Origin of the sequence: Flavobacterium pasteuri, from assembly GCF_048286615.1 — a bacterium.
Lineage (GTDB): Bacteria > Bacteroidota > Bacteroidia > Flavobacteriales > Flavobacteriaceae > Flavobacterium.
Map to the genome: position 1 here is coordinate 57,508 of NZ_JBLVPN010000011.1, position 57,671 is coordinate 115,178.

General features: G+C 33.4%; 58 protein-coding genes and 2 pseudogenes (2 of these 60 only partly in view). 33 read left to right on the plus strand and 27 right to left on the minus strand.

Going from position 1 to position 57,671, the window contains the following annotated elements:
• From ACNQF6_RS14820 to ACNQF6_RS14830, 3 genes are all read right to left on the minus strand, one after another.
• A protein-coding gene (locus tag ACNQF6_RS14820) for a class I SAM-dependent methyltransferase (protein ID WP_417966697.1) crosses the window boundary here: on the minus strand, positions 1–1,245 show its 5' portion. 366 nt of this gene lie to the left of the window's left edge; only the first 1,245 of its 1,611 coding nucleotides appear in the window; its start codon is at positions 1,243–1,245; the stop codon falls past the left edge of the window.
• 114 nt (positions 1,246–1,359) lie between these two features.
• Positions 1,360–1,815, minus strand: coding sequence for a tRNA (cytidine(34)-2'-O)-methyltransferase (locus ACNQF6_RS14825; protein ID WP_417966699.1), 456 nt, complete (start codon positions 1,813–1,815; stop codon positions 1,360–1,362).
• 24 nt (positions 1,816–1,839) lie between these two features.
• Positions 1,840–2,424, minus strand: a complete 585-nt coding sequence (locus ACNQF6_RS14830) for a pseudouridine synthase (protein ID WP_417966701.1) — start codon at positions 2,422–2,424, stop codon at positions 1,840–1,842.
• Positions 2,425–2,595: 171 nt separating this feature from the next.
• Between ACNQF6_RS14830 and ACNQF6_RS14835 the strand changes: the two genes are divergently transcribed.
• Positions 2,596–2,961 (plus strand): hypothetical protein, encoded by a 366-nt coding sequence (locus ACNQF6_RS14835; protein ID WP_417966703.1) that lies wholly within the window; start codon positions 2,596–2,598, stop codon positions 2,959–2,961.
• Positions 2,962–3,022: 61 nt separating this feature from the next.
• On the opposite strand, the gene ACNQF6_RS14840 is transcribed toward ACNQF6_RS14835, so the two are convergent.
• Positions 3,023–3,664 (minus strand): Pr6Pr family membrane protein, encoded by a 642-nt coding sequence (locus ACNQF6_RS14840; RefSeq protein ID WP_417966705.1) that lies wholly within the window; start codon positions 3,662–3,664, stop codon positions 3,023–3,025.
• Between the two features lie 137 nt (positions 3,665–3,801).
• On the opposite strand from ACNQF6_RS14840, the gene ACNQF6_RS14845 reads away from it, so the two are divergent.
• The 4 genes from ACNQF6_RS14845 (at position 3,802) to ACNQF6_RS14860 (ending at position 6,819) form a co-directional block, all read left to right on the plus strand.
• Positions 3,802–5,172 carry a DNA recombination protein RmuC gene (locus ACNQF6_RS14845; RefSeq protein ID WP_417966707.1) on the plus strand — a complete coding sequence of 457 codons (1,371 nt, stop codon included), beginning with the start codon at positions 3,802–3,804 and terminating at the stop codon, positions 5,170–5,172.
• 7 nt (positions 5,173–5,179) lie between these two features.
• A complete protein-coding gene (locus ACNQF6_RS14850) occupies positions 5,180–5,545 on the plus strand; it encodes a 6-phosphogluconate dehydrogenase (RefSeq protein ID WP_417966709.1) in 366 nt (121 codons plus the stop codon).
• Complete coding sequence (locus ACNQF6_RS14855; protein WP_282711395.1) at positions 5,546–6,091, plus strand: acyl-CoA thioesterase; 546 nt, start codon at positions 5,546–5,548, stop codon at positions 6,089–6,091.
• A 188-nt stretch (positions 6,092–6,279) separates the two neighbouring features.
• Positions 6,280–6,819 carry a YceI family protein gene (locus ACNQF6_RS14860; protein WP_417966711.1) on the plus strand — a complete coding sequence of 180 codons (540 nt, stop codon included), beginning with the start codon at positions 6,280–6,282 and terminating at the stop codon, positions 6,817–6,819.
• 2 nt (positions 6,820–6,821) lie between these two features.
• Here the strand turns inward: ACNQF6_RS14860 and ACNQF6_RS14865 are convergent, their stop codons facing one another.
• On the minus strand, positions 6,822–7,736 hold the full coding sequence (locus tag ACNQF6_RS14865; RefSeq protein WP_417966713.1) for a TIGR01777 family oxidoreductase: 915 nt from the start codon (positions 7,734–7,736) through the stop codon (positions 6,822–6,824).
• A gap of 117 nt (positions 7,737–7,853) precedes the next feature.
• On the opposite strand from ACNQF6_RS14865, the gene ACNQF6_RS14870 reads away from it, so the two are divergent.
• The 9 genes from ACNQF6_RS14870 (at position 7,854) to ACNQF6_RS14910 (ending at position 16,016) form a co-directional block, all read left to right on the plus strand.
• Positions 7,854–8,513: a TetR family transcriptional regulator C-terminal domain-containing protein gene (locus ACNQF6_RS14870; RefSeq protein ID WP_417966715.1), complete on the plus strand. Its 660-nt coding sequence runs from the start codon at positions 7,854–7,856 to the stop codon at positions 8,511–8,513.
• The gene (locus ACNQF6_RS14875) at positions 8,513–9,820 is read left to right on the plus strand and encodes an ABC1 kinase family protein (protein WP_417966718.1); all 1,308 of its coding nucleotides are present in this window, start codon (positions 8,513–8,515) and stop codon (positions 9,818–9,820) included. The genes ACNQF6_RS14870 and ACNQF6_RS14875 overlap by 1 nt, the downstream gene beginning before the upstream one ends.
• On the plus strand, positions 9,820–9,954 hold the full coding sequence (locus tag ACNQF6_RS14880) for a DUF2256 domain-containing protein (protein WP_282711402.1): 135 nt from the start codon (positions 9,820–9,822) through the stop codon (positions 9,952–9,954). Before ACNQF6_RS14875 ends, ACNQF6_RS14880 begins: the two co-directional genes overlap by 1 nt.
• Positions 9,930–11,234 (plus strand): DASH family cryptochrome, encoded by a 1,305-nt coding sequence (locus tag ACNQF6_RS14885; protein ID WP_417966720.1) that lies wholly within the window; start codon positions 9,930–9,932, stop codon positions 11,232–11,234. Before ACNQF6_RS14880 ends, ACNQF6_RS14885 begins: the two co-directional genes overlap by 25 nt.
• Before the next feature lie 6 nt (positions 11,235–11,240).
• The gene (locus tag ACNQF6_RS14890) at positions 11,241–12,725 is read left to right on the plus strand and encodes a cryptochrome/deoxyribodipyrimidine photo-lyase family protein (protein ID WP_417966722.1); all 1,485 of its coding nucleotides are present in this window, start codon (positions 11,241–11,243) and stop codon (positions 12,723–12,725) included.
• 50 nt (positions 12,726–12,775) lie between these two features.
• Entirely contained in the window at positions 12,776–13,060 is a 285-nt protein-coding gene (locus ACNQF6_RS14895; RefSeq protein WP_282711406.1) for a TIGR03643 family protein, read from the plus strand.
• Between the two features lie 52 nt (positions 13,061–13,112).
• Positions 13,113–13,796 carry an SDR family NAD(P)-dependent oxidoreductase gene (locus ACNQF6_RS14900; protein ID WP_417966723.1) on the plus strand — a complete coding sequence of 228 codons (684 nt, stop codon included), beginning with the start codon at positions 13,113–13,115 and terminating at the stop codon, positions 13,794–13,796.
• A gap of 165 nt (positions 13,797–13,961) precedes the next feature.
• Positions 13,962–14,573 carry a GTP cyclohydrolase I FolE gene (gene folE, locus ACNQF6_RS14905; protein WP_417966725.1) on the plus strand — a complete coding sequence of 204 codons (612 nt, stop codon included), beginning with the start codon at positions 13,962–13,964 and terminating at the stop codon, positions 14,571–14,573.
• A gap of 24 nt (positions 14,574–14,597) precedes the next feature.
• Positions 14,598–16,016 carry an SDR family oxidoreductase gene (locus ACNQF6_RS14910; protein WP_417966727.1) on the plus strand — a complete coding sequence of 473 codons (1,419 nt, stop codon included), beginning with the start codon at positions 14,598–14,600 and terminating at the stop codon, positions 16,014–16,016.
• Between the two features lie 133 nt (positions 16,017–16,149).
• On the opposite strand, the gene ACNQF6_RS14915 is transcribed toward ACNQF6_RS14910, so the two are convergent.
• The 7 genes from ACNQF6_RS14915 to ACNQF6_RS14945 all read right to left on the minus strand — a co-directional run bounded on the left by ACNQF6_RS14915 (position 16,150) and on the right by ACNQF6_RS14945 (position 22,833).
• Entirely contained in the window at positions 16,150–17,445 is a 1,296-nt protein-coding gene (locus ACNQF6_RS14915) for a cryptochrome/photolyase family protein (protein ID WP_417966728.1), read from the minus strand.
• Positions 17,445–17,906: an SRPBCC family protein gene (locus ACNQF6_RS14920; protein WP_417966730.1), complete on the minus strand. Its 462-nt coding sequence runs from the start codon at positions 17,904–17,906 to the stop codon at positions 17,445–17,447. The genes ACNQF6_RS14915 and ACNQF6_RS14920 overlap by 1 nt, the downstream gene beginning before the upstream one ends.
• 157 nt (positions 17,907–18,063) lie before the next feature.
• Positions 18,064–18,504 carry a sterol desaturase family protein gene (locus tag ACNQF6_RS14925; RefSeq protein WP_417966732.1) on the minus strand — a complete coding sequence of 147 codons (441 nt, stop codon included), beginning with the start codon at positions 18,502–18,504 and terminating at the stop codon, positions 18,064–18,066.
• Positions 18,505–18,552: 48 nt separating this feature from the next.
• Positions 18,553–19,392 carry a phytoene/squalene synthase family protein gene (locus ACNQF6_RS14930; protein WP_417966734.1) on the minus strand — a complete coding sequence of 280 codons (840 nt, stop codon included), beginning with the start codon at positions 19,390–19,392 and terminating at the stop codon, positions 18,553–18,555.
• A 1-nt stretch (position 19,393) separates the two neighbouring features.
• Positions 19,394–20,869, minus strand: coding sequence for a phytoene desaturase family protein (locus ACNQF6_RS14935; protein ID WP_417966736.1), 1,476 nt, complete (start codon positions 20,867–20,869; stop codon positions 19,394–19,396).
• Between the two features lie 39 nt (positions 20,870–20,908).
• Complete coding sequence (locus ACNQF6_RS14940) at positions 20,909–21,805, minus strand: MerR family transcriptional regulator (RefSeq protein WP_282711851.1); 897 nt, start codon at positions 21,803–21,805, stop codon at positions 20,909–20,911.
• A 74-nt stretch (positions 21,806–21,879) separates the two neighbouring features.
• Positions 21,880–22,833 carry an ion channel gene (locus ACNQF6_RS14945; RefSeq protein ID WP_417966738.1) on the minus strand — a complete coding sequence of 318 codons (954 nt, stop codon included), beginning with the start codon at positions 22,831–22,833 and terminating at the stop codon, positions 21,880–21,882.
• A 326-nt stretch (positions 22,834–23,159) separates the two neighbouring features.
• On the opposite strand from ACNQF6_RS14945, the pseudogene ACNQF6_RS14950 reads away from it, so the two are divergent.
• Positions 23,160–23,637: pseudogene (locus ACNQF6_RS14950) on the plus strand (transposase); the annotation flags it as partial.
• A 36-nt stretch (positions 23,638–23,673) separates the two neighbouring features.
• Positions 23,674–23,982, plus strand: a pseudogene (locus ACNQF6_RS14955) (IS4 family transposase); the annotation flags it as partial.
• Positions 23,983–24,127: 145 nt separating this feature from the next.
• On the opposite strand, the gene ACNQF6_RS14960 reads toward ACNQF6_RS14955, so the two are convergent.
• From ACNQF6_RS14960 to ACNQF6_RS14970, 3 genes are all read right to left on the minus strand, one after another.
• Positions 24,128–24,484, minus strand: coding sequence for a nuclear transport factor 2 family protein (locus ACNQF6_RS14960; protein WP_417966739.1), 357 nt, complete (start codon positions 24,482–24,484; stop codon positions 24,128–24,130).
• Positions 24,485–24,494: 10 nt separating this feature from the next.
• Entirely contained in the window at positions 24,495–24,887 is a 393-nt protein-coding gene (locus ACNQF6_RS14965; protein ID WP_417966741.1) for a hypothetical protein, read from the minus strand.
• An 86-nt stretch (positions 24,888–24,973) separates the two neighbouring features.
• Positions 24,974–25,558 carry a Crp/Fnr family transcriptional regulator gene (locus tag ACNQF6_RS14970; RefSeq protein WP_417966743.1) on the minus strand — a complete coding sequence of 195 codons (585 nt, stop codon included), beginning with the start codon at positions 25,556–25,558 and terminating at the stop codon, positions 24,974–24,976.
• 480 nt (positions 25,559–26,038) lie between these two features.
• Between ACNQF6_RS14970 and ACNQF6_RS14975 the strand changes: the two genes are divergently transcribed.
• Positions 26,039–26,647: a YkgJ family cysteine cluster protein gene (locus tag ACNQF6_RS14975; RefSeq protein WP_417966744.1), complete on the plus strand. Its 609-nt coding sequence runs from the start codon at positions 26,039–26,041 to the stop codon at positions 26,645–26,647.
• Positions 26,648–26,710: 63 nt separating this feature from the next.
• On the opposite strand, the gene carB is transcribed toward ACNQF6_RS14975, so the two are convergent.
• On the minus strand, positions 26,711–29,566 hold the full coding sequence (gene carB, locus ACNQF6_RS14980; protein ID WP_417966745.1) for a carbamoyl-phosphate synthase large subunit: 2,856 nt from the start codon (positions 29,564–29,566) through the stop codon (positions 26,711–26,713).
• Positions 29,567–29,722: 156 nt separating this feature from the next.
• On the minus strand, positions 29,723–29,884 hold the full coding sequence (gene rpmH, locus ACNQF6_RS14985; RefSeq protein WP_007136275.1) for a 50S ribosomal protein L34: 162 nt from the start codon (positions 29,882–29,884) through the stop codon (positions 29,723–29,725).
• A gap of 164 nt (positions 29,885–30,048) precedes the next feature.
• Here rpmH and ACNQF6_RS14990 point away from each other — a divergent pair, with 164 nt between their 5' ends.
• Entirely contained in the window at positions 30,049–30,564 is a 516-nt protein-coding gene (locus tag ACNQF6_RS14990) for a DUF2892 domain-containing protein (protein ID WP_417966746.1), read from the plus strand.
• Between the two features lie 109 nt (positions 30,565–30,673).
• Here the strand turns inward: ACNQF6_RS14990 and ACNQF6_RS14995 are convergent, their stop codons facing one another.
• Positions 30,674–31,567 (minus strand): lytic transglycosylase domain-containing protein, encoded by an 894-nt coding sequence (locus ACNQF6_RS14995; protein ID WP_417966747.1) that lies wholly within the window; start codon positions 31,565–31,567, stop codon positions 30,674–30,676.
• Between the two features lie 41 nt (positions 31,568–31,608).
• Entirely contained in the window at positions 31,609–32,277 is a 669-nt protein-coding gene (locus tag ACNQF6_RS15000; RefSeq protein ID WP_417966749.1) for an alpha/beta hydrolase, read from the minus strand.
• Between the two features lie 113 nt (positions 32,278–32,390).
• On the opposite strand from ACNQF6_RS15000, the gene ACNQF6_RS15005 reads away from it, so the two are divergent.
• Together ACNQF6_RS15005 and ACNQF6_RS15010 are read left to right on the plus strand one after the other, a co-directional pair.
• A complete protein-coding gene (locus ACNQF6_RS15005) occupies positions 32,391–33,107 on the plus strand; it encodes a pirin family protein (RefSeq protein WP_417966750.1) in 717 nt (238 codons plus the stop codon).
• Between the two features lie 29 nt (positions 33,108–33,136).
• On the plus strand, positions 33,137–33,421 hold the full coding sequence (locus ACNQF6_RS15010; protein ID WP_417966816.1) for a GNAT family N-acetyltransferase: 285 nt from the start codon (positions 33,137–33,139) through the stop codon (positions 33,419–33,421).
• Between the two features lie 65 nt (positions 33,422–33,486).
• On the opposite strand, the gene ACNQF6_RS15015 is transcribed toward ACNQF6_RS15010, so the two are convergent.
• The 3 genes from ACNQF6_RS15015 to ACNQF6_RS15025 all read right to left on the minus strand — a co-directional run bounded on the left by ACNQF6_RS15015 (position 33,487) and on the right by ACNQF6_RS15025 (position 36,908).
• Entirely contained in the window at positions 33,487–35,121 is a 1,635-nt protein-coding gene (locus tag ACNQF6_RS15015; protein WP_417966751.1) for an ABC-F family ATP-binding cassette domain-containing protein, read from the minus strand.
• A 196-nt stretch (positions 35,122–35,317) separates the two neighbouring features.
• Positions 35,318–36,493 carry a GlmU family protein gene (locus ACNQF6_RS15020; protein ID WP_417966754.1) on the minus strand — a complete coding sequence of 392 codons (1,176 nt, stop codon included), beginning with the start codon at positions 36,491–36,493 and terminating at the stop codon, positions 35,318–35,320.
• 163 nt (positions 36,494–36,656) lie between these two features.
• Positions 36,657–36,908 carry a type B 50S ribosomal protein L31 gene (locus tag ACNQF6_RS15025; RefSeq protein WP_039109118.1) on the minus strand — a complete coding sequence of 84 codons (252 nt, stop codon included), beginning with the start codon at positions 36,906–36,908 and terminating at the stop codon, positions 36,657–36,659.
• A 240-nt stretch (positions 36,909–37,148) separates the two neighbouring features.
• On the opposite strand from ACNQF6_RS15025, the gene ACNQF6_RS15030 reads away from it, so the two are divergent.
• The 7 genes from ACNQF6_RS15030 (at position 37,149) to ACNQF6_RS15060 (ending at position 45,159) form a co-directional block, all read left to right on the plus strand.
• A complete protein-coding gene (locus ACNQF6_RS15030) occupies positions 37,149–37,682 on the plus strand; it encodes a DUF4199 domain-containing protein (protein WP_417966755.1) in 534 nt (177 codons plus the stop codon).
• Between the two features lie 6 nt (positions 37,683–37,688).
• On the plus strand, positions 37,689–38,648 hold the full coding sequence (locus ACNQF6_RS15035; protein ID WP_417966757.1) for a glycosyltransferase family 2 protein: 960 nt from the start codon (positions 37,689–37,691) through the stop codon (positions 38,646–38,648).
• 181 nt (positions 38,649–38,829) lie between these two features.
• Positions 38,830–40,557: a phospho-sugar mutase gene (locus ACNQF6_RS15040; protein ID WP_417966758.1), complete on the plus strand. Its 1,728-nt coding sequence runs from the start codon at positions 38,830–38,832 to the stop codon at positions 40,555–40,557.
• Between the two features lie 80 nt (positions 40,558–40,637).
• Positions 40,638–42,485 carry an ABC transporter ATP-binding protein gene (locus ACNQF6_RS15045; RefSeq protein ID WP_417966759.1) on the plus strand — a complete coding sequence of 616 codons (1,848 nt, stop codon included), beginning with the start codon at positions 40,638–40,640 and terminating at the stop codon, positions 42,483–42,485.
• Positions 42,486–42,599: 114 nt separating this feature from the next.
• Positions 42,600–43,253, plus strand: a complete 654-nt coding sequence (locus ACNQF6_RS15050) for a hypothetical protein (RefSeq protein ID WP_417966761.1) — start codon at positions 42,600–42,602, stop codon at positions 43,251–43,253.
• Positions 43,250–44,386 (plus strand): retropepsin-like aspartic protease, encoded by a 1,137-nt coding sequence (locus ACNQF6_RS15055; RefSeq protein ID WP_417966763.1) that lies wholly within the window; start codon positions 43,250–43,252, stop codon positions 44,384–44,386. Before ACNQF6_RS15050 ends, ACNQF6_RS15055 begins: the two co-directional genes overlap by 4 nt.
• A 71-nt stretch (positions 44,387–44,457) precedes the next feature.
• Entirely contained in the window at positions 44,458–45,159 is a 702-nt protein-coding gene (locus ACNQF6_RS15060) for a hypothetical protein (RefSeq protein WP_417966766.1), read from the plus strand.
• 11 nt (positions 45,160–45,170) lie between these two features.
• Here ACNQF6_RS15060 and ACNQF6_RS15065 read toward each other — a convergent pair whose 3' ends face one another.
• The 3 genes from ACNQF6_RS15065 to ACNQF6_RS15075 form a co-directional block, all read right to left on the minus strand.
• Positions 45,171–45,893: a hypothetical protein gene (locus ACNQF6_RS15065; RefSeq protein ID WP_417966768.1), complete on the minus strand. Its 723-nt coding sequence runs from the start codon at positions 45,891–45,893 to the stop codon at positions 45,171–45,173.
• Between the two features lie 108 nt (positions 45,894–46,001).
• Positions 46,002–48,470: a TonB-dependent receptor gene (locus tag ACNQF6_RS15070; RefSeq protein ID WP_417966769.1), complete on the minus strand. Its 2,469-nt coding sequence runs from the start codon at positions 48,468–48,470 to the stop codon at positions 46,002–46,004.
• 12 nt (positions 48,471–48,482) lie between these two features.
• Positions 48,483–50,180: a M23 family metallopeptidase gene (locus tag ACNQF6_RS15075; RefSeq protein WP_417966771.1), complete on the minus strand. Its 1,698-nt coding sequence runs from the start codon at positions 50,178–50,180 to the stop codon at positions 48,483–48,485.
• Positions 50,181–50,354: 174 nt separating this feature from the next.
• Here ACNQF6_RS15075 and ACNQF6_RS15080 point away from each other — a divergent pair, with 174 nt between their 5' ends.
• The 3 genes from ACNQF6_RS15080 to rny all read left to right on the plus strand — a co-directional run bounded on the left by ACNQF6_RS15080 (position 50,355) and on the right by rny (position 52,719).
• Positions 50,355–50,645: a hypothetical protein gene (locus ACNQF6_RS15080; RefSeq protein WP_417966773.1), complete on the plus strand. Its 291-nt coding sequence runs from the start codon at positions 50,355–50,357 to the stop codon at positions 50,643–50,645.
• An 8-nt stretch (positions 50,646–50,653) separates the two neighbouring features.
• Complete coding sequence (locus ACNQF6_RS15085; protein ID WP_417966775.1) at positions 50,654–50,947, plus strand: cell division protein ZapA; 294 nt, start codon at positions 50,654–50,656, stop codon at positions 50,945–50,947.
• A 206-nt stretch (positions 50,948–51,153) separates the two neighbouring features.
• The gene (rny, locus tag ACNQF6_RS15095) at positions 51,154–52,719 is read left to right on the plus strand and encodes a ribonuclease Y (protein WP_417966776.1); all 1,566 of its coding nucleotides are present in this window, start codon (positions 51,154–51,156) and stop codon (positions 52,717–52,719) included.
• 109 nt (positions 52,720–52,828) lie between these two features.
• Here rny and ACNQF6_RS15100 read toward each other — a convergent pair whose 3' ends face one another.
• Both ACNQF6_RS15100 and ACNQF6_RS15105 read right to left on the minus strand, forming a co-directional pair.
• A complete protein-coding gene (locus tag ACNQF6_RS15100; protein ID WP_417966778.1) occupies positions 52,829–54,355 on the minus strand; it encodes a PAS domain-containing sensor histidine kinase in 1,527 nt (508 codons plus the stop codon).
• A gap of 189 nt (positions 54,356–54,544) precedes the next feature.
• Positions 54,545–55,441, minus strand: coding sequence for a site-specific tyrosine recombinase (locus tag ACNQF6_RS15105; protein ID WP_417966779.1), 897 nt, complete (start codon positions 55,439–55,441; stop codon positions 54,545–54,547).
• A 440-nt stretch (positions 55,442–55,881) separates the two neighbouring features.
• Between ACNQF6_RS15105 and ACNQF6_RS15110 the strand changes: the two genes are divergently transcribed.
• The 3 genes from ACNQF6_RS15110 to ACNQF6_RS15120 all read left to right on the plus strand — a co-directional run.
• Positions 55,882–56,445, plus strand: a complete 564-nt coding sequence (locus tag ACNQF6_RS15110; protein WP_417966781.1) for a porin family protein — start codon at positions 55,882–55,884, stop codon at positions 56,443–56,445.
• 75 nt (positions 56,446–56,520) lie between these two features.
• Positions 56,521–56,934 (plus strand): type II 3-dehydroquinate dehydratase, encoded by a 414-nt coding sequence (gene aroQ / locus ACNQF6_RS15115; RefSeq protein WP_417966783.1) that lies wholly within the window; start codon positions 56,521–56,523, stop codon positions 56,932–56,934.
• Positions 56,935–57,025: 91 nt separating this feature from the next.
• Positions 57,026–57,671, plus strand: partial view of a DUF5686 and carboxypeptidase regulatory-like domain-containing protein gene (locus ACNQF6_RS15120; RefSeq protein WP_417966784.1) — the start only. The gene runs 1,841 nt beyond the window's last position; 646 of the gene's 2,487 nt are visible here — the first part of the coding sequence; the start codon lies at positions 57,026–57,028; its stop codon lies beyond the right edge, outside the window.

A 57,671-nucleotide genomic window follows, 5' to 3' on the forward strand; every position in this document is an offset into this window, starting at 1 on the left:
AGTAACGTGTTTTGGCATTTCCCAAATTCGGTTATGATCCAAGAAGGTTCTCACATTCAGTAAATCCTTCAAATCAATGTTATAATTTTCCAATAAGTCATTGGCTAACAAATCCGGTTGACCAATATCGCCCCAAATTACTTTGGCCCAAATATCGGCTTTGATTAAATTGGCTCGGGTTACTTTCAACGCCGCCTGATTGTAATCAGCACCAACAAGGAATAAAGGATAATCATCGAGCATTTTTCCGCGCAGTGTTTGTCTTTCGATTACAGTATAAATATGTTCTATAAATGCTCCGTTACCGCAACCCATATCGAGAATTCCTTTCGGCTGATCAGCTATTGGTAAATTAAATAATTTGATAATAATCTCATCTACGACTTTAAAATAAGTATCATGCGCACCACCGCTTCCCCAAACATTCATTTCTCGGTCCACATGAATTTCATCTTCGCCTTCGGCCACCGTTCGGAGTATATTTGGGTTCCCAAAAAGCAAATCCTCTATTTTACTAAAAGTGGGTAAATAGGAAACCGTCACGCCATAAGCAGAAGCTCTTTTGGCAAAAAACAAACCCTTTTCCGTAAACTGATAATTGCCTTTTTTTTGGGTAAACCAACCTAAATTAACAAAGAAATCGAGAATGATTTTGAAATTTTCGGGGGATTTATGAAATTCTTCGGGACGGAAAGAAATCTCCATAAAATATTTATGAAACATACCGCTCATGCCCAAGCGAACTAATGTTGGCCCAACTAAACATCCTTCAATATGCATCAAAATTTGACGCTGAATAGTATTTGTCAACGGATCATTCGAAAATGAAATTCCATAATTACTTTTGTATAAATCGAAAATTAAACCCAATCGAACGAACGGAATATCGTCTAATAATCGCGTGCGAAATTGTATCGTGAAATGCAGTAAATCAAGCACGTCTTCATACAGATAGAACATTGGAAAAGCAATGGCGCTTTTATTGTTCATGCTAAATTTAATTTGGTCTGTGGTGGTATTGATATGATAATCCAGGAATCCCTGCGAACATAAAACACGCAAACCCACATTGAGATAGCCTTCATTGGCTTTAAAGTGTTCCGAAAGTTCCGAAAGCGTGACTTCTTTTTTGTCAAGAATATAGGACAGCACCCCTTTTTCATACAAAACATGCGCAACGGGAGCGGTAACCAAACCGTCTAAATGTTTGAAAACGGTGCTTCTAAGAGTAATTTTATCAATCATAAAAAGTACGTTTTAAGGGAGAAAAAACACAATTAGATCCAGAATGACCTATTCAAATATATGAAATTTCAACCACAAAATAGCCTTACTTTTTCACAACTTTTAATTTACAAATCACAGTCTATTAGCTATTTGTCTTTTTGCTTCGCCAATGACAAACGCAACAGAATTTGCTATATTAAAACTTCTGATTAACGATGACATAGGAATTGTCAGATGATTGGGGAATTCGTTTAAAACCGCTTCACTCAAACCTTTACTTTCTTTTCCAAAAACCAACCAATCTCCATCCTGAAAATCATTCTCCAGATATGATTTTTCGGCATGAGAACTCATCAGGAAAACTCGGGATAAATCAGGAATTTGTGCTTTCCATTCAGCTACATTTTGATATTCAGTAACATCAAGATGCACCCAATAATCCAATCCGGAACGTTTCAGGTTTTTATCATTAATGACAAATCCAAAAGGATGAATTAAGTGCAAACGGCTTTCGGTACCTACGCACAATCGGCCTATATTTCCCGTATTATTTGGGATTTCAGGTTCTACTAAAACGATGTTTAACATTGCAATTATTGTTATTTTTTTTTGTTATTTTTCATTCGAATCGACTGCAAAATCAGATACTTCCAAAACTTCTCCTGCCTGTAAATCATTGAGATGTACGTTTCCTATTCGAACACGAACCAATCGTAACGTAGGAAAACCAACAGCGGCAGTCATTTTACGGACTTGGCGAAACTTCCCTTCATTCACGGTTATCGAAGCCCAAGAAGTAGGACCGTGACGTTCATCACGTATCTTTTTTCCTCTTGTTCCAAAAGTAGGAATTTCATGTACTAAAGAAGCTTTGCAGGGTTTTGTAATATACTTGGTTCCATTAAAACCAATTTCTACTCCTTTTTGCAATTGCTCAATCGCTTCCTGGTGGATAATCCCATCGACTTGGACATAATATTCCTTGTCTACTTTTTTGCTTCGAATGATTTCACTCATCATCCCGTCCGTGGTCAATAACAATAATCCTTCTGAATCTTCGTCAAGACGCCCTATTGCCATTGTTCCTTTGGGGAAATCGTGCAATTCGCCCAGCAGTTTCTTTTTTCTTTTTAATTCGTAAATAAACTGACTCAGATACCCGTAAGGTTTGTGAATGATGAAATGAGAATGAGACATTTTAGTGTATAAGTTGTGCGTGCAAAGATAGTTTTGTTTTCTCTGGATTTAAAATAGTCTTGCCATACATTTATTGGTGTAAACCAAAAGCTATGTTAAATGATTGAATTCCTTCGTTTAAAAGACGTAATCTTATAGAAGCTAACAGTATTAGCTTTAAAATTAAAGAGTATGGAAAGCAATGATTTAGGTTCAAAAAAAACAAATAATAAGCAAAATATAAACGAAGGATTTAGCGGTCAGAATCTAGCCCAAAATACGAATCCTGAAGTATCACATTTAAAATCAGAAGTAGAAACTGATAGTCATGGAAATCAAAAAATTGTCCAAAGAGCACGTAATATTGATGGAACTCTAGAACAAAATGAGGATAGTACTCCAATAAATCTAAGTTCTGATATTGCAAATGTCTCTGAAGAACAAGCTAAAAAAATGGTAGAAAATAAAGATCATAACTCGGACATCATTCCAAACCGATATCCTAATGAGCATCCGGATAATAAGAAAGACAGGGGAAATATAAAACTGGATGAATAACAATTGATTTTATTTAAAAAAGGCCAATACGAATCTAATTCCTATTGGCCTTTTTCATTTTCTATTCTAAAGTATTACTTCTTAATTTCCCAATACCAATGAATAAAGTACCAAAAAAAAGAAAAGCCAACAACATAAAAAAACTGTTAAGCAATACTTTGTCATAACCCAAAAGTATCACATCTATAAATGGATAGGGATAAAAACTAAAAAAAGCACCCCGAATTAACGTGTAAACCAAATACACCACAGGAAAAATCAACCACGGAAAGATGTTTTTGAATTCCAATGTTTTCTTAGGGACAAGTAGAACCCAATAGAGTAAAACCAAAATTGGAATAACCAAATGCAACAACTCATCCACTACTTTTTGCAGACCCATAGGCGCCCATAAAAATCTAAGAATTGTATTGTAAACAAGTCCAACTATGGTTATGTATAACGTAATTGCGGTTGCGTTTTTAGGTTTCGAAAAAAATAATCCCCATTTGGATTTTGGCTTTAGCCAAAGAAAAGTAAAACAAACTGCCACTAAAATATTCGATTGAATCGTGAAAAAACTAAAAAACCGAACAATCGTTTCCGAAAGTGACACCACCCGATTGATAATGATAAGGTACAATTGTAATACAACCGCAAACCAACCGACAATAGCAATAATTGCAAAAAAACGAGAATTCAATTTTGAAGATTTATCCTGCATATTTTTTAAAGTATAAAAATTAATTGGCAACTAATTTTGCAAATCCATGAATGCTAAAACTTGAGATACTATTTTGATTTCCGAAAGGAAAGAAGGAAACTTTTGTTTATTTTTACAAACTTACAAAAAGAAATTTTATGTCAAATATACTTCCGTTTTTATTGATTTTCATCGTTGCTCTCGCTATTGGTATTTTCATTGGTAAACTCATTTTCTCCGCCCGATTCCAATCGGAAAAAATCAGTTTAGAAGAAAAAATAATTGCTTTTACTTCCCAATTCAACCAACTAAAAGAGCAGATTGTTATTGATAAAACAACTTTTGAAAAGCAATTAGAAAATGCAAATTCCGAGAAAGAAAGCATTCGAAGTGAAAAAGACAGTCTGGCGATTCAGCTTTCTAAGAAAGAAGTTGATTTTGAGAATCTTTGGGAACGCAACAAAGAACAAAAAGAAGAAGTAGAGAAATTACAGGAAAAATTCACCAAGGAATTTGAAAATCTCGCCAACAAAATATTAGAAGAAAAGTCCAATAAATTTACGGAACAGAACAAGGAAAACATGAAAAACATCTTGACGCCTTTGCAGGATAAAATTCATTTGTTCGAAAAGAAAGTCGAAGACACCCACAAAGAAAGCATCGATTACCATGCGGCTTTGCGCCAACAGATTTTGGGCTTGCGAGAAATGAATATCCAAATGAGCAAGGAAACCATCAACTTGACCAAGGCTTTAAAAGGAGACAGTAAGATGCAGGGAAATTGGGGCGAATTGGTTTTGGAACGCGTTCTTGAAAAATCAGGATTAGAGAAAGGCCGTGAATATGAAGTCCAACAAGCGTTCACTACTGAAGATGGAAATCGCGTTTTTCCTGACGTTGTCATTAATTTGCCGGACGGTAAAAAGATGATTGTCGATTCTAAAGTTTCTTTGACCGCTTACGAAAAATACATCAATGAAGAAGATGACGATGTAAAAGTTGGATTTTTAAAAGAACACGTTAACTCCATCAAACGCCACGTAGAACAATTAGGCAATAAAAACTACCAAGATTTATATCAAATAGAAAGCCCTGATTTTGTATTGTTATTTATTCCAATAGAGCCTGCTTTTGCAATGGCTCTGAACGAGGATACTAGTTTGTACAACAAAGCATTCGAGAAAAACATAGTTATTGTTACTCCGGCGACTTTATTAGCTACTTTGCGAACGATTGACAGCATGTGGACCAACCAAAAGCAGCAGGAAAACGCACTTGAAATTGCACGTCAGGCTGGTGCATTGTATGATAAGTTTGAAGGTTTTGTTGGGGATTTAATCAAAATTGGTAAAAAAATAGACGAAAGCAAAACAGAATACAGCGGCGCTATGAATAAACTCGTAGAAGGAAAAGGAAACCTGATTGTGAGCGTAGAAAAATTGAAAAAAATGGGAGCCAAAGCCAAGAAAGCACTTCCTGAAAGCATATTAAATAGAGCAGAAAAAGACGAAAATAAACTTTTAAACTAAACAAAAAATGAGAAAATTTTTAATGGTAATTACCGTAATCCTTGTAGTATCTGTGTCAGGTTATTTTGCTTTTTTATACGCTGCCACGTATAGCGAAGGAGTTCGTTCAGGCGAATTAATAAAAGTGAGCCGTAAAGGAGTTGCATTCAAAACATGGGAAGGCGAAATAAGTCAGGGCATTTCCGGAGCTCAAATTTTCTCTTTTTCGGTATTGGACAGTGAGGAAAAAGTAATTACTGACTTACAAGAATTCGAAGGACAATATGTACAAGTTAATTATGTAGAACGTTACAGAACATTTCCTTGGTGGGGTGATACACATTATTTTATTACAGAAGTTAAAAAAGTAAATTCTCCTTTTAAAATAAAATAAATGAACCGTACTTTTAAAACCGTTGCGTCCTCAAATATTCGAATTTCAGAGTTGATGTTGCCGTCACACACTAATTTTAGCGGTAAAATTCATGGTGGTTATATTTTATCACTTTTAGATCAGATTGCATTTGCCTGTGCCTCAAAATTTTCAGGGAATTATTGTGTAACAGCATCTGTTGATACGGTCAATTTCCTTAAACCAATTGAAGTTGGCGAACTGGTTACGATGAAAGCCTGTGTGAACTACGTCGGAAAAAGTTCTATGATTATAGGCATTCGGGTTGAGGCAGAAAATATTCAAACGGGAAAAATTAAACATTGTAATTCTTCATATTTTACGATGGTCGCTAAAGACAAAGAAGGAAACAGCATGCTTGTTCCCGGGTTGATTTTATCTAATATGAATGAAGTACGCCGTTTTTGCAATTGCATCAAACAAATTGCCTTAAAAAAAGAAAAAGACCTACACGAAGAGAAGTTTGATTACACCTCCAAGGAATCATTAGAGAGCTTGAAAAAATATAATATTAAGTTAGAATTATAATCAAGCTAATCGATAACTAACCCTTTTTTAAAAAATACTTTTCCACGAATATTGCATTCAGAATTACACTTTAGTTTCTGATTAAAAAAACCTTGTAAAATTAACTGATTTGAGGATTTTCAACGGCCATAACCTTTTATTGCCTCTGTTTATTTCGTAACTTTAAGTAATTTAATTCATAAATCATTATGAAAAAATTCACTCTAATAGTACTACTCATTGTTGCAATTAAATCTTTGGCACAAGACAAAATGGTAACTTATGGAGCTATCATACATTTTGAGGCTTCAATACCTTTATTTGAAGAAGTTAAAGCAAGTAATAACAAAACAACCTGTATTTTACTAACTAAAACGGGACAAATTACTTGTTGGATGAACATCAAAGATTTCAAATTTCAAAGAAGCTTGATGGAAGAACATTTTAATGAAAACTACATGGAAAGCAAACGATTTCCAAGAGCCGTTTTTAAAGGTAGAATTGAAAAATTTAATTTAAAAAACATCAATTCAGATTTGAATCAATATCAAATAACCGGTAAAATAACGATACGTGGGCGAACTAAAAAAATAGTCATTAATGGAACTCTAAAAAAAGTGGGCAAAGGGATTGAACTTCATTCTGAATTTCCTTTAAATACGGATGATTTTAAAATTGATATACCTTTTATTGTTCGCACCAAAATATCCAAAAACGTAAACACACAACTCATTTGTGTATTGAAATAATTCTATTTTGCTATACAATTCCTTAACGCTTCTTCGAGATTTTTAAATTTAAATTTAAAACCAGTTTGTTCGATTTTATCAGATGACACTCTTCTTCCGGTGAGCACAATTAGGGCCATTTCCCCCATAACTAACTTTAATACAAAAGCAGGAACATTAGGCAACCAAACAGAATATCCAAAAATACGTGCTAATGTTTTAGAAAAAACAGTATTAGTCGTAGTATCATTAATGGCTGCGTTATAAGCACCCTCCATATTAGGATTTAAAACTGCTTGAAGATAGATGTTGCACAAATCATCAACATGAATCCATGGCATGTATTGCTTTCCGGTACCAAGTGCAGAACCTAATCTAAACTTAAATAACGGAATAAGTTTTTTCAAAAAACCATCATTTTTTCCTAAAACTAATCCAGTACGGATTTTTACGGTACGAATGTTTAAGTTCTCAATAAAATCCAAGGCATCTTCCCATTTCTGGCACGTGTACCCCAGAAAATCATTCGCATAAGGTGAGTTTTCATAACAAATCTCTTCGCCATTCACTGCACCATAAATTCCTACAGCGGAAGCCGAAATAAAAGCATCTAGCTTTTTATTGTTCTTTTTTAAAACAGAATATAACAACTGAGTCGATTTCTCCCTACTATCAATAATAGCCGCTTTTCGTTTTGCTGTCCATCTTTTCTCAGCAATATTTTCACCTGCTAAGTGAATGATATAATCCGCATTTAAAACGGCACTTTCTTCAATAGTCTGATTTGCGACATCCCATTGGTAATAGAAAGTGTCAGCTTTATTTTGTTTTTCACTTCTACTTAATATAGAAACTGAATAACCATTTGCAATTAATAGGTCCGTTAAATGGCTCCCGATAAATCCAGTACCGCCGCTTATTAAAACATTTTTTTTCATGATAGTGTAAAGCTAATGATTTATAATGGCATAAAATTATATTAAATTTTGTTTAACTTTATTAATATATAGTTAAACATTTCATACCTTTATACTTTAATTTGAAATACACTAAAAATGGCTGCTAAAAAAACAGTACTAACAAAGGACAAAATAGTTTCATTGTACATGAATTATGTACTTGATCATAGTGAAAAACCGAAATCAGTATATCATTTTGCAAAAATAAATGATTTTACAGAAGCTGAATTCTATGCGTTTTTTGGAACTATAGAAACTATCGAGAAAGAGATTTTTAAAATGTTTTTAGAAAAAACAGTAGAGTTACTGAATAAAAACAAGGAATACGAGATGTATGATATGAAAAGTAAAATGCTAAGTTTCTATTTTACTTTTTTTGAAATCCTAACTGCTAACAGAAGCTATGTGGTGATCGTTTTAAAAGAACACAACAATCAATTAAAAAAATTGATGCAACTTTCTGAACTTAGAAATAGTTTCAAAAATTATCTTATCGAAATAATCTCAGATGAATTTAGAACACAACAAGAAAAATTTCAAAATTTCCAAGAAAAAGCATTTCAGGAAACCTCATGGATTCAACTTTTATTGACGTTGAAATTCTGGCTGGATGATTCTTCTCCAGCTTTTGAGAAAACAGACATCTATATCGAGAAATCAGTGAAAGCCTCTTTTGAATTAATGAACATCACTCCACTTGACAGCTTAATAGACTTTGGAAAATTTATTTTCAAAGAAAAAATATACAATAAGTAATGAAAACGATAGACTATATCCCAACTTCAAAAATTGAAAGGGCTACAAAACTAGTGCAAACTGGTGCGAAAGTAGGTGTAAACTACCTTAAATATTACGGAGAAAAAATAGTTAATTCTGATTTGACTCGTGATAAACTCAACGAAGATAATGCCGAAGATATTTATGACGGACTAAAAAGTTTAAAAGGTAGTGCGCTCAAAGTCGCGCAAATGTTAAGCATGGACAAAAGTTTTTTGCCACAGGCTTATGTAGAAAAATTTTCACTTTCACAGTTTTCTGTTCCGCCACTTTCGGCTCCATTAGTATTAAAAACGTTCAAAGCAAATTTTGGTAAAACACCGTTTGACATTTTTGATGAATTTAACGCTAACTCTGTAAACGCTGCAAGTATAGGACAAGTTCATGTTGCGATAAAAGACGGAAAAAAACTGGCTGTAAAAATTCAATATCCTGGTGTAGCCAATAGTATTTCATCTGATTTGGCTTTGGTAAAACCCATTGCGATCAGAATGTTTAACCTTCAAGGGAAAGACTCTGATAAATATTTCAAGGAAGTGGAGGACAAATTGATTGAGGAAACCAATTATTTATTAGAATTAAAACAAAGTCAAGAAGTTGTTGAAGCCTGTAAAAATATTGAAAATCTAGTTTTCCCAAACTACTATTCTGAATATTCATCAGAGAAGATTATCACGATGGATTGGATGGCAGGAATTCACCTTTCGGAGTTTACAAATAAGAATGAAAATCAGGAAATCGCAAATAAAATAGGTCAAGCATTGTGGGATTTCTACATGTATCAGATTCATATCCTTAAAAAAGTACATGCTGATCCGCATCCTGGAAATTTCTTAGTAAACGATGAAAATCAGTTGGTAGCATTAGATTTTGGTTGTATGAAACAAATACCAAATGATTTTTACACCCCTTATTTTGAATTGATTGACAAAAAAGTCATCAATGATACCAAAATATTCAATGATAAATTATTTGAACTAGAAATTCTTCGTAAAGATGACTCAAAAGAGGAAATAACTTATTTCACCGAAATGTTCCATGATTTACTGTCATTGTTTACCAAACCGTTTCAAGCAGAAACGTTCGATTTCTCTGATGAATCTTTTTTTGAAAGCATAGCACAATTAGGCGAACGATTTTCAAAAGACACCAATCTTAGAAAAATGAATGGCAACAGAGGTTCTAAACATTTCATTTATATGAACAGAACGTTCTTTGGGTTGTATAATTTAATGTTTGATTTGAAAGCGAAAATCGTTGTCAATGAATATCAAAAATACAACTAGTGAAAAAGGGAAACCTGCCTTCAAAAATGTGTTTGGTTTGCAGCCGACCTTTTAGTTGGCGAAAAAAATGGGAGAAAGTTTGGGACGAAGTAAAATATTGTAGCGAGAAATGCAAAAGAAACAAAAAAGGTTAGTCTGGTTTAGAAATGATTTGAGAGTACATGATAATGAATCGCTGTCGAATGCTATAAAAGAAAATGATAGCGTAATTGCTGTTTATTGTTTTGATCCAAGGCATTTTGAAAACACACGTTTTGGATTTAAAAAAACCGAGAAATTTAGAACTAAATTCCTAATTGAGTCGGTAACAGCATTGAAACAAAATCTGGAAAAACTGAATATCCCGCTTTTGGTTTATCACCAAAAACCCGAAGATTCTATTCCGGAAATTGTAGCTCAAAACGAAATCAATTCTGTTTACTTCCAAGAAGAATGGACAAGTGAGGAAATGGAAGTTTTAGAAAACATAAAATTAAAAGTTCCGGATTCAGTAGCATTTAAAGCTACTTACAATCAGTTTTTATTTCATCCGGATACAATACCGTTTGCGATTGAAAAGATTCCAAATATTTTTACACAATTCAGAAATCAATGTGAAAAGTCTACGAAAGTAGTACCTGAATTTTCAGTTCAACCAATGCCTAAGGAAAATTGGACCATCAACGAAACTGTAATTCCTACAATGAAAACCTTAGGATTTACTGATTTTGAGATGGATTCCAGAACGGCGTTTCCTTTTGAAGGTGGTGAACATGAAGCTATGAAGAGATTACAAGATTATTTTTGGGAAACTAAAAAACTAAGCGTTTATAAATTGACTCGCAACGGATTAATTGGCACTGAATTTAGTTCTAAATTTTCTCCTTGGTTGGCAAACGGTTCTATATCGGCGAAGACCATTTATTGGGAAATTGTAAAATATGAACAACAAATTGGGAAAAATGATTCTACATATTGGTTGATTTTCGAACTCATTTGGAGGGATTATTTTAAATACGTTTCGATGAAAAACGGGAATTCTATTTTCAAAATCGGAGGTATTTTAGATAAAAATTACGATTGGAAAAACAATACACCTGCCATAAACGGTTGGATAAATGGCACTACTCATGAGCCTTTTGTAAATGCCAACATGATAGAATTGCAACAAACAGGCTGGATGAGCAATCGCGGCAGACAAAATGTAGGTTCTTATTTTGCAAAAAATCTGTTGTTAGACTGGCGCATTGGAGCTGCCTATTTTGAGGCTATGCTCATTGATTATGATGTTCACAGCAATTACGGAAATTGGATGTATGTTTCAGGAGTTGGTAATGACCCCAGAGATCGAAAATTCAATATTAAATTACAAGCTGAGAATTACGACGGACAATCAAAATTTCAGAGATTATGGCTACAACAACAATTATTTTAAAAATAAATGAATACAAATAAGAAACATATAAATGTCGTTTGGTTTAAAAGAGACCTTCGTTTACAGGATAACGAAGCGATTTTTAACGCTACAAAATCTGACATCCCCACTTTGTTGCTTTATGTGTTCGAAAAATCTTTAGAAAATGATTCCCATTACAGCTCGAGACATTGGAATTTCATCAAGCAATCACTTGTAGATATCAATAAACAGCTAGAACAATCTAATACACAGGTATTAGCGGTATCGTCAGAGGTACTTCAAGTTTTTAATATACTTGAGGAAACATACAAAATCGAAACCGTTTTTTCGCACCAGGAAACTGGTTTAAAAATTACTTACGAAAGAGATAAAACTTTCAAAAGGTTTTGTAAAAACAATCAAATCAATTGGGTTGAAAACACCAATAACGGAATTTTCAGAGCGTTAAGAAACAGAACTAATTGGGTTTCAAAGTGGGAAAAATACATGAATGAACCACAATTTATTTTTGATTCTAAATCAGAAAACTTCCTGAATACAAGAGCAATAATTGAACTTGAAAAAGCATTAGAAAAGACGAATTTAGAAACTGTTCCGGATACTATTTTTCAAAAAGGCGGCAGTACGATGGCTGGAAAATATCTGCAAAACTTCTTTGAGGAACGCTATCACAATTATAGCTCGCATATTTCGAAACCTTTATTGGCTAGAAAAAGCTGCAGTAGATTATCACCATACATTGCTTGGGGAAATTTATCATCAAGACAAGTTTTGCAAAAAGCAGCCACGTTCAGACTGACATGTAGCCATAAAAAGCAAATTGATTCTTTTATATCCAGACTGACTTGGCAGGCACATTTCATTCAAAAATTTGAGATGGAAGAAATTATGGAGTTTGAAAGTGTTAACAAAGGATTTCATTCGTTGAAAAAGAAAGTCAATGAAAATTATATTGAAGCTTGGAAAACGGGAAAAACGGGATTTCCATTAATCGATGCTTCCATGCGTTGCTTGAATGAAACTGGTTATTTGAACTTTAGAATGCGTGCAATGCTAGTATCGTTTTTTACACATAATTTATGGCAGCCTTGGCAGGAAGCAACACAACATTTATCACAAATGTTCCTTGATTTTGAGCCTGGAATACATTTTCCACAGTTACAAATGCAAGCTGGTGAAACTGGAATCAATATGTTACGTATATATAATCCAATAAAGAACAGTTACGAACACGATCCTGACGGTGAATTTATAAAAAAGTGGGTTCCAGAATTACGCAATTTGCCTAGAGGATTTGTACATGAACCTTATAAAATGACGTATTTAGATCAAAAATTTAATGGTTTCGAAATAGGCATCAGTTATCCGAAACCAATTGTAAATATGGAAAGAACGAGAAAATTTGCCAGTGATTTTTTATGGAAAATGAAGAAAAACCCATTGGTAAAAGAAGAAAGTTCCCGCATATTAAAATTACACACTATGGCCGATATTGGCGACAGTGAATAGTTTTTCAATAGCAATCTCAAAAAATAGCAATTTAAAATAAATAAAATATCGTGACTGTAAAAAAAGAACTTACGGATTTAGACAAAGACAGAATCATAGAAATGGCCTGGGAAGACCGAACAACATTTGATGCGATTTTAATGCAATTTGGATTAAAGGAGCAAGAGGTTATCGACTTGATGCGCAACGAAATGAAACCTTCGAGTTTTAGAATGTGGCGTGAAAGAGTGCAAGGCCGCAAAACAAAACATGAAAAATTGAGGGATTTTAGAGAAGGACGTTTTAAATGTACCATGCAAAGACAAATTAACAACAACAAAATTTCCAAACGATAAAAATTAGTGTACAGCAAACAGTAATCTGTTAAAATAACAATATACATAAAAAATGAAAAACATAGTAATCATTGGTGGTAGTAAAGGAATTGGTAGTGCCATTTTGTTGCAACAATTAGAAACAAACATAGTCTACAACATCAGTAGAAATGCTCCAGACATCACACATCCCAACCTGAAACACTTTTCTGTAGATGTCTTGCAGGATGCACTTCCAGAAATAGAAGCCATCGACACCTTGATTTACTGTCCGGGTTCCATCAATTTGAAACCAATAGGAAGTCTTAGTATCGATGATTTCAGAACTGATTTTGAAATTAATGTCATTGGCGCTGTAAAGGCCATCCAGAAATATTTACCTGTTTTAAAAAAGGGAACTAATCCATCGATTGTTTTGTTTAGCACCGTAGCCGCAAAATTAGGAATGCCGTTTCATGCTAGTATTGCTACCGCAAAGGCAGGTATTGAAGGATTAGTAAAATCGTTGGGGGCAGAATTAGCGTCGGTAGTACGCATCAATGCCATTGCTCCCACCATTACTGAAACATCACTTTCAGCAGGAATTTTAAGAAATGATCGAATGAAAGAAAACATGGTGGAACGCCACCCGATGAAAGGTTATTTGAAACCGGAAGAAGTGGCAAATATGGCAAACTTCCTGATTTCTGAAAATGCTAAATCAATCTCAGGCCAGATATTTGAGATGGATTACGGAATAGTGACTTTTAAAATTTAAAGAAGTCGTTATTTATCATCTTAGAAAATAAGTTTTAAACCATTAAGAAATTAGGTTTGTTTAGAAAGAGTACTTAACTTTTCTCAATCTTTTAATGGTTTACCAAAAAAATTAAAAACATCCAATATAATAATTAGCCAAATTTAAATTGAAAGACAGCATACCATGATAAAAGAAATGAAAAGTTACGAGAAAATTGAACAATACGATACTGAAATAACAGAAGCTTTAGCAGATAATTATAGAGTAATCATTGAAAATTTAGGAGAAGATGTTACCCGTGAAGGTCTTGAAAAAACACCAGAACGTGTAGCCAAAGCCATGCAGTATTTAACTCATGGTTACGGATTAGATCCATTAGAGATATTAAAATCAGCGATGTTTACAGAAGACCATCAACAAATGATTGTGGTAAAAGACATCGAGGTATACTCTATGTGTGAACATCATATGTTGCCATTTTTTGGAAAAGCACACGTGGCTTATATTCCAAATGGTAAAATTGTAGGTTTAAGTAAAATACCTAGAGTGGTAGATGCTTTTGCCAGAAGAATGCAGGTACAGGAACGATTGACAGACCAGATTAAAAACTGCATTCAGGAAGCTTTGAATCCACTTGGTGTAGCGGTTGTAATTGAAGCGCAACACATGTGCATGCAAATGCGAGGAATTCAAAAACAAAATTCAGTTACCACGACGTCTTCCTTTACGGGAGCTTTCGAAAAAGACAAAACCAGAAAAGAATTTATCAGTTTAGTTTCTAATAAACTGAGTTAATTTTTATCATTTAAATACAAAACCGTGAAAATTCTCTTAACAGGTGCAACAGGTTATATCGGGAAGCGACTTTTGCCATTGTTGGTGGCACAAGGACATGAAATAATCTGTTGTGTAAGGGATAAAAATAGGTTTTATAGTCCAATTGAATTTCAAAAAAGCATAACCGTAATTGAAGTTGATTTTCTCAAAAAAGAAACATTGACAGCCATTCCAGACAAAATTGACGCCGCTTATTATCTGATTCATTCCATGTCAGGAACGGCAACTAATTTTGATGAATTAGAAAGCTTGTCAGCACTTCATTTTGTGCAACGATTGAACGAAACCGAAGCGAAACAAGTTATTTATTTGAGCGGAATTATCAATGACAAATCGCTATCCAAACATTTATCTTCCAGAAAAAAAGTAGAAGAAATTTTAAATATTGGAACGTTCGCCACAACAACATTAAGAGCGGGAATTATTGTGGGCTCTGGAAGTGCCTCATTCGAAATCATTCGGGATTTAGTGAATAAATTGCCTATCATGATTACTCCTAAGTGGCTTAACACAAGATGCCAGCCAATTGCAATTCCTGATGTTCTTGATTTTTTATCCAAATCTTTATTGAATCCGCTTACTTACGATCAGAGTTTTGATATTGGCGGACCTGACATTTTAACGTACAAAGAAATGCTTTTAGGTTTTGCGGAGGCCAAAAAACTAAAGCGATGGATTTTTACTGTTCCAATTATGACCCCAAAGTTTTCCTCGTATTGGTTGTATTTTGTAACCTCAACATCGTATAGACTCGCATCAGCACTAGTCAGTAGTATGAAAGTAGAAGTGGTTTGCAGTGATAACAAAATCAATGCTTTGCTAAATGTTTCACCTATGACTTACAAACAAGCCCTTTCCCGTGCTTTGATAAAAGTAGACGAAGACAAGGTTGCTTCGAGCTGGAAAGATTCTTTGGTCAGCGGACGCTTTAGCAGCAATTTGTCAGAATATTTAAAGGTTCCAAAAAAAGATTGCTTTATCGACCGACGCAAAATGGAAATCATAGATCGGGATTTTACCATCAACAGGATTTGGTCTATTGGTGGTGATACAGGTTGGTATTATGGTGATTGGTTGTGGGATTTACGTGGTTTTATTGACAAATTATATGGTGGTGTAGGATCCCGAAGAGGACGAACGAACCGTCATGATATTCATTCTGGCGATGCATTAGATTTCTGGCGCGTTTTATATGCTAATAAAGAAGAGGGGAAATTAATTCTATTTGCCGAAATGAAATTACCAGGGGATGCTTGGTTAGAATTTAAAATTATCGGAAACACTTTATATCAAGCAGCGACTTTTAGACCAGTAGGAATTTGGGGAAAATTATATTGGTATTCCGTTTTGCCCTTTCATGGATTTATTTTCGAGGGAATGCTGAAGAAATTGATAAAATAATTTCCTTTTTTAAAAATATAAGTTGACCTTTTTTTTGAAGTCTTTATCTTTCCGACGAAGGAGATATCACACTCGTAGCTATGCATTACTGATGAAAATCCTCCTTCGTCGGAATGATAAAATAAAAGAAAAATTACTTCAAAATTCCGTCTTTGTAAGTTGTAATCGCTCTATCTCTCGCCATTGCGTGTTCTACCATAGGTTTTCCATATCCTAAATCAAATTCTTTAATCCATTTTCGGATGTAGACTCCTTTTTCATCAAACTTTTTTTGCTGAATATCCGGATTGAAAACACGGAAATAAGGTGCTGCATCGCAGCCCGTTCCTGCGGCCCACTGCCAGTTTCCAACATTGGCAGACATATCGTAATCCAGTAGTTTTTCGGCAAAATAGGCTTCACCCCACTGCCACTGAATCAATAAGTGCTTGCAGAGAAAACTTGCGACAACCATTCGGACTCTGTTGTGCATATAGCCAGTTTCATTTAGCTGACGCATTCCTGCATCGACCATAGGATATCCGGTTGTTCCCGAACACCAACGCTTGAAATCCTCTTCGTCATTGCGCCACTGAATCCCATCATAGGCTGATTTGAAGTTTTGCGTAACCACTTTTGGAAAACTGAATAAGATTTGCATAAAGAATTCTCTCCAGATCAATTCACTCAAAAACACATCATTTTTATGAAATGCCCAATTGACTAATTTCCGTACGCTTACAGTTCCAAAACGCAAATGTGGCGACAAATAAGAGGTTTTATCCATGGCTGGATAATCTCTTATATCTTGGTAATTAGTAATAAATTTTAAATTATGTGGCTTAACTTTTATGAGACTTTCTTCGAAACCTATTTGTTCTAAAGAAGGAAAAGCAAAACTGTTTTTATGGAAGTTAGAAAACGTACCCGGAGCATCGTATTCTGGAACCGGAGCCAAAGCTTTGTATTTTTCTAACCACTTATTTTTAAAGGGAGTGTAAACCGTATACGGCAATCCATCAGCTTTTGTGATTTCTTTTTCTTCAAAAACAACTTGATCTTTAAAAAAATAAGCAATGGTTTTATTAGTTTCTAAAAGTTCACAAATTGCCGAGTCACGCTGTGTCGCGTACGGTTCGTAATCTTTGTTGAAGAAGACTTCTTTGACATCGAATTCTTCTAAAAGAGATTGCCAAACATCAAAAGTTTTTCCTTTTTTGACCAAAAGTGAACTTCCAATTTCCTGTAATTGCGTATTTATTTTAGAAAGTGAATCATGGATGAAACCCACCCGGGCATCATTTTTTGATAAACTATCTAAAATGGAATCATCAAAAATAAACAACGGAATCACCGCATGTTCCGAATGTAGCGCTTGAAATAAACCTACGTTATCTTCCAGACGCAAATCGCGTCTGAACCAAAAAATAGAAACTTCTTGCTTACTCATTACTTTGAATTAAACATTTCGTCCACTTTAGTGACACGGTATTCAAAAATAGATTTCAATTTATTTTTAACGACCAATATATTCATGATTCGGCCCAGAAAACCAAGCGGCAATGCGTAATGTACAACATCTGTCATTTTAGTTCCGTTTGAAGTTACTTCAAAAAAATGTTTGTGATGCCAAAAACTGTATGGACCAAAACGTTGTTCGTCTATAAAATAACTATTTTCCTTTACTTGAGTGATTACAGTCATCCAAGATAAAGTTATCCCAAAAAGTGGCGTTACTTTATACTGAATGATTTGTCCAGGATACATGGATTTTTGATCAAAATCCGTGATTTGAAAACCCATTCCTTCCGGTGTAATTTTCTGAAGATTTTTGGGGTTCGAAAAAAAAGTCCAGCATTCTTCAACAGTTGCGTTTACATGCTGAACGGTTTCTTGTTTGTATATTTTCATTGTTGTGTTTTAAGAATAAATATCTTCATGGAACTAGGTTCGCGTGAGGGATAAAAGTGTAACTCTTTTATAATTATTCTCCTTTCTTTAGACGAGAACAATAATAAAAAATAGGGAACGTAAAGCCCACCCATGTGGTCACGTCCTAATTGGACTGTTATATTTTATAATATTTGAAAGGCACGAATAACATACCGAAACACTCTCCATGTTCCTTGCCTAAATGTTTGTGATGTACTTTGTGTGCTTTGCGTAAACCTATTAAATACTTATTATTAGTGTTTTTGAACCACTTGAAACGCTGATGAATCAATACATCGTGAATCATGAAATAACAAAAACCGTAAAATGTGATTCCGAGTCCAATGAAAAATAAATAGTTCATACCGCCTTGTACTCCAAAGTAGAAAAGAACGATGCTGGGAAGAGCAAAAATTACAAAGAAAATATCATTTCGTTCAAAAACATTTGCGTATTTGGGTTGGTGATGATCGGCATGAAAATACCACATTAAACCGTGCATTATGTATTTATGTGTAAGCCAGGTCACACACTCCATTAAAAGAAAAACACCCAAAAAAATTAAAAAGGAAATCATTATTTTTATTATTTAATTAAAAATATACTTTTCAAAAAAGGTATTATTTTATACCAATTTTAATTTATACGTTACAAAAGATTGCGCTAAAAGACCCGCTTTAGTATAATTAGAAACTCGAATTCTTGAACTTCCAATTTCATCGCAAGGCGTGTTTTCTAATTTTTTAAGTAGTTTCTTGTAGTATACAAAAGCAGTATAAACTCCAAATTTAGCTTCTATTGGTAACTTTACAATTCCTTCATAAGCAACTTTGAAATCTTCTTCGATTTCATTGATGATTGCTATTTTAGCTTTTTCATCGAATGAATTCAAATCGACTCCAGGAAAATAATTTCGGTTCAACACCAAATTATCATCTTTTAAATCTCTCAAAAAATTAACTTTTTGGAACGCAGAACCCAATCGCATGGCTTCTTCTTTCAGTTGATCGTATCGTTTATTATCTCCTGCGACAAAAACCTTAAGACACATCAATCCAACCACATCTGCAGAGCCATAAATATATTCATCATATTCAGCTTTACTGTTATAATCGGATTTAATTAAATCTAATTTCATGCTTCTCAAGAATGCTTGGATTAAATCATCCGAAATATTGTATTGTTTAACCGTTTGCTGAAAAGAATTCAAAATTGGATTGAGACTTATTCCTCTTTCAATTGATTTGTAATACTCATCCTCAAACTCTGTGATTAAACTTTCTTTATCGAAACCGTGAAATGAATCTACAATTTCATCTGCAAAACGAACAAATCCATATATGCTATAGATGGCATCTCTTATACTTGGCGACAACATGTAAACCGCCATAGAAAAAGAGGTGCTATAATTTTTTGTAACTAGTTTGCTACATTTAAAAGATACATCATCAAATAATTGCTTCATATTATTGCTCTGAAAATTGCTTATTAATTAATTCTGACACTAATTTACCTGAAATTAATGCTGGCGGAACACCTGGTCCCGGAACGGTCAATTGACCTGTAAAATATAGATTCTTTACTTTTTTACTTTTTAATTTAGGTCTCAAAAAAGCGGTTTGTAATAATGTATTCGCCATTCCGTATGCATTACCTTTATAAGAGTTATACTCAGAGACAAAATCGTTTTTGCAAAATGATTTTTTAAATATAATATTATTTTTTACACTTTGCTGTGTTAACGTTTCAAAACGATTCATTATTTTTTCAAAATATTCTTCTCGTAATGCCTCAGTATCATTGATTCCCGGAGCCAGAGGCACTAAGAAAAAACCAGATTCCATTCCTTCGGGGGCTGCTGTTTTATCTGTCAATGAAGGGAAATTAGCATAAAATAACGGCTCAATTGGCCATTGTGGTTCATCATAAATATCCTTAGCATGTTGATAAAAATCGACATCAAAAAATAATGCGTGATGTGAAATATTATCTATTTTTTTATTGAAACCAACATAAAATAATAATGACGAAGGAGCGAAAACTCGACTGTCCCAATATTCATCAGAATACGCGCGATGTTCTTGATCTAATAATGTTTCAGTATGATGGTAATCGGCACCACTCAAAATCAAATCAGATATAATTATTTCGCCATTTACAACTAAAGCCTTAGCTGTTTTATTCTCAACAATTATCTTTTCAATATTTGAATTCGTGTGAAACGTAACTCCTAATTCTCTTGCTAAACTTTCCATCGCACGAACTACATCAAACATTCCAGTTTTAGGATGCCAGGTTCCAAGACCAAAATCAGCATAATTCATAAAACTGTAAAACGAAGGGGTATCAGATGGTTTTGCACCAAGAAACAAAACTGGGAATTCCAGAATTTGAATCAATCGTTCATTTTTAAATTTCTTACGAATATCTTTACTGATGTTGCTGAAAAACTGTCCTACTTTTTTAGCCGTTTCAACTGTTATTAATTCTAATGGAGAAACCCCCGGACGGTATACTAAATCCTTTATTGCAATGTCATAATTGCTTTTGGCTTCAGCCATAAAATCATTTAATATTTTTCCGCTACCTTTTTCAATCGATTCAAAAGCAAATATGATATCGGTTAAATTATCTGCAATGGTAATGAAGTCATCGATTCCGTAATAGACACGATACGCAGGTGACATCTTTATTAACTCATAATAATCAGAAGTTTTTTTATCAAAATCAGCAAAAAAACGATCAAATACATCCGGCATCCAGTACCAACTTGGTCCCATATCAAAGGTGAAACCTTCCATTTTTAATTGTCTTGCTCTTCCTCCAATTGTTGCATTTTTTTCATAAACGGTTACATCGTGACCGCTTTGCGCTAAATAACAGGAAGCTGCAAGTGAGGAAAACCCCGACCCTATTATTGTTATTTTTTTTATTTCTTTCATTTGTTTAGCAAATATACAAAAAGTTTAAACAAAAAAAAATTAAATTTCATCCACTAATTCAGAAATGGAATTGAAAATTGATATTTTATCTGAAAGCCCTTCTTTGTTAATAAATTCAACCAAACGTCCTGTGTACCATAACTCCGTATTGTCATCTAATAATTCATCAGCCATTTTTTGAACATAGTCGTTTAAAATATCTCTTTCAGGTTGCACCGTGAAGTACGAAATAAAAACAATAGAGTCAAAATGTTTTTTCAAATCTTTTAAATTACTTATTGGCATACTCTCGCCAAGATAGATGGTTTTGTAACCCAGTAAAAGAATTTCATAATTTAAATACATCAATCCAAGTTCATGAATTTCATTCATTGGTAGCGAAAGAACAAAAACTTTATCATTTTTTGTTTGCTTCAAAACTTGAAGTTTCTCTGTATTTATGAGCAATTTTTGCTTGATTAAATAACTAACAAAATGCTCATGGGCTGGTGTTATTGTATCTGATTGCCATAATAATCCCAACTCATTCATCAAAGGAATAAAGACTTGATGAAATACTTCTTTGAATGATTTCTCAGCAATCAACCAATTGTATGTATTGAAAAATAATTCTTGGTCAAAATTCATCATTGCCATTTTAAACTCACTGATTGCATGACTTTTGGCCGTTTTGTTCGAAATTATTTCTCGTACAAGCGATGGAATTTTTTCTTGTGGATAGGTCGCTATTTTTGAAATTTTATAGCCATAGTCATGCAACAAAGTTATGTTTAATAGTTTTTGCAAACTAGCCAAATCGTACAATCGGATATTAGTATCTGTACGCATCGGTTGAAGAATATCATATCTTTTCTCCCAGATTCGTATAGTATGTGCTTTGATCCCCGAAAGGTTTTCAAGATCTTTTATACTAAACACACTTTTTATATTGTTCATTGTTTATCTAAATTTAATAAACAAATGTAAAATAAATTTTATTATAAATTTGAAATAATTTGAAAACTATTGTATTATTCCAAAGTTACGCTGTAAAAAGCATTCAATTTGTCTAAATCAAGAACTGTTTTGGAATTATCAGTACTTCTAGTATACATAGGTTCAAATTTTGCTCCATAAATAACTTCCTCAAAAGTATATGAAGTCCTAATGGCAACGGTGTTACTAAACATGTCATCAAAGGTTTTTATAAAAACAAGGATTTCTCCATGGATACTATCAAAATCGTCTTTGGTCAAGTTATATAGCGGACTGTTTTCAGTTATGGGATGTACCAAAGTCCAGCTTAAGGTTAATGCATTTATTCTCTCCAATTCTAAATCTAAAGTATAAAATTTATTCGTTTTTACACCATTCTCCTCCACACTCATACCTAGAGTCATTTTGGCTTCAGCATCAGTGAAATTGGTGTTTTTAAAAGGTGTAATTCGTATCATTAAACCTTTTATTTCTCCATAAGGAGCGATCAGGGCATTGTGAGAAAATTTCAAAAAAGCGGTTGGCTTACTAAAACGCCCAAAGAATAAACCAGTAGCAATTGCAAAACTCAATAACCCTATCAAAGCCTCAGCAGCAGCTAACAAACTGGTCAAAAAACCAGAAGGGCTAATGTGTCCATACCCCACTGTTGTAAAAGTTTGTGCGCTAAAAAAATAGGCTTGTCCAAATTGAACCCAATTTGAGCCTGTAGCATCAATCCCATTTAAATTTTCAATTCCGATGGCATAATACAGCACCGCAAAAAGAAAATTCATACCCACGTAAAATAACAAAAGAATTAACATGAATTTCCATCTTGGCAAATCAATCATGGTATGATACCAACTAATACGATGCAAAAGATGCATGCCGCGTTTCTCTACATTAGCAGTTCCATTTTTATTTACAAAACGTCCACCATAATTATTGGCATTTGTTCCAAAACCAGTATTTGTATCTGCCTTTGCTTTTGAATTTATTTTCTTCATTGCATTTATTGCTATTCATTTATTACCAAGTAAAAATAGCAAAAAACCTATTATAAACTAGGAAGTGATTTCACCTTTAGAATATGCCATTTCTAAACCCAACTTGTTTTTACAAAACTAATCTTTGAATTGTAAAAACAGTTTTAAATCTCTCATTAATGTTCGTTTTCAAGAACTTTATTTTTTTTTAATAATTCATAATTTTTTCACCATAATTATCCGAAAGTCTAAAATGAAAAGAGCCTGAAAATCCCGTATTTTTGATTTTGTGAAACAAATAATACTTTATGGGACTCTTCAGGTGAAAAAAAAATAAAAAACCAGTTATTCGGCAAATCATTAACCTTGTTCCTCGTTGGATGATTGAATTTTGTATAAATACAAGACTTACGACCAATTTGTTGCCCTAACTTACGGACAGCTGAATAAGTGCTACACTTTAAATGATATCTCCACGGGAATTAGGGTAAGTGATACTTTTATTGAAGACTTAGTACTAACTCAAAGTCAGGCAAGATCCACGATGAGCGATGACAATAAAAAACGTGATTTAAAATTGTTTTAATACTTGTATTACAAGCTTTTGAAACATTATTAAAGTGTCTTAAAAAGCGAACCTCAACGTAGTATCGTCAAAGAAATTAAAGACCAAAATATAAATTAATAGACAGTACCACAATTAGTCTTTGTTTAAGTATGTTTGATTGGGCAAAGTTTCGGACAGCAAAAGGCGGTCTGAAAATACACATCTGTTAGATGACAATTTACAAATTCCGGACTTGGTCAATATAACGGAAGTAAAAACATACCATCAATGCGGCATAGGCAAGTTAGCCTTCTCAATGGGATATTGAATTATTTTTCAAGGCAATGAAACAAAATCTAGAGATAAAAACATTCTTAGATACATGTGAAAATGCGGTTAAATCACAAATTAACATCGCATTGATTAGTTACTTACTAGTTGAATTAATAAACAGAACGATATCTAAAAAGACAAGGTCTTTCTCAAATCTGGTTGAAAAAATCAGAATCTGTTTAGTACATTATCTCCGTTTGGATTATGTATGCAATCAAGTTGGAAATGGAGCCAAAAAAATAAGGTCAGAACCAAAATTAAAATTCAATTCTGACTTATTTTCAGCATAATTTTATAATCACGGCAAGTTAATAAGGGCTCTGGACGTTTTTTTCAATATTTAGTAAAACTTTCGGATAGCAATGATTCAGTATTAAAAATATTTCCTTTTATATATTTTATTACTTATTGAATGCTTTATCCTATTTAAAAAATTTAAACCTCCCAAAAGAAACCAATCATTTTTGTTAATTGTGCATTTTTATAAATCCCAAAACTTGCTCCAGTACTTAAAACGGTTCCGTTACCATCAACCATATTCCAATGTGCTAAACTTTGATCGTGGTGAACTTTAAAATCTGTTACCACGAATCTAGCTCCGGGAAATCCATTTTGAAATTCACTCATATATTTTAAGAGGTTGTCAATCCCTACAATATCAATATTTGAATCGGTATAATTACAATCCGAAACAAGTATTTTATTTAAAATTTCTTTGCGAATTTTTTGGTTTTGCTCAGTCCAAGATGCACTATATGCTTCCCAAATATCTAAATGTAAATTATTTGTCATTTTATTGGTTTTATTTAGTAGTTTTTAATTTCATTGTTGCCCAAAAGTGAATAAATCCAATAGCTAACAAAAGGTGAAGTATTAGGTTAGGAATTATTCCTGATAATTTTGTAATTATACCATCAAAATAGGCTGATAACTCAATAATGAATAAACCAATTTGAATGAAACTATTTCCAAAAAAAAATGCTTTTAAGGTTTCAGAATCATCGTTTTTTCTAATTAAGAAAGCGATTATTCCAATAGCAAGAAGTAATAATCCTGTTTCTCTTGTCCAAACTAATGTCCCGTTCAATGGCATTACACCTTTGCCTTCTAATAAAATACTCGGAAATAATAATGCAAAGATTCCAACAGAAAATGCTATTATTGAGGCTGTAGTTAAAAATGTTTTTTTAGTCATTTGTTTTTTTATTTACAAATATCACTAGAAAACATTTTAAAAAACTTGTTGTTTATCAAGAAACAAAACTATTATCTTGACAAATATCAAGACTTTGAAATCAATATCTTTTTTCTAATTCTACTTAAATGTTCGGGTGTAATATTTAGGTAAGAAGCGATTATTTTTAAAGGAACTCTCTGTAGTAATTGCGATTGAGAAGCAATCAAGTTTATATATTTCTCTTCGGATTTGTTTCCGTTAAAATTTAATTGTTCTTTTATAGCTATGGTATGTTGCCGTTCTACCATCATTCGTCCCAATCGTTCAAAGGATTTGTATTTATCAAACATTTCATATAGTGCAATTCTAGGAATTACAATAAGCTCGGTTGTTTCCAAAGCTAGATAATTCAAAACACAAGGTTCTTGATTTATAAAGCTATAATCGTCATAAAAAATTGAGTTTTCAAAGTATAAATTTGTGCAAATTTCCTTGCCCTCTTTAGTATAAAAACTATGGATTAATCCATTTTTAATAAAAACTATATGGTTACAAACTTCCCCTTCTCGCCACAAAGTTTCATTTTTCAGTAGTTTTTTATTCGTGAAAAACTGCTCAAAATGTTGCCACTCATCTTCCGATATTGGAGTTACACTCTGCAAGATGTTTTTAAAAATTGTGGTATTCATTTAGTTCTTGCGTATTACGAATTTTGATTACTTTATCAAAATTAAGCATTTTTTTCTAATTAAATAACTGGCGAAATTTCAATGGCAAAACACCACTTTTTCTCTTAAATAATTAACTAAAAATCTGCTAATGTTCAAAACCCGTTCTACGAAGAGTTAGTCGGTTTACGCTGCGCAAATGTCACTGACTTTGCCCCCACATCAATGAGTCTTAGCGCAAACACTATCCCACACAAAAGCCAGCTCTCCTGTATACTTGTCGTAAACGCTGGGCAAATATCTTCGACTTTGACACCGCAACGACAAGGAATCCTAATAATGTGCGTTTGTTACGAGTTCCAATATTAATTTAGAGTACCATAGTAGCCTTTGCAACGCGATTACTTTAACTTTCGATACACACTTAAAAGAATATAATCAGCAAGTAAAACGACATTATCACTGTAACGGTTTTTAATAGCCTACCTTACCAAGAAATTAATGTCTATAGAACACAAAGTTCGATTGGTTGAAGAATTATTTGACCGTCTTGAAAATGAAGTTACAGTGTTCCAATCAGAAACCCATTTACAGTGTCGCACCGGTTGTGGCAAGTGTTGTTCTACTCCAGACATAAATGCTTCCCCTTTGGAGTTTTTACCGTGGGCATTGTATTTATTTTTAAACGGGAAAGCTGAGGAAATGTTAGTCGATCTGAACAACAAATCAGACAGCAATTGTCATCTATTCCGACCACTTACTGTTCTTGACAGAAATATGGGAAGTTGCAGCAACTATCGCTATCGCGGATTAATTTGCAGGCTTTTTGGGTATGCCGCTAGTAGAGACAAATATGGCAAACTACGATTAGCTACTTGCAAAATAATCAAAGAAGGACAACAAGAAAACTACAAAACGGCCGAAGAAGCCATCAGCAAAGGACTCTACGTACCTGTTTTTACTGATTACTACATGCAACTCTCACAAATTGACAGTAGATTAGCCACTACCATACTTCCTATAAATGAAGCTTTAATAACTGCCATCGAAGAAGTCTTGCATTATTATGCGTACAGACCATTTCCGGGCGGTCTCGAAAACATCGCCTAAAACACAAAACACATTCCATAAAAAAAGCCCCAAACGGGGCTTTTTCAATATATAAACTCAAGCTTATTTACTCAAATACATTTTTCTTCTAGAGTACAACTCGTAGAACTGATCGTCTTTTAAGTCATCAATAAACAAGATGCTTTCTCCTGTTGATTTCATTTCTGGCCCTAATGCTTTATTCACATTTTGGAACTTGCTGAAAGAGAAAACCGGTTGTTTAATAGCATATCCTTTCAACTGTGGGTTAAAAGTAAAATCGGTTACTTTATTGTGTCCTAACATCACTTTGGTAGCATAGTTCACATAAGGTTCTCCGTATGCTTTTGCAATAAATGGAACCGTACGAGATGCTCTAGGATTGGCTTCGATAATATAAACCGTATCGTCTTTAATAGCAAACTGAATGTTGATTAATCCAACCGTTTTCAAAGCTCTTGCAATTTTTTCGGTATGATCTTTTATTTGCTGCATCACAAATTCCCCTAAATTGAATGGTGGTAAAGTTGCATTAGAATCGCCCGAGTGCACTCCACATGGTTCGATATGCTCCATAATTCCGATGATATATACATTTCCGTCTGCATCGCAAATCGCATCTGCTTCGGCTTCGATTGCTCCTGCCAAATAATGGTCTAACAGCAATTTGTTACCTGGAATCGATTTCAATAAGTTGATAACGTGCTCTTCCAACTCTTTTTTGTTGATTACGATTTTCATTCCCTGACCTCCTAATACATAAGAAGGACGAATCAATAATGGAAAATCTAAAGTATCTGCTAAAGCAGAGGCTTCATCCGCCGTTTCAGCAATTCCGAATTGTGGGAAAGGAATATTTAATTCGGTTAACAAATCAGAGAAACGTCCTCTATCTTCGGCTAAATCCAAAGCGTCAAAACTGGTCCCTATGATTTTCACTCCGTATTTAGACAGTTTTTCGGCTAATTTCAAGGCAGTTTGACCTCCTAATTGCACGATAACCCCTTCTGGTTTTTCGTGTTGGATGATGTCGTAAATATGTTCCCAAAATACAGGTTCGAAATATAATTTATCCGCTGTATCAAAATCAGTCGAAACTGTTTCTGGATTACAGTTAATCATAATGGTTTCATACCCACATTCTTTAGCCGCCAAAACGCCGTGAACACAAGAATAATCAAATTCAATTCCTTGTCCAATTCGGTTGGGTCCTGAACCCAAAACAATAACTTTCTTTTTGTCTGTTACAACACTTTCGTTGTCAACGTAACGTGTTCCGTCTGCTTTTTCTATTTCGGCCTCAAAAGTCGAATAATAATATGGTGTTTTAGCTTTAAATTCTGCCGCACAAGTATCTACCAATTTGAACACTCGGTTGATGTTCATTTCAGTACGCAACGTATGTACTTGGCTTTCCTTGCAACTCATCATGTGTGCAATTTGTCTGTCGGCAAACCCTTTTTGTTTGGCTTCCAAGAGCAATTCTCTTGGTAAAGTTTCTACAGTATATTTAGAAATCTCTTTATCTAAAACATATAATTCTTCGTATTGTTTCAAGAACCACATATCGATTCTGGTAATTTCATGAATACGACTCAATGGAATTCCCATGGCGATAGCATCATAAATAACGAAAACACGATCCCAACTTGCAAAAGTCAATTTCTCTATAATTTGCTCATAATTGGTATATCCTTTTCCATCAGCTCCTAAACCATTTCTTTTAATTTCCAATGACTGAGTCGCTTTGTGCAAGGCTTCTTGGAACGAGCGCCCAATTCCCATTACTTCACCAACGGATTTCATTTGAAGTCCCAACGTTCTGTCAGCTCCTTCAAATTTATCAAAGTTCCAACGTGGTATTTTTACAATCACATAATCCAAAGTTGGTTCGAATAAAGCCGAAGTTGATTTTGTAATTTGATTTTGTAATTCATCTAAGTTGTATCCTAAAGCCAGTTTAGAAGCAATTTTTGCAATAGGATAACCCGTTGCTTTTGATGCCAAAGCGGATGAACGAGATACACGAGGATTGATTTCAATCGCTACGATATCTTCTTTTTCGTCTGGTGAAACAGCAAACTGTACATTACAACCTCCTGCAAAATTACCGATACTGCGCATCATCAAAATGGCCATATCACGTAACTTTTGGAAAGTCGTATCTGATAATGTCATTGCTGGTGCAACCGTGATGGAATCTCCGGTATGAATTCCCATTGGATCCATATTTTCGATAGAACAGATAATAACAACATTGTCGTTTTTATCTCTCAACAATTCCAATTCGTATTCTTTCCAACCTATTAAAGCTTTATCGATCAATACTTCGTGAATAGGCGACATTTCTAATCCGTAAGAAAGTTTTTCGTCAAACTCTTCTTTGGTATGAACGAAAGCTGCTCCAGTTCCACCTAATGTAAACGAAGGACGAATTACTAAAGGGAAACCAAATTCTTGTGCAATTTCTTTCCCTTCTAAGAAAGAAGTAGCTGTTTTTGCTGGTGCTGTAGGAACATTTATTTTATGAAGCAATTGTTTGAATTGCTCTCTGTCTTCGGTAATATTAATGGCATTTACATCAACCCCAATTAATCGTACTCCAAAATCTTCCCAAATTCCTTTTTCATCTGCTTCTAGACATAAGTTCAAAGCGGTTTGTCCACCCATTGTAGGTAAAACGGCATCGATTTGAGGGTGTGCTTTAAGGATTTCGATAATTGATTTCGTCGTTAATGGCTTCAAATAAACATGATCGGCCATGGATGGGTCGGTCATAATCGTTGCCGGATTGGAGTTTATCAAAATAACTTCAATTCCTTCTTCACGAATAGAACGGGCAGATTGTGATCCTGCATAATCAAATTCGCACGCTTGACCAATAACAATAGGACCTGAACCTATTATTAAAACTGATTTTATAGATGTATCTTTTGGCATTGTATGGTAGTATTGTGTTGTGTAGTTGTTGTCTTCAAAAGATTAAAGTTACTGAACTCAAACCCTTTAACTGTAAATCTTAAACATTTTTAACGAATAGGTATAAAAAAAGGCGATACTAAAAAAAGTAACGCCTTATTTATGTTTATAGAAACATTATTTTTTGTGTCTTGGTTCGCAAGAAACAGTCAATTTATGTCTTCCTTTAGCTCTTCTACGCGCAAGAACTTTTCTTCCATTAGCAGAAGCCATTCTGTCCATAAATCCGTGCTTATTTCTTCTTTTTCTTTTCGATGGTTGAAACGTTCTTTTGCTCATTGCTTTGTATCTTTAAAATCTTATTTATATGTCTTCCTATTTTTGAATAACTGTTATTCTAAAACCGAGTGCAAATATACAAAGACTTTTTTTTCTCACAAGTAGTTTTGTAAAAATATTTTCAATTCATTTTACTATATTTGTGATCTTAAAATAATCACACTATGTTTCACAGAAATATTAAACTTATTATCGCCGGACTAATTATCATTACTGGCATTTGGCAATTTACAGAAAGTAATATCGGTAATGGAATTTTCCTTATATTATTGAGTGCAATTCCAATTTTCCTTTACTTTAAAAACGAATTCATCTTATTAGCTTTCTTAAAACTAAGAAAACAAGATTTTGAAGGGGCAAAAAAATGGTTGACTTACATCAAAAACCCGGAAACAGCTTTAGTTCAAAAACAACAAGGATACTTTAATTACCTTCACGGAATCATGCTTTCGCAAACGAATATCAATCAAGCGGAGAAATATTTCAAGAAAGCAATTGAACTAGGACTATCAATGGATATGGATTTGGCTGTAGCCAAATTAAATTTAGCTGGAGTTGCCATGACACGTCGTCGTAAACTTGAAGCAACTTCCTTATTGAACGAAGCTAAAAAATTAGACAAACAGAATATGTTGAAAGATCAAATTGTCATGATGAAAGAACAAATGAAGAAAATATAATTTTTATAATTATCTAAAAAGGGTCAAATGATACACATTTGACCCTTTTTTTGTCCTAATAAGTCAATTTTATATCTTTCCTTAATTACCTATATGGTTCAAAAAATTATTAATATCCTTTTAACGGAATTTCGATTTGATATTTTTTACCGGTATCATTCAACAATTTTGTTTCTCTCAACCAAGGATTGTGAATTTTCAAAATCTTATAGTTAATCCCTTGCCCTTTTGCAAAAGCAGCCAAATCTGTAATAGTGCTATCAATTTCAATTTTCTTGGTCGGTAAGATTCCATACAAGTCATCAGGAGCAATGGTAAAACCATATTTTAGGGGATTTTCCATAATCTCTTTCAAGGCTAAAATCCTGAAAACATAGCGAGACGTTTCTTCGGTAAGCAACAAATCATAATAATTAGTCACTTTTTGAATGTCAATTTGTTTATTCACACCTGTCATTCCTCCGTTATAAGAGGCTGCCGCCAAAGTCCAGCTTCCAAATTTTCCTTTTGCACTTAAAAAATAACTGCAGGCCGCCTGGGTTGATTTTTCTAAATCATAGCGCTGATCGACATTTTCATTGACTTCCATTCCGCGTTCTTTGGCCGTTTCCGGCATAAATTGCCAAATTCCTCTTGCTCCTGCAGGTGAAATCACATTGACCAAGCCACTTTCTATAACAGCCAGATATTTAAAATCATCTGGAACTCCATTCTTTTTTAAAATAGGCTCGATTACAGGAAAAGCACGATTTGCTCTTTTTATAGCCAAAATAGTGGACGCATGGAGATTTACATTTACCAGTAATTCTCTATCAAAACGCTCTTTAACATCTGCTATTTTCAATGGTGTTTCTTCACCCGCGAAATCTAATTTTACAGGGAAATTAGCAGCAATTTCTTTTGTCACCTCTTTTTCCTCTGACGGATTTTTAGCAGCAAAAATAAATACACTACTCGTAAAAATCACGGTTAGAATTATGGCAACTTTATTTATCATTTTCATCGTTTCTTTTTTAGACCTTTCATATAGCTATAAAAGTGCGTTTACTGCTTTTCTGTTCCCAATATAATGGAAGGCAAATTTTCATTCAACCATTTGTACTTGTTCAAAATCATGATGTGCGTCCCTCCTTTTACAACGATACAATTCTTGATATATTTTATAGGAAACACATCGTCAGCGTCTCCGTGAATGTGAATTACATTTTCATCAATAATGGTTCTGCCCCATAAAATCACTTGCTCTACTGCCCAATTCAAATACCGAATATCCCGAACCGAGAGAAATTTCTCGTAAAGTTTAAGTCTTTGATTTACTTTTTCGCCAAAGGAAAACTTAGCCAGGCTTTCAATATTTGTAAATAAACTCATCGGAATCAGTTTATAGGCCTTAGTAGTTTTAGCAATTTTTAATCTTCGAGGAAATTCAGCATTACATCGTACACTCGAAATAATAATAACTTTGCGTGCCACCACATGTTTTGCCATTTCCTGTACCAAAATACCTCCAAACGAAACACCAATCAAAACAGAATGCTCATGTTTTATTTTTTCCGCCATCCGCTTCGCATAACCCGCTAAAGATTCATTGTCCAAAGGAATTTCCCACTCTAATAAATAGATTTCAAACTCGTCTTCAGGAAGTATAATACGCTCAAAAATAGCAGCACTTGACGCCAAACCAGGCATTAGATACACAGGGATTTTACTCATAATTGTTTTAACGATTTTATAACAACATTCCGCTTTTTTATGGCGAATTTTGTATAAAATTAATTTTTTTATCCAAACCCTATTCACTTTTTACTTTATATTATCAATAATTTATGACTACACAACTATTTGAATCAAATACAAGAGGTAAGGCCAGTTTTGGATGGCTTAAAGCCAATTTCTCATTTTCTTTCGGAAATTATTTCAATCCAGAACGGGTACAATTTGGAATGTTACGCGTTCTAAATGACGATACTATTGCGGGTGGAACAGGTTTTGGCACACACAGCCACGCCAACATGGAAATCATCACTATTCCACTCGAAGGCGGATTGATGCATAAGGATAGTATGGGAAACGAGGGCGTCATTGGTTTTGGAGAAGTACAGGTAATGAGTGCCGGATCTGGAGTAGAACATTCTGAAATGAATGCCAGCCAAAAAGACGAAGCAAAAACACTGCAATTATGGGTTTTTCCTGATACCGAAAACGTGACTCCAAGATATGACCAAAAATCATTTGATATTGAAAACCAAATCAATACCTTTGTAAATATAGTTTCACCAAAGGATAAAAATGACGAAAATACACTTTGGGTTTACCAAAAAACCTTTTTCCATTTAGGCATTTTCGATAGCAATACCATAACTAAATATGAGGTTAAAATCCCCAAAAATGGTGTTTATTTATTTTTGCTTGAAGGCGAAATAGAAGTGAATAATCAAACCTTGAAGGCAAGAGATGCCATGGGAATAAATGATTTTAATCAATTCGAAATTAAAATCATTACCAAATCAAAAATACTCTTGGTAGAAGTGCCAATGAATTAGCGTTAATTAGTATGGGTACAACAATCACTATGGAAATCAAAGACAATACTTTTTCAAGACAATTTGAAACTATAGTAGATCAAGGATTAGTTTCTGTCGAATATTCTTTTCAGGAGAAGAAAATATTCTTAACAAAAATAAATACACCTGAATCTTTTGAAGATGAAGAATTTATTTCAAATTTCCTGAAAAACATTATGGAAATTGCTATTGAAAGAAAATTAAAAGTGGTTCCTATTCTTCCAAAAATAGTGGTGTTTTTCAAAAAAAATCCTATTTACAAAGAGTTACTTCCTCCAGGAATTAGACTGTAACAAAAAAAAAAATCGGCTGTATTTTAGAATACAGCCGATTTTGATTTATAAAGAGTTTGAGAAAATTATTTCTCTATTTCTCTCATGCTATCCATTTTCTTGTTGGCTAAGAAACCGGTGATATCTTCAAAATGTTCTACTACTCTTTTGTTTCCAAACTCGAAAACTTTGGTCGCCAATCCATCCAAGAAATCTCTGTCGTGGGAAACTAATATTAAAGTTCCGTCAAAATCTCGCAAGGCATCTTTGATAATATCTTTAGTTTTCATATCCAAGTGATTCGAAGGCTCATCCAGAATCAATAGATTCACGGGTTCCAATAATAGTTTAATCATTGCCAAACGGGTTTTTTCCCCACCGGAAAGTACTTTTACTTTTTTGGTCACATCATCACCCTGAAACATAAATGCACCCAGAATATCTTTTATTTTAGTTCTCACATCGCCAACGGCAATATCATCAATAGTTTCAAAAATAGTAGCATTTTCATCTAGTAAAGAAGCTTGGTTTTGAGCAAAATAACCAATTTGCGCATTATGACCAATCTCTAAACTACCGCCATTTATTTCTATTTCTTTCATAATGGCTTTGATCATCGTCGATTTTCCTTCCCCATTTTTCCCTACAAAAGCTACTTTTTCCCCTCTTTCAATAACCATATTGGCATCTTTGAAAACCACATGATCTCCGTATGATTTAGACAATTCTTTAACAATTACAGGATATTGTCCGGAACGCGCTGCAGGTGGAAATTTTAATTTCAAAGCCGAGGTATCTACCTCATCAACCTGAACAATCACCAGTTTCTCCAGCATTTTTACACGGGATTGTACAGCATCGGTTTTAGAAAATGTGCCTTTAAAACGGTCAATAAAAGTCCTGTTATCCGCAATCATGCGTTGCTGCTCGTCATACGCTTTTTGCTGGTGCACCCTTCTGTCTTTTCTTAATTCTAAATAATGAGAATACTTGGCTTTATAATCATAAATACGTCCCATCGTTACTTCAATAGTCCGATTGGTAATATTATCTACAAAAGCTCTATCGTGTGAAATAACTACGACAGCTTTAGCTGAATTAATCAAAAAATCCTCTAACCATTGAATACTTTCGATATCCATGTGGTTGGTAGGCTCATCTAGCAAAATTAAATCTGGTTTTTGTAATAGGATTTTAGCGAGTTCAATTCGCATTCTCCAACCTCCAGAAAATTCTGTAGTTTGACGGCTAAAATCTTCGCGAACAAATCCTAAACCGATTAGAATTTTCTCAACTTCGGATTCATAATTTATTTCTTCGATTGCATAAAATTTTTCACTTAAGTCCGAAACTCTTTCGATTAATTTCATGTACGCATCACTTTCATAATCCGTACGAATCGTCAATTGCTCATTGATTTCATCGATTTCTGCTTTCATTGCAAAAACTTCTCCAAAGGCTTTCGAAGTTTCTTCCATCACCGTAGCCCCATCTGTTGTTAATAAATGCTGTGGTAAATAGGCCACAACAGCATCTTTTGGTGCCGAAATATTACCGGTTGAGGGTTTGCTTTGGCCCGCAATTATCTTAAGAAGCGTCGATTTTCCTGCTCCATTTTTACCCATTAGGGCAATTTTATCATTTTCATTTATAGCAAAAGAGACATCACTAAAAAGTGTAGTACCTCCAAATTGCACCGAAATATCGTTAACTGTAATCATTATTTTTGTTTAAAGTTTAATGTCAAAATGTTTAAAGTTATAGTTTGGGCTTTGAACATTTTTTGAAAGTGCAAAGATAGATTAAATTGATAATTAGACAATTTGGAAAAGGGATTATAAGAAATTATTATTTCAAATTTCTTACAATCCCTTTTCAGATCCATACTTTCACTCTTTAAAATGATTTTATATCATATTACTCTTTCCTCCACTTTTTTGTTTCCTCGAAAACATGTTCTAAAATAGCAGCTTCTCTTTCATCAAAATCTACGTTTCTGCGACTCATTACTAATCGAGCTGTTTCAAAAGCTTTTTTGGTAACATAAGTGGTAAAACCAGAAGCGCCACCCCAAGAAAAGCTAGGCACAAAATTGCGTGGAAATCCGCTACCAAAAATATTAGCACTCACCCCTACAACTGTTCCCGTATTGAACATCGTGTTAATGCCGCATTTACTATGATCTCCCATCATCAATCCGCAAAACTGAAGACCGGTTTTAGCAAAACCTTCCGTTTCATAACTCCACAATTTTACTTCTTCGTAATTATTCTTTAGATTAGAATTATTACTGTCCGCTCCAATATTGCACCATTCCCCAAGAACAGAATTTCCTAAAAATCCGTCGTGACCTTTATTAGAATACCCAAACAATACCGAATTATTAACTTCACCACCAATTCTGGAATAAGGTCCTACGGTTGTAGCACCATATACTTTTGAAGCCATTTTCACTTGCGCATTTTCGCACAAGGCAAAAGGTCCTCTGATTACGGAACCTTCCATGATTTCAGCATCTTTACCAATATAAATAGGACCAGCAGAAGCATTTAAAGTCACAAATTCTAACTTCGCTCCTTCTTCTATAAATATATTTTCAGGTGCAATTACGTTAACGCTTTTTGGAATAGGCTGAGATCTTCGGTCTTCTGTTAAGATTTCGAAATCTTCCCGAATGGCTGCATCATTTTTAGAGAAAATATCCCAAGTGTTTTGAACCGTTAAACAATCATCATTGTACTCTAAAATTTCATAAGAATCAAAATCAACTTCTTCTTGTTCTTCCGTAGTATAAAAAGCAATTACTTCATCGCCTTTGAAAATTGCCTGATTGGATTCCAGGTTACTAACCATTTCAGCCAAAACAGCATTAGGAAGAAAGGAAGCGTTTATCATAACATTTACCTCTAACTCTACCATTGGAAATTTTTCTGATAAATACTCCTCTGTCAACGTAGTTGTAGTAGAGCCCAGATGTATTTCCCATTTTTGACGAATGGTCATAATTCCAATAAGAATATCGGCAACGGGACGGGTGAATGTAAAAGGCAACAAGGAATTTCTGGAAGGTCCGTCAAAAAGTATGTAATTCATAAAATTTTTTATTTGTTGATTCGGTTATTTTTTGATTAGAAAATAAATTTCATCAATCTACCGTTTTAATAATATTGACACCAAAGTTACAAAGTTTTCAAATAAATAAATAAAAAAGCCCTCCAAAAAGGAAGGCTTTGATATATTTGAAAACAAGTTAAAATTATTTAACGTGTTTAGCGTATTTAGTTTTGAATTTATCAATACGACCTGCAGTATCAATAAGTTTAGATTTACCTGTGTAAAAAGGGTGAGAAGTTCTAGAGATCTCCATTTTTACAACTGGGTATTCAACACCATCAACTGTTAATGTTTCTCTTGTATCTGCAGTAGATTTAGTGATAAAAACTTCGTCATTTGACATGTCTTTAAATGCAACTAATCTGTAATTTTCTGGGTGAATTCCTTTTTTCATCTTGTTAATCTTTTTTATTTGTTAATTATAATTTGTCTTGAAGCTTTTCTTCTAACAGAAAAGGTATAAACTCCTTATAACTTTTTGTTTTACAATATTATTTTGAGTTTGCAAATTTACAATTATTTTTCAATAAACAAATCTTTGCATCACTTTTTTTATATAATCGTAAAAAGCGATTTTTAGCTTCGAATATATTGGGAATTGTTATATTTGTGGATTAATTCTAAAACAACAACAATGATAAATGAAATTATTAAAAAGAATGGAATAACTTTTGGTGTTGTTAGTGGCATTATTTCTTGCTTAATAACCGCTACTATCTATGCTATTGATTTAAATTTGTTTCTTAAACCTTGGATTTTTGTAATTGTAATCGTTTCTTCACTTATTCTTTCAATCTTACTACTTTCTAAAACAAAAAAAGAAATTCAAACAGATTTTTCATTCAAAGAAGCTTTTACAACTTATTTCATTTATGCAGTTGTCGGCCTTTTGATTGCAACAGTTTTCAATGTGGTATTATGGAATTTTATCGATCCTTCGGCGAAAGAATCTTTGGAAGAACTCACAATAAAATATACTGTCAATATGATGCAAAAATTTAACGCACCATCATCAGCAATAAACGATGCAATTAAAGGCATGAAAGAAAATAGTCCGTATGATATTGCTGCGCAGTTGAAAGGCTTTTTTACTAATCTTGTATTTAGTTCCATCTTTGGTCTTGTTATGGCCGCATTTTTCAAAACTAGAAGATCTTCTCAAGAATAAAAATTAATGAATTTATCTATACTCATACCGCTTCTTAATGAAGAGGAATCACTTAATGAACTCTACAACTGGATCATCAAAGTGATGCAATCTCATAATTATTCGTACGAAATCATTTTTTTGGATGATGGTAGTACAGATAATTCATGGACTATTATCGAAGGATTTGCACAAGAGAACCCTCATGTAAAAGGGGTTCGTTTTATGAAAAATTTCGGAAAATCACAAGCGTTGCATGCTGGTTTTGCAAAAGCAAAAGGCGATGTCATCATCACTATGGATGCTGATTTGCAAGACAGCCCAGAGGAAATTCCAGGTTTATACGACATGATTACCAACGGAAAATATGATTTAGTTTCCGGATGGAAAAAGAAACGCTACGACTCCGTGGTGGCAAAAAACTTGCCTTCTAAATTGTTCAATTGGGCGGCGAGAAAAACATCTGGAGTGGAATTGAACGATTTCAATTGCGGATTGAAAGCCTACAAAAATATTGTCGTAAAAAACATTGAAGTATCAGGTGAAATGCACCGATACATTCCGGTTTTGGCAAAAAATGCCGGTTTTGGAAAAATTGGCGAAAAGGTAGTACAACATCAAGCCAGAAAATATGGTGAAACTAAATTTGGAATGGAACGTTTCATCAATGGTTTCTTGGATTTAATTACCATTTGGTTTCTTTCCCGTTTTGGAAAAAGACCGATGCATTTATTTGGTGCCATGGGATCGTTAATGTTCATCATTGGTTTTATGCTTGCCGGTTACATTGGTGTTTCAAAACTATACCATATGTATAATGACATGCGTTATAGTCTGGTTACAAATAACCCTTGGTTTTATATTGCACTTACGACAATGGTTTTGGGAACACAATTATTTTTGGCCGGATTTCTTGGCGAAATAATTTTGCGAACAAAAAACAATGAAGAGCGTTATAAAGTATCAAGCGAGGTTAATTTTTTATAAATTTATGTAAACGAAAAAGTTCTCGTTTGCACAATACCTAGCCCTGATAATAGCGGCATCCTCTTTCTTTTTTTTCTTTAAAAAAAGAAAAAGATACAGCGGATAGCAGGATATAGCTCCTAAAACAAAACAACTAGATTTAAATTTTAATAACGAATTTAGAAACTAAAAAACATATAGAATGGATATCAAACAAAACATTTTGGACGCAGTAAATGAGTGGCTTACGCCAACATTTGACACCGCTACTAAGGAAGCTATCAAGGAATTGATGACTACATCGCCTAAAGAACTGGAAGAGAGTTTTTATAAAAATCTTGAATTTGGAACGGGTGGAATGCGCGGAGTTATGGGTGTAGGAAACAATCGTATCAATAAATATACGCTTGGGAAAAGCACACAAGGACTTTCGGATTACTTGCATACTGCATTTCCTAACCAACCTTTGAAAGCCGTTATTGCTTATGATTGTCGTCATAATAGTGATACGTTGGCCAAATTAGTTGCTGATGTTTTCTCGGCTAACGGTATTGAAGTGTATTTGTTTTCGGAATTGAGACCTACTCCAGAATTGTCATTTGCAGTGAAACATTTAGGCTGTCAGTGCGGAATCGTTCTTACGGCATCACACAATCCACCAGAATATAACGGATACAAAGTATACTGGCAAGATGGTGGACAAATTGTACCGCCGGAAGATGAGGGAATTATCAACCTTATTGAGAATTTAAATTACAATCAAATCAAGTTTACTGCCAATGAGGATTTGATACATTATATAGATACGGAAGTTGATGAAGCTTTTATCAAATCGACTATCGAAAATGCGAGTTTTGGAACTTCGGCTGAAGCCAAAGAAAATCTGAACATCGTTTTTACCTCTTTGCACGGAACCTCTATAAAATTAGTTCCTGATACCTTATCGCAAGCGGGTTATCCTAACGTGAATATTGTTGAAGAACAAAGAGTGCCAAATGGTGATTTCCCAACTGTTAAATCTCCAAATCCAGAAGAGCCGGAAGCATTGACAATGGCATTGGCATTAGCAGATAAAACGAATTCAGATATTGTAATTGGGACTGATCCAGATTGTGACCGTTTAGGAATTGCCGTTAGAAACAACGAAGGTAAAATGACGCTGCTTAACGGAAATCAAACGATGATTTTGATGACTGCCTTTTTATTGGAACAATGGAAAAAAGCGGGTAAAATCAATGGTAAACAATTCGTGGGTTCAACAATCGTTTCGACTCCTATGATGATGGAATTAGCGACAAACTACGGTGTAGAATGCAAAGTTGGTTTGACTGGTTTCAAATGGATTGCCAAGATGATTAAGGATTTTCCTGAGTTGGAATTCATTGGTGGTGGCGAAGAAAGTTTTGGTTATATGGTAGGCGATGCCGTACGTGATAAAGATGCTGTTGCAGCTACTTTATTGATTTGCGAAGTTGCGGCTCAAGCCAAAGCAAAAGGAAGCACGGTTTACAAAGAATTACTACAACTGTATGTTGATAACGGTTTTTACAAAGAATACTTAGTTTCATTAACTAAAAAAGGGATGGATGGTTTACAGGAAATTAATCAGATGATGATTGATTTACGTGAAAATCCATTGAAAGAAATCAACGGACAGCGAGTTGTTATGGTGGAGGATTACCAATCTTCAATAGCAAAAAACTTGCTTACTGATGAAGAAACTAAAATGGAAATCCCAAAATCGAATGTATTGATTTACTACACTGAAGATGGTTCTAAAATTTGCGCCAGACCTAGTGGAACGGAACCTAAAATAAAATTCTACATCAGTGTAAATACGGAATTGGATTCAGTAGCAGATTTCAATGAAGTAGAAAGCATTTTGGACAATAAAATAAAAAATATTATTACTTCAATGCAATTGAATTAATAAAAAAACAAAATTGATTTTTCAGACAGACCCGATAAGTAGAGAACTTATCGGGTCTTGATGATAAAAAAACAACTTAAATGGACTCAAATTTCAAAAAAATTATTCCTTTCACAAAACCATATCGTTCTCATATGGTTTGGAATGTAATATTCAATATTTTTTACGCACTATTTAGTACTTTGTCTTTTATTGCATTAATCCCTATGATGGATGTCCTTTTTGGCACAAGTGAAAAAATCAACAAAAAACCTGTTTTAGAATCTATTTTTGATATTATCAAATTCTCTAAAGAATACTTATACTATAACATCACACAACTAACAGACGAGCATGGTCCTGAATTTGCGCTGCTGCTAGTTATAGGTATAGTAAGCATCACTTTCCTGTTAAAAAATCTATTTAATTACCTAGCATCCAATCATTTGATGCATCTTAAAAATGGTGTATTAAAGGATTTAAGAAATTCAATGTACAACAAAATCATCAACTTACCTGTTTCTTACTATTCTGAAAAAAGAAAAGGAGATATAATGGCTCGAATGTTAGGTGATGTAAATGAGGTTCAAAATTCTTTTTTTTCTATCCTAGAATTGATAGTAAAGGAACCAATGACTATCATATTCACCCTGGTTGGAATGATTGCAATCAGTTTCAAATTGACCTTGTTTGTCTTTATTTTCATCCCTCTATCAGGACTATTAATATCAAAAATTGGTAAGTCATTGCGCAGCAAATCCGAGAGAGTACAATATGAAAATGGCTATCTAATTTCAATTGTAGAAGAATCGTTATCAGGACTAAAAGTTGTTAAGAGTTACAATGCGGAATCAAATTTTAAAGAAAAATTTAATGATTCAGTTACCCGAGTTTTAAAATTATCTAATAGTATCGGAAAAAAGAACAACTTAGCTACGCCATTAAGTGAGTTCTTAGGAATTATTACAATTTGTGTATTGCTTTGGTTTGGTGGAAAAATGGTACTTGTAGACACGCTTCCTAATGGAAAAGCACTACTTGATGGAGCTAAATTCCTAGCTTACATGGGTCTTGCCTATAACATTCTAACTCCGGCAAAATCCATTTCTAAAGCCTCTTATTCTGTAAAAAATGGATTGGCGGCAGCCCAACGTGTTTTTGAAGTTCTAGAAGTAAAAAATGAAATTACGGACAGCGAAAACGCGGTTAAAAAACTAACTTTTGAAGACAGTATAACAATTAACAATATTAATTTCAGATACGAAGAAGAGAATGTTTTAAAAGACTTTTCACTTCAAGTTAAAAAAGGACAAACTGTTGCTCTTGTAGGACAATCCGGTAGTGGAAAAAGTACCATTGCTAATTTATTGACTCGTTTTTATGATGTAAATGAAGGTACAATCGCTATTGATGGAATTGACATCAAAGACATGAACCTGCACTCTTTTCGTGATTTAATGGGATTAGTAACGCAAGACAGTATTTTGTTTAATGATACCATAAAAGCCAATATCGCTTTAGGAAAACATGACGCCACGGACACCGAAATCATCGAAGCGTTGAAAATTGCCAATGCTTATGAATTTGTAAAAGACTTACCACTGGGAATTCATACAAATATTGGCGACAGCGGAAACAAACTTTCTGGTGGACAAAAACAACGTCTATCAATTGCCAGAGCAGTTTTAAAAAATCCTCCAATTATGATTCTGGATGAAGCCACTTCAGCATTGGATACAGAAAGTGAAAAATTCGTTCAAGTAGCACTGGAAAACATGATGCAAAACAGAACCTCGATAGTAATTGCGCACCGTCTTTCTACAATTCAAAAAGCAGATTTGATTGTGGTGATGCAAAAAGGGAAAATTGTTGAGCAGGGAAAACATGAGGAACTTATTGCTATGAATGGCACGTATAATAAATTAGTCACCATGCAATCTTTCGAATAAGCAACCACAAAACACACTTCAGACGCTTAAAATTACAGTTCAGTAAAATATTTAAAAAAGGTTGAGTAACATCTAATACATTTACTCAACCTTTTTAATTTAATACTGAAAAATATGCTTTTCAAAATCTTCTTAACCATTCATATTATTTCCGGGTTTACTGGATTACTATTGGGAACCGTACTTTTAATTCGCAAAAAAGGAGATATCATTCACAAAAAACTTGGCAAAGTATTTACTTTAGCCATGGTTTCAACTGGTTTGTGCGCTTTCTACCTTTCGTATGTGCATCCTAACTTATTCCTTTTTATAGTAGGCGTATTCACAATTTACTTGTCTATTTCAGGCTATCGAATGATTCATTTAAAGAAGGCTCATCTGGGTCAAAAACCTAAAATAGGCGATACAATCCTGACTACTCTCATGCTTATTTCCAGTATGATTTTCTTTTATATTGGAATTAAATATGTATTAGCAAAACAATTATTTGGAATCGTCTATTTCTTATTTGGGTTTACTAGTATGCGATTATGCTATGTTGAATACAAAGCTTACACCGGAAAAGTAACTGATACATTATATGGATTAAAAAATCATATCGGTAGAATGACCGGAGCTTATATAGCCGCTTTTACGGCATTCCTTGTCATTAATAACACTTTTTTACCCGCAGTTTTAGCGTGGAGTTTACCGGGAATTATTGGTGGTATGTTCATCGGTAGGACATTACGAAAATTGAAATCTCAAAAATCAAATCAATACCAATGAGAAAAAATCTACTACTCTCAGTGCTGTTTTTATTACCCTTTTTAAGCAAAGCTCAATCTGTCAAAATTGACACAATCCCTTTTACAACTAAATCTTCATTATTAGTTTTTAAGGGACAAATAAACGGCATCGAAACTGACTTTGCTTTAGACACAGGTGCTGCTATTGGAGTAATCACAGCTGAAAAAGCAAATAGCGCTAATATAAAAATTACCGGAAAAAAGAATATTACTGATAGTAATGAAGATGTAAACTCCATGAAAGAAGCTATGATTGAAACAGTAACAATAGGCTCTTTCGAAATTAAAAAAGTAAAAAGCGTAGTATATGACATGCCTTTTTTGGCTTGTAATAATTATTATTTATTAGGTGCAAATGCTATCAATAAACTGAACTGGAAAATTGATTTTGAAAAAAATCTTTTATACGTATCAAAATCAACTTTTGAATATACTAGCGAAATGATTGAGATGCCAATAACTTATAAAAATAACAGACATTTCACTACTTTTAGCATCAATGAAACTGTATTCAAAAATTGCTTAGTGGACTTAGGTTATAACGACTTTTTTGAAGTTTCTGAGAAAGAACCCTTTTTTAAAAAACTAAAACAAGAAAATGAAGATGAAATAATTTCTGGTTCACGATTGACAATGAGTCTTTCCAATATAAAAATCAACAGATACGAAGCTTTGAGTTTTGATAATTTGATTATAGGTAACAAAAGATTTGACGATTTAAAAATAGAGATTCGAGCAAATATTGAAAATAAAATCGGACTCAAATTCTTCTCTCAATTATCCTCTATTTTGATACTAAACAATGACATTTCAAAATATTATTTGAAACTTTCAAACCAACCTATTTCTCTACAAATGAGTTTTGATGCCGATTGTTATTTGAAAAATGGCAAATTAATAATCATGGGCAAGAACAACAATTCCGAAAGTTCAGCAAAAGAATTAGAAACAGAAGAGGAAGTAAAATCAATAAATGGTTTAACGGCAACTGATTTTAAAGACGAATGTGACTTTTTATTGTGGAGAATTGAAAATCTTAAAAAAGACAACTATGAAATAGAAAAGTTGAATGGAGAAAAAATCATTATAAAAAAACAAGTCCTTAAATCATAATTCTAAAATAAATTGGTGAACTTTACATATCAAATCTACTTGTTACATTCCCATTTTATTAAATAATTTAAATGTACATCAATAATCCAAACATAAAACTTCCTGAAGATCCAAACACTGTTGTTTGGAAATATCTTGACTTATCTAAGTTCTTAGATTTATTGATGTCCGAAAAATTATTTATGTCACGATCCGATAAATTCGAAGATCAATATGAAGGGACTTTTAGCGAACCCACTTTTGAGGAAATAAAAAAACTATCAATAGACAATCCTGGCTTTTTAAACTATTATAAAACACATCGGGAAAAAGTAGCGATTAGCAGTTGGCATATCAACGAATATGAATCATTTGCCATGTGGCAGATTTTCACGCAAAACAGCGAGGGTTTAGCGATTCAATCCACAATTGGGCGTTTGCAGGAATCGCTAGTTCCTGAAACTAATTTCAAGCAATATATTGGGGAAGTAAATTACATCGATTACAAAAAAGAGCACATTCCGTTTGACGATATGTTTTTTCCTTTTTTATTCAAACGAAAAAGTTTTCAATATGAAGGCGAAGTGCGAATCATCACTGACATTGGTAAAAGTGACATCAAAATCAATGAGGGACTTAAAATCAATGTAGATATCAGTCAATTGATTGAAAAAATATACATTCATCCCAAATCCGAAAACTGGTATAAAAATCTGGTCATTCAATTAGTAAAACAACTGGGATTTGATTTCACCATTGAAAAATCAGACTTGGAAAGTGATATTTTGATTTAGAATAAGTACTGCTAAACTGGCTCGTAACCAATAATTTTCCATTCTTTCTTTGACAAATCGATATAGTAATAATTCACCACATCTTTCTTATCAAACTCTCCGTTTTTATTAGTGTCCTCAACCGTTCTATAGTACAAACGATTATTAGAACCAATCAATTTCCAGTCGATTAATTCCTGAAAATCAGAGGATATTTTAGTGAATTTCTCACCGCTGATTTCGCTTAAATACAGTGCTTTTATATCACTGGTATCTAACTTTCCATCTTTATTTGTATCCATGTCCACCATCGTGTACACCATAATCTGGTTATTGGTTTTATCAGCAACTGACTTTAAATACGTGGCGGTTTGAATCAAAACAGGTTTGTCTGTCAATTTACGGATAGAATCTGAATCAACTTTTTGAAATTTCAAATTCTGCAAAAAACCGGTGATTTCAAACTCGCCATAATTGGATATTGTAAAACTCAAATCGTTCACGCTGGAAGAGCCATATCTCGATTTTATTCCTTTCTCACGAATACTTAAATCCGCAACAGGATGAATCAAATAATCCGTTCCTTCCATTTGAAGTGGCAAATCGGCAATTTGTATTTGGGTAGAATCAGTTTTGGCCAGTTCTTTAGCTCTACTTGTTCCATCGTAAGTAACTTTTGGTTTTTCAACCTCCTCTTTACAACTGGTCAAAAGTAAAATTGCGATTCCTAATATTGTGATATGTAGTTTTTTCATGTTTTTGCACTATTAAAATTCAAATGTAATCATTTTTAAAAATGGTAACGTCATTCGATACTTGATTTAACGAATTAAAATTGGGTTAAACTTTAATACTTTTAACGGTTATAACCTCGCAGTCAATTTCAAATTAAAGACTCTGGTTGTCATATAATTGGGAATTGCATATTGATTTTTAGAATATACATCCCGAACCCAAGTATTGGTAATGGCATTTTGATTGTCAAAAAGATTAAAAATCTCCAACCCTATTGCTAACTCTTTAAAATCTTTAAACCAACCCGAATTCATTTTTACTGTGGTGTTGTCTATAAAAACTTTAGAGAAACCTACATCCACACGCCGGTAATCATTCAATCTGTTTTGGTATAAATAAGGATCAACATACGATGGAGAACCGCCGGGCAATCCGGTATTGTACACCAAATTCAAGTACAATTTAATACTTGGAATATTAGGCATGTAATCTTGGAATAAAAGTCCAAATTTCAATCTCTGGTCTGTAGGTCTGGCAATATATCCATTATCATTGCTGTTTTCTTCTGTTTTCAAATAGCCAAAACTAAACCACGATTCTGTGCCGGGAACAAATTCCCCGTTCAAGCGAACATCCAGTCCTTGCGCATAAGCGGTCGCATTATTGTTAGCTGCATATCGAATGCGAACGTTGTCAATCGTGTACGTATTTACATCCGTCAGCGATTTGTAATACAACTCTGAAATTAACTTGAAAGGACGATTCCACATCTTGAAACTATAATCATTCCCAAAAACAACATGCACCGATTGCTGCGCTTTGGTATTAGGTTGCACCATTCCATCCGCATCTCTCAATTCTCTGTAAAAAGGCGGCTGATGGTATAATCCTCCCGAAAGTCTAAAAACCATATCTTTCTCCCAATCTGGTTTTATGGCAAACTGTGCTCTGGGACTGAAAGTAATTTGGGATTTCCCAGCTAAATCAGAACCTGTAACTTCCCAATTGTGTAAACGTATTCCGGCATTATACCAAACTTCACTCGAACCAATATTCGATTTTAAACTCCATTGACCATATCCCGAAAATCTATTGATGGAGTTAAAATTTGTCGCTCGAATATTTTGATACGGAACAAGCGGTCCGCTGTAAGGTGAATACGGCTGATCATTTTTTGGCAAATCAATAATGGGTGGATTCAATGAAAAACCAGCCGAATCAATTACCTCCCACTCTATTATTCTGTCACGAATAGATTCTCGGGTATATTTTATTCCCCATTCAAATTGGTTTTCTTTCCAATCATGAAATCCTTTTATCTCTGTATTTACAATTAGTGCATCCAAATCATTTCTGGCATGACTCAGCTGCGAACCAATTCCTCTTGTAAAAGCAACTTCTCCAAAAGTTTCTGACCCAATACTGGAATCCACTTCGCCTAAACGGTATTGTGCGAAAATATCAAAATATTCTTGTTCTAAAGTATTAAAAACAGAACCAATAAATTTCAATGTAAAATTATCAGAAACATTGAATGTTGTTTTTAAAGCTCCAAAATACGTATCGTATTTATCCTTTTCCTGACCTTCATAAAAAACAGTAAGTGCCATAGGATTATCTATGGTTCCAAAATTAGTTTGTCTCGTTAATGGCTGATATTGGTATTTATTTTGAGAAATATTCCCCAAAAAACTCCATTGCCATTTAGCCGAAGCTTGATAATTTATATTGGTTTGAATATCCGCAAATGATGGCGTGAAATTCGTTTGAGTTTCTTGACTTTTAACTAAAAGGCTGTTATTTCTGTATCGAACTCCCGTTACTGCAGACCATTTTTTATTCTTGGAAACTGCATCGACAGAAAGGCTTCCGCCAAGGAAACTTGCTTCAAGGCTTGCGCCAAATTTAACCGGTTTTCTGTATGTAATATCTAAAACAGATGATAGTTTATCTCCAAACTTCGCTTGAAAACCTCCCGCCGAAAAATCAACATTTTGCACTAAATCCGTATTGGTAAAACTTAACCCTTCTTGTTGTCCCGAGCGAATCAAGAACGGACGGTAAACTTCTATTTCATTTACATAAACCAAATTTTCGTCATAATTCCCACCACGCACGGCGTATTGCGTACTCAATTCGTTATTTGAGTTTACTCCCGGTAAGGTTTTTAAAATGTTTTCGATTCCGGCATTGGCTCCGGGAATTTTCCGAATCATTTCAGGATCAATTGTTGCAACACCCTGAATCAACTTTCTGTTATTCGATGTAACAATAACTTCTCCCATTTGTTCTTCCTGATCGCTCATTACTGGATTGAATTCCTTTTGTTCATTGGTATCCAAAGAAAAAATTACAGTTATTTTTTTCAACGAAACATGCGTAAAAACAAGTGTTACTTTTTCGTTTGCAGGGACTTTTAAATTGTAAAAACCATTTTTATTGGATTGAGTGCCAACACTGGAATAAGAAACATTTACGTTATCTACCGGTTGATTGTTTTTGTCTAAAATAACTCCTTTTATTCTAGCCGTTTGAGCCAATAAAGACAGGCTTACGAAGAAAAAAAAGAGAACAAAAAATAATTTATTAGTACTCAAATGATTTGGTTTTTATTTTTTTTGGCTTCTAAAAAAACGACTTTCAAAGATAGTTGAATTTCCAACATTATCAACCACCACAACTTTTAAATCATTGGCGCCATCAGCAACAATTCCATCACTGAAATAATGAGTCAATTTTCTAGTCTTGTTATCGTATTCGAATAACACCCATTTTCCGTTTAAATAACCATTGTATGATTTTATACCTGATAATTCATCGTAAATAGAGAGCTGAATGGTTTTTTGGTCACTAATCCATTTTCCTTCAACAGGAACAGCTATAGTTATTTTTGGTGCAACCGTATCCGCAACCAAAGCATATTTTCCTAAAATTTTAACCTTGGTATTAAATACATTATCTTTTTTGTAGGTTGGATTGTAATTCACTTTTTTTCCTTCGATTCTACCAATGAACATTTTCTCTCTTTGCGCCTCAGTAGATTTTGTGTCTTCAATGGAAACCGTAAAATTAGTATGAGCAGGAACAGTTTCGTCGTGTAAAAACAACGTATCATTTTTCACAAAAAAATTCAAATCAAAATCTTCATAAAAAGTTCCTGCAGGAAAGAAAACCGACATATTTGCTAAAGCAAAATTACTATCTTTATTGGCTTTTACAAAATAGTTCGATTGCACTGGTTCCGGACTAATAGTGGTAGACAATAAATCATATTGAATAGGAATAGCTATTGTTTTTTTATTTCCAAAGAAATCCGAAACTTCAATGCGATACAGCGAGGCTAAATTTGGAGTTACTTGCAAAACTCCTTTATTTTCATCGGCCTGAATAAAGCTTAAATTATACGGGTTTTTCATGAATAATTTCTGAACCCGCTGTTGCATTTTCTTATATCGTGAGTAATCAATCAGCGCATTAATATAACGCATATCGTCAAATGAATAGGTATTAAATTCATAACCGAAATTTGGTTTTCCATTATAAAAAGACTGCACTTTATATACTCCGTTATTATTAAACGAAACATCATCAGTATCATAAGCCGAAATACCAAAACCTATTGTACCGTTTGCAACTACTTTATCAGAAAGGTAAGTTCCATCTTTTTGCAAAGAAACATTTAGCAACAAAGGTCGTTTCGAGTGATTAACCGTAGTTTTTGAATCCAAAGGATACACATAAACTCCGGAAACGACAGGTTTCTTTGTATCTTTTAAAAATTTATCGTACCCAAAAAGCATCGGATTGATTATAAACTCTGTTTTAGTATCTCGAAATTCAAAATGCAAATGTGGCCCTTCTGAAGCTCCTGTATTACCGGAAAAAGCGATAATTTCTCCTTTTTTTACCACCATTTCATCAGGTTTAAAAAACATTTCGATTTCAAATGATGCCTCTTTATAATGCGTTTTCTTGATGTAGTTTTCTATTTCACCGTTGGCCATTTTTAAGTGTCCATACACTGATGTAAAACCATTAGGATGGTTGATATAAATTGTTTTTCCGTTACCAAAAGTTGATATTTTTATTCTTGACACATAACCATCGGCTACAGCATACACTTTTAATCCCTCTTTTTGTTGCGTTCTCAAATCGAAACCTGCATGAAAATGATTGGGTCTTAACTCACCAAAATTCCCGGATAATTGCATAGGAATATCTAATGGAGGTCTAAAATAATCTTTTGGATAGTCCGCTTGTGCAAAAACAGAAGTGCATAATAATAAAAAAAATACAGGAAATCTCATCGGTTACATTTTTGCTAAGATAAAAAAAGTATTCAAAACAGCACTAAAAAAAATGGTTCGTAACCATTTGTACAACTGATATTTAATTAATTTAATGCAAAAAAAATAATAAAATATTGCAAAATTAAAAAGGAATACTAACTTTGTATGATTATGTAATGAATAAGATATATAATGAGTGCAATTGCAGAAATTATTGATACTCTTGAAAGTAAGATTGAAAAACTTTTTACAAAAATGAAAGGTTTGGAGAAAAATAATCAAGATTTGAAAAACGAATTAACAAAAACTGCATCCATAATACAAACTCAGTCACAAGAGATTGAAGCGCTAAAAGCGCAGTATGAAACACTCAAAGTAGCAAATACATTACTAGGCAGTGACGATAATAAAAGAGATACGAAGCTTAAAATAAATTCATTAATTCGCGAAATTGATTACTGTATAGCACAGCTATCAGATTAATAAAAGATATGGACGAAAAGCTTAAAATTAAAATATCAATCGCAGACAGAGTCTACCCGTTAACGGTTGATTTCTCTCAGGAAGAAGGCCTTAGAAGCGCTTCTAAAAAAATTGATACGATGATCAAGCAATTTGAAGAAAATTATGCTGTTCGTGACAAGCAAGATGTATTAGCCATGTGTGCTTTACAATTTGCCTCACAAACGGAACAAAAACAAATTGATAAAACCATAGATGGAGAAGCGACCATCGAAAGAATTAAAAAAATCAATGCGATTTTAGATCAATATCTCGACAAATAAACGTTCTTTACAAAAACTAAGATACTGCCTACATTAGTTCACATTTGGTAAACTCAACACTAACAATTTAGAATGAGCAAATCATCGTTACTATAGCAAGCCAATTCAGTTTGGAAGCTTGAACAACGAGTTAGCTCAAAACTTGTCTTTTCGAGTTTATACAAGCAATCTAATGTAGGCTTTTTTATATATAAATTTTAACAAACATGGACAACATATTAACGATTATTATTTCAGGAATTATAGGTATTGCGGGAGGTTTTGGTATCGCCAAGCTGATAGAAAAAAGCAATATTTCAAACTTAATTAAAAATGCAAAAAAAGAAGCAGCATCCATATTAAAAGATGCAAATCTGGAAGCTGAAAACATAAAAAAAGATAAAATTCTTCAAGCAAAAGAAAAGTTTATTGAATTAAAATCAGAGCACGAACAAGTTATTTTATCCCGTGATAAAAAAGTTGCAGAAATAGAAAAAAGAGTTCGCGACAAAGAATCTCAAGTTTCCAATGAATTGTCAAAAGCTAAAAAAGTAAATGATGATTTCGAATCTAAAACTTTAGAATTCACTACTAAAATTGAAAACCTAGATAAAAAACAATCCGAAGTTGACAAATTGCATAAAAGTCAATTACAACAATTGGAAGTTATCTCTGGTTTATCTGCTGAAGAAGCTAAAGATCAATTAGTAGAAGGACTGAAAGCAGAAGCAAAAAGCAAAGCAATGTCTCATATTCAAGATACCATTGAAGAGGCAAAATTAACTGCACAACAAGAAGCTAAAAAAATTATTATCAATACCATTCAAAGAGTTGGCACAGAAGAAGCAGTAGAAAACTGTGTTTCAGTATTTAACATTGAATCTGATGACGTAAAAGGAAGAATAATTGGTCGTGAAGGTAGAAATATCCGTGCGCTGGAAGCTGCGACTGGAGTAGAAATCATTGTAGATGACACGCCAGAAGCTATTATCCTTTCTTGTTTTGATCCTGTACGTAGAGAAATTGCTCGTTTGGCTTTACATAAATTAGTAACTGACGGAAGAATTCACCCAGCTCGTATTGAAGAAGTAGTTGCAAAAACTGCTAAACAAATTGACGATGAAATTATAGAAGTTGGTAAACGAACCGTTATCGATTTAGGAATTCATGGTTTACATCCTGAATTAATTAAAGTGGTAGGACGTATGAAATACCGTTCATCGTACGGACAGAATTTATTACAACACTCTCGTGAAGTTTCTAAGCTTTGTGGAATCATGGCAGCTGAACTTGGCTTAAACGTAAAACTAGCTAAAAGAGCTGGTTTATTACACGATATTGGTAAAGTACCAGATGCTGAAAGTGATTTACCTCACGCATTATTAGGAATGCAATGGGCTGAGAAATATGGTGAAAAAGAAGAGGTTTGCAACGCTATTGGAGCACACCACGATGAGATAGAAATGAAATCATTATTATCTCCAATAATCCAGGTTTGTGATGCAATCTCAGGTGCAAGACCAGGAGCGAGAAGACAAGTGCTGGATTCTTATATTCAACGTCTAAAAGATCTTGAAGAAGTAGCTTACGGATTCAGTGGAGTGAAAAATGCTTATGCCATTCAAGCTGGTAGAGAACTTCGTGTAATTGTGGAAAGTGAGAAAGTTTCTGATGAAAACGCGGCTAGCTTATCTTTTGATATCTCTCAAAAAATCCAAACAGAGATGACGTATCCCGGACAAGTTAAAGTAACAGTAATTCGTGAAACAAGAGCTGTGAATATCGCTAAATAATTTATTTAAATTTTACATATAAAAAAACTTCTCATCACTGAGAAGTTTTTTTTTACATTATACTTTATAAGCGAAAACTTTAAAAGATGTGTGTATCGAAACCCGTTATTTAATCATTCAAAACATCGTTAAAAACGATTTTAAAAGTTGTTCCTACTCCTACTTTACTATCGACTGAAACAGTTCCTTTCATCGATTCTATTTGATTTTTTGTAATGTGCAACCCTAAACCTCTGGCCTCTTCATGCTTGTGAAATGTTTTGTACATACCAAAAAGAGAATCTCCAAATTTCTTCAAGTCAATACCCAATCCGTTATCAGAAATTGACAACGTTTTTTTACCATTTTCCAAAGCAAAAAAATATTTTATCTCTACTGGTTTATTAGGGTTTGAATATTTTATGGCATTTGTTGTAAAATTCAACAAAACACTTTCTAAATACGCAGGATTAAAATCAACAAAAACGCCCTCAGGAATCTCATTAATAATAGTTACTTGATTATAATTTTTTAAATTCTTGATCAAATCTAAAGTCTTATTTAAATATAAATTCAAGTCTAGTGATTTGATCGGAATGTTCGAATTACTTTGAATTAATACCAATTGAGTCAAATTAGCTATTGTTTCGTTTAAGTCATTGGAAACAGTGCGCAAATGAGCCAACATTTCTTTGTTACTTTCTAAATCTTCATCGGCATCAATAATGTCTAATAGTGATTTAATATTTCCTGATTGTGTATTTAAATTATGGGATACAATATGTGAAAAATTCAATAGTCTGCTATTTTGCTGACTATACAATTCCATCGTTCGCACTAATTCTAACTCTTTCTCTTTTTGCGAGGAAATATCAGTATGCGTGCCAATAACTCGCAATGGTTTCCCATCTTCATTACGCTCAATTACTTTACCTCTGTCTAAAATCCATTTGTATTTTCCGCTTGAAGTTAAAACACGGTGGTAATTCTCATAAAATGGTGTTTTATTATCAAAATGATCATGTATTTCAGAGTAATATTTTTCTAAATCATCAGGATGCACAATTTCATCCCAACGCTCCGGATTATCAAAAATATCCAAAGACTCCTGCTCGAGAATTTTCATTGATTGCGAGGAATAAAAAACTTTATTGGTCGTTAAATCCCAGTCCCAGACACCTGCTGTAGAAGCTTCAAGAGCAAATTTAAAACGCTCTTCAGAAATTTTAAGTTTGATTTCCTGTTCTTTCAAATCAGTTACATCTGAGATTCTTCCGTAAAAAGCAATATTCCCATCAGGATATAATTCTGATTTTGATGAAACTTTAAGCCAACGCAATCCCTTTTCAGGTAATAAAACCCGAAACTCAAAATCCCATCTTGTACTATTTCTTTTAGCGTTTACCAATGACTGAAAAAACGACAATCGGTCGGCTTGAAATATCCTGTCATAAATTAGTAATTTGTCACTATCTACAAAATGAGCTGAAGACAATTCAAAAAAATCGTTTACCGATTTACTCACTAAAGGGAATAAATAGGTATTGTCAGGAGCAATCACAAATTCAAAAATTAAATCTGGAATTTCATTAAATAATTTACTGTAAAAATTATTTAACTCTTGCCAATTTCCGTTTTGAGGAAAATCAAAAACCATATTACTTTTTATAAGATTTTACTAAAACACAATTTAGATTATATTTTTTATTTAACAGCCAAATTAATAATAAAATCGTAACTATTTAATGAGATGTTAAGCGGCATCACTAAAAACCTCTCTTTAATATCTAATTTATAAACCTTTTCTTTCTTGAAAAGTGCTAAATTTAGAATTATGTCTTAAAAATTATTTTCTGGGATGAAATGAATTAAGGACTTGCGTCAAAAACGTTCGGTCTAGATGCACATATATTTCAGTTGTTGTAATAGATTCATGACCAAGCATCAACTGTATGGAACGTAAATCAGCTCCGTTTTCTAAAAGATGTGTTGCAAAAGAATGTCTCAAAGTATGCGGGCTAATGGTTTTATTCAAATCTATTTTAACTGCTAAATTTTTAATAATAGTAAAAATCATGGCTCTTGTGAGTTGCTTCCCTCTTCTATTTAAAAAAAGCGTGTCTTCAAAACCTTTTTGAATAGTGATATGCGTTCTTATACTATTCCTATAAATTTGAATATATTTCTGCGTCAAATCACTTATTGGCACAAAGCGCTGTTTATTTCCTTTACCAGTTATTTTAATAAAACCTTCCTCAAAGAACAAATCAGAAATTTTTAAAGAAATTAATTCTGAAACCCGTAGTCCACATCCATATAGTGTTTCAATCATGGCACGATTGCGCTCGCCTTCGTTAGAGGTTAAGTCTATCGCAAAAATAAGACTATCAATCTCATCTACAGATAAAGTATCCGGAAGCTTCCTGCCCGTTTTAGGAGTTTCAATAAGTTCTAATGGATTGTCTACGCGATAATCTTCAAATATCAAATAACTAAAAAAACTTTTAAGACCTGAAATGATTCTGGCTTGTGAACGCGGATTAACTTCTTTAGCGACACTGTAAATAAATTGTTGCAGTGTTTCTTCCTCTATTTGTATTGGCGAAACTACTATTCCATTTTCTGTAAGAAAAAGACACAGCCGTTCTATGTCGAAAGAATAGTTTTCGATAGTGTTTTTTGACAAACCCCGTTCGATTCTCAAATAAGACTGATAACTTTTTATGTATGAACTCCAATTCATGTTTACAAAGAAAAGCTTTTTTTAGGCATAAAAAAATCTCCAAAATTGAGAGGTTCTTGAAATATATATTTAATAAAAAACTAGAAATGCAAGGCGAAACCAATTAACCATTGAAAGGCATTAACTGTTTGTTTTCATCAAGAGTTGCGCTTTAACGAATTACTGGCTCAATCAAAACAATATGTTAATAAATCTACTATAATCACCTTGAAAATCAAATTAATTTGATTGAAATATTAAAAAGACACTTAAAAAACTGACTTAAATTTATTTACAATATTTTACATAAAGAAAAACAATAAGAAATTTAAAACTGTTTAAACCTGATTTTAAAAGGAAGTTAATATTATAAGTAAAAAAAATAAAATTATAATATTTCTATACTTTAAGAGTTTTATCTTGCAAGCTCAAATTAAGAACAATAATTAAATATCAATATTATGAAAAAGACAATTTTAGTTACTCTTTTATTACTTGTACTTTCAAGTACCATGCAAGCGCAATTAGTCAAGTTTGGAATTAAAGCTGGTTTAAATTACGCCAATCAAACCGGAAGCGACATAACCCTTACCAATGAAAACTATGAAAAGGAAGCTATTACCAGTTATCACGCAGGTTTAGTAGCCGAGATTAAGTTAACCGATGGTTTTTCTATTCAGCCTGAATTACTATATTCTACTCAAGGAGCAAGCTATGAAAATGCTGGAGAAGAATTTAAAAATGAATTGGGTTATCTATCTATTCCCGTTTTAGCAAAATTCAATTTTAATAAAACAGTTAGTTTAGATCTTGGTCCCCAAGCCTCTTTTTTATTGAGCGAAAGAAATAATGTGGATTTTAAAGAATCTGAGACTTTTGAGTTTGGAGTTGCCGGAGGTTTAACATTAAATGTTACAAAAAGCATTTTTCTGCAAGGACGTTATGTATTAGGTCTTACTGAAGCATCTAAAGATGCAGATGTCAAGAACTCAGTAGTGCAAATTTCTGCTGGATTTAAATTCTAGAAATAATAAAAATAAATTTATCAAAACCGTTCTTTAAATTAGAACGGTTTTTTTATTTTTACCAAAACTGGAATTATGAAAATTAGTATCATCAACGGACCAAATCTCAATCTTTTAGGAAAACGCGAACCAGAAGTCTATGGCAGCTTAACTTTTGAAGAATATTTTACCACTTTACAAATAAAATTTCCAACAATAGAATTCTCTTATTTTCAGAGTAATATTGAAGGCGAATTAATTGATAAAATTCAGGAATTTGGCTTCACCTACGATGGTATTATTCTAAATGCTGGTGCTTATACCCACACTTCCATTGGCATTGGAGATGCTATTAAAGCCATTACTACTCCAGTTCTTGAAGTCCATATTTCCAATACATTTTCACGTGAAAGTTTCAGACATCAGTCTTACATTTCTGGAAATGCAAAAGGAGTAATTTTAGGTTTTGGTTTAAAGAGTTATGAATTGGCAATCCAATCTTTCTTGTAAGTCTTAAAAAAAAATATTCTTATAAATGTTTAACAAATAATTAATAGCCTCTTTTTAAAGTTCTTATATTTTTGTGAAAGAAAAAACTTTCATGAAAAAATACTACCTACTTCTAATTGCTTTGGTATCATTTACCAACTATGCACAAATAAAAGGAACCGTTTCTGATGAAAAAGGGAATTCCCTGCCGTTTGTAACCGTTTTTCAAGAAGACACCTATAATGGAACTACCTCAAATGAAGTAGGAAAATATGAGCTGAACTTGAAGAAAACAGAAAAACAAATAGTTGTATTCCAATTTTTAGGTTTTAAAACGCAAAGAATAACAATTCAGAAGGATAAATTACCGTATTTATTTGATGTTAAAATGATCGAAGAAAGTTATTCTTTAAATGAAGTAGTAATCAATACCAAAATCAATCCTGCAATTGCTATTATAAAAAATGCAATTACCAGCAAAAAAGAAAATACTAAAAAATCAGGTCGATTCAATGCTGATTTTTATTCCAGAGGAATTTTCAAATTAAAAAATGCCCCAAAAAAAATATTTGGCCAAAAAATTGGCGACATGAATGGCTCTTTGGATTCTACAGGAACCGGAATCATTTCATTGTCTGAAACTTTTTCTAAAATTACTTTTGAGAAACCCAATAATTTAAAAGAAGTGGTAACTGCCTCAAAAGTAAGCGGAAGAGATAACGGCTACAGCTACAATACTGCTAGATCTTCGTTTTATG

Coding starts and splice junctions, on each gene's coding strand:
- ACNQF6_RS15055 (WP_417966763.1), top strand. CDS start 43,250: ATGAGAAAAAATCTACTACTCTCAGTGCTGTTTTTATTACCCTTTTTA.
- ACNQF6_RS14930 (WP_417966734.1), bottom strand. CDS start 19,392: ATGAAGCAATTATTTGATGATGTATCTTTTAAATGTAGCAAACTAGTT.
- ACNQF6_RS15045 (WP_417966759.1), top strand. CDS start 40,638: ATGGACTCAAATTTCAAAAAAATTATTCCTTTCACAAAACCATATCGT.
- ACNQF6_RS14995 (WP_417966747.1), bottom strand. CDS start 31,567: ATGAAAATGATAAATAAAGTTGCCATAATTCTAACCGTGATTTTTACG.
- ACNQF6_RS14990 (WP_417966746.1), top strand. CDS start 30,049: ATGTTTCACAGAAATATTAAACTTATTATCGCCGGACTAATTATCATT.
- ACNQF6_RS15050 (WP_417966761.1), top strand. CDS start 42,600: ATGCTTTTCAAAATCTTCTTAACCATTCATATTATTTCCGGGTTTACT.
- rpmH (WP_007136275.1), bottom strand. CDS start 29,884: ATGAGCAAAAGAACGTTTCAACCATCGAAAAGAAAAAGAAGAAATAAG.
- ACNQF6_RS14860 (WP_417966711.1), top strand. CDS start 6,280: ATGAAAAAATTCACTCTAATAGTACTACTCATTGTTGCAATTAAATCT.
- ACNQF6_RS14970 (WP_417966743.1), bottom strand. CDS start 25,558: ATGAATACCACAATTTTTAAAAACATCTTGCAGAGTGTAACTCCAATA.
- ACNQF6_RS15020 (WP_417966754.1), bottom strand. CDS start 36,493: ATGAATTACATACTTTTTGACGGACCTTCCAGAAATTCCTTGTTGCCT.
- ACNQF6_RS15085 (WP_417966775.1), top strand. CDS start 50,654: ATGGACGAAAAGCTTAAAATTAAAATATCAATCGCAGACAGAGTCTAC.
- ACNQF6_RS14965 (WP_417966741.1), bottom strand. CDS start 24,887: ATGACTAAAAAAACATTTTTAACTACAGCCTCAATAATAGCATTTTCT.
- ACNQF6_RS15015 (WP_417966751.1), bottom strand. CDS start 35,121: ATGATTACAGTTAACGATATTTCGGTGCAATTTGGAGGTACTACACTT.
- ACNQF6_RS15100 (WP_417966778.1), bottom strand. CDS start 54,355: ATGGTTTTTGATTTTCCTCAAAACGGAAATTGGCAAGAGTTAAATAAT.
- ACNQF6_RS14960 (WP_417966739.1), bottom strand. CDS start 24,484: ATGACAAATAATTTACATTTAGATATTTGGGAAGCATATAGTGCATCT.
- ACNQF6_RS14915 (WP_417966728.1), bottom strand. CDS start 17,445: ATGAGTAAGCAAGAAGTTTCTATTTTTTGGTTCAGACGCGATTTGCGT.
- ACNQF6_RS14890 (WP_417966722.1), top strand. CDS start 11,241: ATGAATACAAATAAGAAACATATAAATGTCGTTTGGTTTAAAAGAGAC.
- ACNQF6_RS15110 (WP_417966781.1), top strand. CDS start 55,882: ATGAAAAAGACAATTTTAGTTACTCTTTTATTACTTGTACTTTCAAGT.
- ACNQF6_RS15005 (WP_417966750.1), top strand. CDS start 32,391: ATGACTACACAACTATTTGAATCAAATACAAGAGGTAAGGCCAGTTTT.
- ACNQF6_RS15060 (WP_417966766.1), top strand. CDS start 44,458: ATGTACATCAATAATCCAAACATAAAACTTCCTGAAGATCCAAACACT.
- ACNQF6_RS15010 (WP_417966816.1), top strand. CDS start 33,137: ATGGAAATCAAAGACAATACTTTTTCAAGACAATTTGAAACTATAGTA.
- carB (WP_417966745.1), bottom strand. CDS start 29,566: ATGCCAAAAGATACATCTATAAAATCAGTTTTAATAATAGGTTCAGGT.
- ACNQF6_RS14975 (WP_417966744.1), top strand. CDS start 26,039: ATGTCTATAGAACACAAAGTTCGATTGGTTGAAGAATTATTTGACCGT.
- ACNQF6_RS14870 (WP_417966715.1), top strand. CDS start 7,854: ATGGCTGCTAAAAAAACAGTACTAACAAAGGACAAAATAGTTTCATTG.
- ACNQF6_RS14850 (WP_417966709.1), top strand. CDS start 5,180: ATGAGAAAATTTTTAATGGTAATTACCGTAATCCTTGTAGTATCTGTG.
- ACNQF6_RS14940 (WP_282711851.1), bottom strand. CDS start 21,805: ATGAACAATATAAAAAGTGTGTTTAGTATAAAAGATCTTGAAAACCTT.
- ACNQF6_RS14935 (WP_417966736.1), bottom strand. CDS start 20,869: ATGAAAGAAATAAAAAAAATAACAATAATAGGGTCGGGGTTTTCCTCA.
- ACNQF6_RS14885 (WP_417966720.1), top strand. CDS start 9,930: ATGCAAAAGAAACAAAAAAGGTTAGTCTGGTTTAGAAATGATTTGAGA.
- ACNQF6_RS14855 (WP_282711395.1), top strand. CDS start 5,546: ATGAACCGTACTTTTAAAACCGTTGCGTCCTCAAATATTCGAATTTCA.
- ACNQF6_RS14875 (WP_417966718.1), top strand. CDS start 8,513: ATGAAAACGATAGACTATATCCCAACTTCAAAAATTGAAAGGGCTACA.
- ACNQF6_RS15030 (WP_417966755.1), top strand. CDS start 37,149: ATGATAAATGAAATTATTAAAAAGAATGGAATAACTTTTGGTGTTGTT.
- folE (WP_417966725.1), top strand. CDS start 13,962: ATGATAAAAGAAATGAAAAGTTACGAGAAAATTGAACAATACGATACT.
- ACNQF6_RS14825 (WP_417966699.1), bottom strand. CDS start 1,815: ATGTTAAACATCGTTTTAGTAGAACCTGAAATCCCAAATAATACGGGA.
- ACNQF6_RS15025 (WP_039109118.1), bottom strand. CDS start 36,908: ATGAAAAAAGGAATTCACCCAGAAAATTACAGATTAGTTGCATTTAAA.
- aroQ (WP_417966783.1), top strand. CDS start 56,521: ATGAAAATTAGTATCATCAACGGACCAAATCTCAATCTTTTAGGAAAA.
- ACNQF6_RS15080 (WP_417966773.1), top strand. CDS start 50,355: ATGAGTGCAATTGCAGAAATTATTGATACTCTTGAAAGTAAGATTGAA.
- ACNQF6_RS14845 (WP_417966707.1), top strand. CDS start 3,802: ATGTCAAATATACTTCCGTTTTTATTGATTTTCATCGTTGCTCTCGCT.
- ACNQF6_RS14835 (WP_417966703.1), top strand. CDS start 2,596: ATGGAAAGCAATGATTTAGGTTCAAAAAAAACAAATAATAAGCAAAAT.
- ACNQF6_RS15035 (WP_417966757.1), top strand. CDS start 37,689: ATGAATTTATCTATACTCATACCGCTTCTTAATGAAGAGGAATCACTT.
- ACNQF6_RS15105 (WP_417966779.1), bottom strand. CDS start 55,441: ATGAATTGGAGTTCATACATAAAAAGTTATCAGTCTTATTTGAGAATC.
- ACNQF6_RS14925 (WP_417966732.1), bottom strand. CDS start 18,504: ATGATTTCCTTTTTAATTTTTTTGGGTGTTTTTCTTTTAATGGAGTGT.
- ACNQF6_RS14900 (WP_417966723.1), top strand. CDS start 13,113: ATGAAAAACATAGTAATCATTGGTGGTAGTAAAGGAATTGGTAGTGCC.
- ACNQF6_RS14920 (WP_417966730.1), bottom strand. CDS start 17,906: ATGAAAATATACAAACAAGAAACCGTTCAGCATGTAAACGCAACTGTT.
- ACNQF6_RS14840 (WP_417966705.1), bottom strand. CDS start 3,664: ATGCAGGATAAATCTTCAAAATTGAATTCTCGTTTTTTTGCAATTATT.
- ACNQF6_RS15000 (WP_417966749.1), bottom strand. CDS start 32,277: ATGAGTAAAATCCCTGTGTATCTAATGCCTGGTTTGGCGTCAAGTGCT.
- ACNQF6_RS15075 (WP_417966771.1), bottom strand. CDS start 50,180: ATGAGATTTCCTGTATTTTTTTTATTATTATGCACTTCTGTTTTTGCA.
- ACNQF6_RS14945 (WP_417966738.1), bottom strand. CDS start 22,833: ATGAAGAAAATAAATTCAAAAGCAAAGGCAGATACAAATACTGGTTTT.
- ACNQF6_RS14830 (WP_417966701.1), bottom strand. CDS start 2,424: ATGTCTCATTCTCATTTCATCATTCACAAACCTTACGGGTATCTGAGT.
- ACNQF6_RS14865 (WP_417966713.1), bottom strand. CDS start 7,736: ATGAAAAAAAATGTTTTAATAAGCGGCGGTACTGGATTTATCGGGAGC.
- rny (WP_417966776.1), top strand. CDS start 51,154: ATGGACAACATATTAACGATTATTATTTCAGGAATTATAGGTATTGCG.
- ACNQF6_RS15040 (WP_417966758.1), top strand. CDS start 38,830: ATGGATATCAAACAAAACATTTTGGACGCAGTAAATGAGTGGCTTACG.
- ACNQF6_RS15065 (WP_417966768.1), bottom strand. CDS start 45,893: ATGAAAAAACTACATATCACAATATTAGGAATCGCAATTTTACTTTTG.